This window comes from Rhodococcus sp. IEGM 1351 (assembly GCF_030056875.1).
Lineage (GTDB): Bacteria > Actinomycetota > Actinomycetes > Mycobacteriales > Mycobacteriaceae > Rhodococcus_F > Rhodococcus_F opacus.
The window spans coordinates 225,135-282,805 of the sequence record NZ_JASHKU010000005.1 but is presented as its reverse complement, the minus strand read 5'-3'; the positions used below and the strand labels follow the sequence as shown (position 1 = coordinate 282,805).

50 protein-coding genes, 1 tRNA gene and 1 other RNA gene (2 of these 52 cut by a window edge) are annotated in these 57,671 nt (G+C 68.4%); 29 read left to right on the top strand and 23 right to left on the bottom strand.

The window, feature by feature from the left end; genetic code table 11:
• The 3 genes from QM806_RS11370 to QM806_RS11360 form a co-directional block, all read left to right on the top strand.
• A protein-coding gene (locus QM806_RS11370) for a type I polyketide synthase (protein ID WP_283291386.1) crosses the window boundary here: on the top strand, positions 1-2,564 show its 3' end. The gene continues 8,020 nt to the left of window position 1, outside the view; only the last 2,564 of its 10,584 coding nucleotides appear in the window; the start codon falls outside the window, past its left edge; it ends in the stop codon at positions 2,562-2,564.
• A 94-nt stretch (positions 2,565-2,658) separates the two neighbouring features.
• Positions 2,659-3,069, top strand: a complete 411-nt coding sequence (locus tag QM806_RS11365) for a DUF732 domain-containing protein (protein ID WP_005248623.1) — start codon at positions 2,659-2,661, stop codon at positions 3,067-3,069.
• 158 nt (positions 3,070-3,227) lie between these two features.
• The gene (locus QM806_RS11360; protein WP_005569602.1) at positions 3,228-4,193 is read left to right on the top strand and encodes a pirin family protein; all 966 of its coding nucleotides are present in this window, start codon (positions 3,228-3,230) and stop codon (positions 4,191-4,193) included.
• A gap of 86 nt (positions 4,194-4,279) precedes the next feature.
• On the opposite strand, the gene QM806_RS11355 is transcribed toward QM806_RS11360, so the two are convergent.
• Both QM806_RS11355 and QM806_RS11350 read right to left on the bottom strand, forming a co-directional pair.
• On the bottom strand, positions 4,280-4,630 hold the full coding sequence (locus QM806_RS11355) for a DUF8021 domain-containing protein (RefSeq protein ID WP_054247731.1): 351 nt from the start codon (positions 4,628-4,630) through the stop codon (positions 4,280-4,282).
• Position 4,631: 1 nt separating this feature from the next.
• Positions 4,632-5,660 carry a hypothetical protein gene (locus QM806_RS11350; protein ID WP_283291384.1) on the bottom strand — a complete coding sequence of 343 codons (1,029 nt, stop codon included), beginning with the start codon at positions 5,658-5,660 and terminating at the stop codon, positions 4,632-4,634.
• Between the two features lie 203 nt (positions 5,661-5,863).
• On the opposite strand from QM806_RS11350, the gene leuA reads away from it, so the two are divergent.
• From leuA to QM806_RS11330, 4 genes are all read left to right on the top strand, one after another.
• Positions 5,864-7,672 carry a 2-isopropylmalate synthase gene (gene leuA / locus QM806_RS11345; protein WP_005253386.1) on the top strand — a complete coding sequence of 603 codons (1,809 nt, stop codon included), beginning with the start codon at positions 5,864-5,866 and terminating at the stop codon, positions 7,670-7,672.
• Between the two features lie 158 nt (positions 7,673-7,830).
• Positions 7,831-9,570, top strand: coding sequence for an aa3-type cytochrome oxidase subunit I (gene ctaD, locus QM806_RS11340; protein ID WP_005248628.1), 1,740 nt, complete (start codon positions 7,831-7,833; stop codon positions 9,568-9,570).
• A gap of 416 nt (positions 9,571-9,986) precedes the next feature.
• Positions 9,987-15,476, top strand: a complete 5,490-nt coding sequence (locus QM806_RS11335; RefSeq protein WP_064079897.1) for an ATP-binding protein — start codon at positions 9,987-9,989, stop codon at positions 15,474-15,476.
• A 172-nt stretch (positions 15,477-15,648) separates the two neighbouring features.
• Complete coding sequence (locus QM806_RS11330) at positions 15,649-16,026, top strand: SHOCT domain-containing protein (protein WP_005253383.1); 378 nt, start codon at positions 15,649-15,651, stop codon at positions 16,024-16,026.
• 57 nt (positions 16,027-16,083) lie between these two features.
• Here the strand turns inward: QM806_RS11330 and QM806_RS11325 are convergent, their stop codons facing one another.
• Complete coding sequence (locus QM806_RS11325) at positions 16,084-16,977, bottom strand: LysR family transcriptional regulator (protein WP_210460235.1); 894 nt, start codon at positions 16,975-16,977, stop codon at positions 16,084-16,086.
• A gap of 72 nt (positions 16,978-17,049) precedes the next feature.
• On the opposite strand from QM806_RS11325, the gene QM806_RS11320 reads away from it, so the two are divergent.
• From QM806_RS11320 to QM806_RS11310, 3 genes are read left to right on the top strand one after another with little or no spacing between them, the layout of a single operon-like run.
• Positions 17,050-17,967 carry an EamA family transporter gene (locus QM806_RS11320; protein ID WP_054248051.1) on the top strand — a complete coding sequence of 306 codons (918 nt, stop codon included), beginning with the start codon at positions 17,050-17,052 and terminating at the stop codon, positions 17,965-17,967.
• Positions 17,968-17,992: 25 nt separating this feature from the next.
• The gene (locus QM806_RS11315) at positions 17,993-19,246 is read left to right on the top strand and encodes a Mur ligase family protein (RefSeq protein ID WP_005253380.1); all 1,254 of its coding nucleotides are present in this window, start codon (positions 17,993-17,995) and stop codon (positions 19,244-19,246) included.
• Positions 19,239-19,949 (top strand): type 1 glutamine amidotransferase, encoded by a 711-nt coding sequence (locus QM806_RS11310; protein ID WP_005562801.1) that lies wholly within the window; start codon positions 19,239-19,241, stop codon positions 19,947-19,949. The genes QM806_RS11315 and QM806_RS11310 overlap by 8 nt, the downstream gene beginning before the upstream one ends.
• An 84-nt stretch (positions 19,950-20,033) precedes the next feature.
• Here QM806_RS11310 and QM806_RS11305 read toward each other — a convergent pair whose 3' ends face one another.
• Entirely contained in the window at positions 20,034-21,047 is a 1,014-nt protein-coding gene (locus tag QM806_RS11305; protein ID WP_005562799.1) for a type IV toxin-antitoxin system AbiEi family antitoxin domain-containing protein, read from the bottom strand.
• Between the two features lie 205 nt (positions 21,048-21,252).
• Between QM806_RS11305 and QM806_RS11300 the strand changes: the two genes are divergently transcribed.
• Positions 21,253-21,699 (top strand): SRPBCC family protein, encoded by a 447-nt coding sequence (locus QM806_RS11300; protein WP_054248050.1) that lies wholly within the window; start codon positions 21,253-21,255, stop codon positions 21,697-21,699.
• Positions 21,696-22,028, top strand: a complete 333-nt coding sequence (locus QM806_RS11295) for an ArsR/SmtB family transcription factor (RefSeq protein ID WP_271212878.1) — start codon at positions 21,696-21,698, stop codon at positions 22,026-22,028. Before QM806_RS11300 ends, QM806_RS11295 begins: the two co-directional genes overlap by 4 nt.
• A 125-nt stretch (positions 22,029-22,153) precedes the next feature.
• On the opposite strand, the gene QM806_RS11290 is transcribed toward QM806_RS11295, so the two are convergent.
• The 5 genes from QM806_RS11290 to QM806_RS11270 form a co-directional block, all read right to left on the bottom strand.
• Positions 22,154-23,611: an MFS transporter gene (locus QM806_RS11290; protein WP_061041143.1), complete on the bottom strand. Its 1,458-nt coding sequence runs from the start codon at positions 23,609-23,611 to the stop codon at positions 22,154-22,156.
• Between the two features lie 84 nt (positions 23,612-23,695).
• Positions 23,696-24,268: a TetR/AcrR family transcriptional regulator gene (locus tag QM806_RS11285; RefSeq protein WP_005253374.1), complete on the bottom strand. Its 573-nt coding sequence runs from the start codon at positions 24,266-24,268 to the stop codon at positions 23,696-23,698.
• Complete coding sequence (gene recR / locus QM806_RS11280; RefSeq protein WP_005248644.1) at positions 24,265-24,873, bottom strand: recombination mediator RecR; 609 nt, start codon at positions 24,871-24,873, stop codon at positions 24,265-24,267. Before recR ends, QM806_RS11285 begins: the two co-directional genes overlap by 4 nt.
• 9 nt (positions 24,874-24,882) lie before the next feature.
• Positions 24,883-25,224 (bottom strand): YbaB/EbfC family nucleoid-associated protein, encoded by a 342-nt coding sequence (locus QM806_RS11275; RefSeq protein ID WP_005248645.1) that lies wholly within the window; start codon positions 25,222-25,224, stop codon positions 24,883-24,885.
• 117 nt (positions 25,225-25,341) lie between these two features.
• Complete coding sequence (locus QM806_RS11270; protein ID WP_054248049.1) at positions 25,342-25,776, bottom strand: SRPBCC family protein; 435 nt, start codon at positions 25,774-25,776, stop codon at positions 25,342-25,344.
• A gap of 248 nt (positions 25,777-26,024) precedes the next feature.
• Between QM806_RS11270 and QM806_RS11265 the strand changes: the two genes are divergently transcribed.
• Both QM806_RS11265 and QM806_RS11260 read left to right on the top strand, forming a co-directional pair.
• Positions 26,025-27,476: an FAD-binding oxidoreductase gene (locus QM806_RS11265; RefSeq protein WP_005562791.1), complete on the top strand. Its 1,452-nt coding sequence runs from the start codon at positions 26,025-26,027 to the stop codon at positions 27,474-27,476.
• A complete protein-coding gene (locus QM806_RS11260; RefSeq protein WP_005562789.1) occupies positions 27,473-28,774 on the top strand; it encodes a class I SAM-dependent methyltransferase in 1,302 nt (433 codons plus the stop codon). The genes QM806_RS11265 and QM806_RS11260 overlap by 4 nt, the downstream gene beginning before the upstream one ends.
• A gap of 23 nt (positions 28,775-28,797) precedes the next feature.
• On the opposite strand, the gene QM806_RS11255 is transcribed toward QM806_RS11260, so the two are convergent.
• From QM806_RS11255 to QM806_RS11245, 3 genes are all read right to left on the bottom strand, one after another.
• A complete protein-coding gene (locus QM806_RS11255) occupies positions 28,798-29,847 on the bottom strand; it encodes a type IV toxin-antitoxin system AbiEi family antitoxin domain-containing protein (protein ID WP_283291372.1) in 1,050 nt (349 codons plus the stop codon).
• 157 nt (positions 29,848-30,004) lie between these two features.
• On the bottom strand, positions 30,005-32,143 hold the full coding sequence (locus QM806_RS11250) for a 3-hydroxyacyl-CoA dehydrogenase NAD-binding domain-containing protein (RefSeq protein WP_007298425.1): 2,139 nt from the start codon (positions 32,141-32,143) through the stop codon (positions 30,005-30,007).
• Between the two features lie 29 nt (positions 32,144-32,172).
• Positions 32,173-33,387 (bottom strand): acetyl-CoA C-acetyltransferase, encoded by a 1,215-nt coding sequence (locus tag QM806_RS11245; RefSeq protein WP_005253367.1) that lies wholly within the window; start codon positions 33,385-33,387, stop codon positions 32,173-32,175.
• A gap of 234 nt (positions 33,388-33,621) precedes the next feature.
• Between QM806_RS11245 and QM806_RS11240 the strand changes: the two genes are divergently transcribed.
• The gene (locus QM806_RS11240) at positions 33,622-35,271 is read left to right on the top strand and encodes an amidase (protein WP_054248045.1); all 1,650 of its coding nucleotides are present in this window, start codon (positions 33,622-33,624) and stop codon (positions 35,269-35,271) included.
• A 10-nt stretch (positions 35,272-35,281) separates the two neighbouring features.
• Here QM806_RS11240 and QM806_RS11235 read toward each other — a convergent pair whose 3' ends face one another.
• The 4 genes from QM806_RS11235 to QM806_RS11220 all read right to left on the bottom strand — a co-directional run bounded on the left by QM806_RS11235 (position 35,282) and on the right by QM806_RS11220 (position 40,983).
• Complete coding sequence (locus QM806_RS11235) at positions 35,282-35,956, bottom strand: response regulator (protein WP_005562778.1); 675 nt, start codon at positions 35,954-35,956, stop codon at positions 35,282-35,284.
• The gene (locus QM806_RS11230; RefSeq protein ID WP_283291366.1) at positions 35,953-37,896 is read right to left on the bottom strand and encodes a sensor histidine kinase; all 1,944 of its coding nucleotides are present in this window, start codon (positions 37,894-37,896) and stop codon (positions 35,953-35,955) included. The genes QM806_RS11235 and QM806_RS11230 overlap by 4 nt, the downstream gene beginning before the upstream one ends.
• A gap of 44 nt (positions 37,897-37,940) precedes the next feature.
• On the bottom strand, positions 37,941-38,639 hold the full coding sequence (locus QM806_RS11225; RefSeq protein ID WP_169692759.1) for a hypothetical protein: 699 nt from the start codon (positions 38,637-38,639) through the stop codon (positions 37,941-37,943).
• A gap of 85 nt (positions 38,640-38,724) precedes the next feature.
• Entirely contained in the window at positions 38,725-40,983 is a 2,259-nt protein-coding gene (locus QM806_RS11220; protein ID WP_283291364.1) for a DNA polymerase III subunit gamma and tau, read from the bottom strand.
• Positions 40,984-41,193: 210 nt separating this feature from the next.
• Here QM806_RS11220 and QM806_RS11215 point away from each other — a divergent pair, with 210 nt between their 5' ends.
• Positions 41,194-42,540, top strand: coding sequence for an ammonium transporter (locus QM806_RS11215; protein WP_005566991.1), 1,347 nt, complete (start codon positions 41,194-41,196; stop codon positions 42,538-42,540).
• Between the two features lie 6 nt (positions 42,541-42,546).
• Here QM806_RS11215 and QM806_RS11210 read toward each other — a convergent pair whose 3' ends face one another.
• Positions 42,547-43,140: an HhH-GPD-type base excision DNA repair protein gene (locus QM806_RS11210; protein WP_054246862.1), complete on the bottom strand. Its 594-nt coding sequence runs from the start codon at positions 43,138-43,140 to the stop codon at positions 42,547-42,549.
• Between the two features lie 86 nt (positions 43,141-43,226).
• Entirely contained in the window at positions 43,227-44,384 is a 1,158-nt protein-coding gene (gene fes, locus QM806_RS11205; protein WP_283291360.1) for an enterochelin esterase, read from the bottom strand.
• A gap of 72 nt (positions 44,385-44,456) precedes the next feature.
• Between fes and fepB the strand changes: the two genes are divergently transcribed.
• Together fepB and QM806_RS11195 are read left to right on the top strand one after the other, a co-directional pair.
• The gene (gene fepB, locus QM806_RS11200) at positions 44,457-45,467 is read left to right on the top strand and encodes a Fe2+-enterobactin ABC transporter substrate-binding protein (protein ID WP_182623482.1); all 1,011 of its coding nucleotides are present in this window, start codon (positions 44,457-44,459) and stop codon (positions 45,465-45,467) included.
• An 86-nt stretch (positions 45,468-45,553) separates the two neighbouring features.
• Positions 45,554-46,390 carry a DUF1206 domain-containing protein gene (locus QM806_RS11195; protein ID WP_283291358.1) on the top strand — a complete coding sequence of 279 codons (837 nt, stop codon included), beginning with the start codon at positions 45,554-45,556 and terminating at the stop codon, positions 46,388-46,390.
• A 51-nt stretch (positions 46,391-46,441) separates the two neighbouring features.
• Here the strand turns inward: QM806_RS11195 and QM806_RS11190 are convergent, their stop codons facing one another.
• Both QM806_RS11190 and ffs read right to left on the bottom strand, forming a co-directional pair.
• On the bottom strand, positions 46,442-47,740 hold the full coding sequence (locus QM806_RS11190) for an aspartate aminotransferase type Ic (RefSeq protein WP_095868357.1): 1,299 nt from the start codon (positions 47,738-47,740) through the stop codon (positions 46,442-46,444).
• A gap of 43 nt (positions 47,741-47,783) precedes the next feature.
• An RNA gene (gene ffs / locus QM806_RS11185) (signal recognition particle sRNA small type) lies at positions 47,784-47,878 on the bottom strand.
• 125 nt (positions 47,879-48,003) lie between these two features.
• Between ffs and QM806_RS11180 the strand changes: the two genes are divergently transcribed.
• From QM806_RS11180 to QM806_RS11165, 4 genes are all read left to right on the top strand, one after another.
• Entirely contained in the window at positions 48,004-48,498 is a 495-nt protein-coding gene (locus QM806_RS11180) for a DUF3558 family protein (RefSeq protein WP_283291355.1), read from the top strand.
• Between the two features lie 59 nt (positions 48,499-48,557).
• Positions 48,558-48,645, top strand: a tRNA-Ser gene (locus tag QM806_RS11175).
• A 189-nt stretch (positions 48,646-48,834) separates the two neighbouring features.
• The gene (locus QM806_RS11170; RefSeq protein WP_005253354.1) at positions 48,835-49,794 is read left to right on the top strand and encodes an alpha/beta hydrolase; all 960 of its coding nucleotides are present in this window, start codon (positions 48,835-48,837) and stop codon (positions 49,792-49,794) included.
• Positions 49,795-49,880: 86 nt separating this feature from the next.
• Entirely contained in the window at positions 49,881-50,561 is a 681-nt protein-coding gene (locus QM806_RS11165) for a YoaK family protein (protein ID WP_005567001.1), read from the top strand.
• On the opposite strand, the gene QM806_RS11160 is transcribed toward QM806_RS11165, so the two are convergent.
• Complete coding sequence (locus tag QM806_RS11160; RefSeq protein WP_005567002.1) at positions 50,536-51,051, bottom strand: COG4315 family predicted lipoprotein; 516 nt, start codon at positions 51,049-51,051, stop codon at positions 50,536-50,538. The genes QM806_RS11165 and QM806_RS11160 overlap by 26 nt on opposite strands.
• A gap of 155 nt (positions 51,052-51,206) precedes the next feature.
• On the opposite strand from QM806_RS11160, the gene QM806_RS11155 reads away from it, so the two are divergent.
• From QM806_RS11155 to QM806_RS11145, 3 genes are read left to right on the top strand one after another with little or no spacing between them, the layout of a single operon-like run.
• Positions 51,207-52,016 (top strand): AraC family transcriptional regulator, encoded by an 810-nt coding sequence (locus QM806_RS11155; RefSeq protein ID WP_005567003.1) that lies wholly within the window; start codon positions 51,207-51,209, stop codon positions 52,014-52,016.
• Positions 52,013-52,573 (top strand): TIGR03086 family metal-binding protein, encoded by a 561-nt coding sequence (locus QM806_RS11150; RefSeq protein ID WP_005567004.1) that lies wholly within the window; start codon positions 52,013-52,015, stop codon positions 52,571-52,573. Before QM806_RS11155 ends, QM806_RS11150 begins: the two co-directional genes overlap by 4 nt.
• A gap of 38 nt (positions 52,574-52,611) precedes the next feature.
• Positions 52,612-54,150: a metallophosphoesterase gene (locus tag QM806_RS11145; RefSeq protein ID WP_120659892.1), complete on the top strand. Its 1,539-nt coding sequence runs from the start codon at positions 52,612-52,614 to the stop codon at positions 54,148-54,150.
• On the opposite strand, the gene QM806_RS11140 is transcribed toward QM806_RS11145, so the two are convergent.
• Entirely contained in the window at positions 54,140-54,721 is a 582-nt protein-coding gene (locus QM806_RS11140) for a TetR/AcrR family transcriptional regulator (RefSeq protein WP_120659893.1), read from the bottom strand. The two genes, QM806_RS11145 and QM806_RS11140, sit on opposite strands and share 11 nt — an antisense overlap.
• Positions 54,722-54,775: 54 nt before the next feature.
• Here QM806_RS11140 and QM806_RS11135 point away from each other — a divergent pair, with 54 nt between their 5' ends.
• On the top strand, positions 54,776-55,444 hold the full coding sequence (locus QM806_RS11135) for a lysophospholipid acyltransferase family protein (RefSeq protein WP_005567438.1): 669 nt from the start codon (positions 54,776-54,778) through the stop codon (positions 55,442-55,444).
• Here QM806_RS11135 and QM806_RS11130 read toward each other — a convergent pair.
• Positions 55,428-56,009 carry a TetR/AcrR family transcriptional regulator gene (locus QM806_RS11130; RefSeq protein WP_120659894.1) on the bottom strand — a complete coding sequence of 194 codons (582 nt, stop codon included), beginning with the start codon at positions 56,007-56,009 and terminating at the stop codon, positions 55,428-55,430. The two genes, QM806_RS11135 and QM806_RS11130, sit on opposite strands and share 17 nt — an antisense overlap.
• 82 nt (positions 56,010-56,091) lie before the next feature.
• Here QM806_RS11130 and QM806_RS11125 point away from each other — a divergent pair, with 82 nt between their 5' ends.
• The 3 genes from QM806_RS11125 to gluQRS form a co-directional block, all read left to right on the top strand.
• Positions 56,092-56,670, top strand: coding sequence for a dihydrofolate reductase family protein (locus tag QM806_RS11125; protein WP_120659895.1), 579 nt, complete (start codon positions 56,092-56,094; stop codon positions 56,668-56,670).
• Positions 56,671-56,749: 79 nt separating this feature from the next.
• A complete protein-coding gene (locus QM806_RS11120) occupies positions 56,750-57,361 on the top strand; it encodes a TetR/AcrR family transcriptional regulator (RefSeq protein ID WP_007298405.1) in 612 nt (203 codons plus the stop codon).
• 10 nt (positions 57,362-57,371) lie between these two features.
• Positions 57,372-57,671, top strand: partial view of a tRNA glutamyl-Q(34) synthetase GluQRS gene (gene gluQRS, locus QM806_RS11115; RefSeq protein ID WP_054246857.1) — the beginning only. Its footprint extends 657 nt past the window's final position; only the first 300 of its 957 coding nucleotides appear in the window; the start codon lies at positions 57,372-57,374; its stop codon lies beyond the right edge, outside the window.

Here is a 57,671-nt window from a genome sequence, read left to right as displayed (position 1 = left end):
ATCCATGGCTCGTGCCACCGACGATCGACGACGGCGACCAGCCGTCGACCGTCGAAGCGAAGACGTTGTTGCCTGCGGTGCCGGTCGAACTCGCCCTGCACGCGGCCCACCACGTCGGTCTCGACCACATCGACGAACTCACCCTGCACCACCCGCTCGTCCTCCCGCCGTCGGGACTGGCCTCGATTCGCGTGCTGGTGTCGCCGCCCGGCACCGACGGCGCTCGCACCGTCACGATCTCGTCGAAGTCGGGTGACACCGACGGCCCGGACAGCTGGGTCCGGAACGCTTCGGCGACGATCGACGACGTCGTCGGCCCTGCCGCCGGTGTGCCGCCGCAGGACCCGGGCGACACCGAGACCGAGGTGCGCCTCGACGACGGCACCGACACGAGTGGTTTCGGTATTCACCCGAAACTGCTGCAGGCCGCGATCGAACCCCTCCTCGGGTGGGACGGCTGGCCGCTGACCTGGTCGGGGATCCGTCTGCACACCGTCGGCGCAGAGGCGATGACCGCCCGGTTCACCGCCGGCGAGGACGGACGGTACCGCGTTGCCGCCGTCGACCCCGCGGGCGAGCCGGTGCTGACCGTCGACGCGCTGCGGGTGACGCAGAGGACGGGCGACGGGCAGGACGCAGGCCGGTCGGCGGCCCTGCGACTGCACCGGGCCGCCTGGATCCCGGTGGAGGTGGCCACGTCCGAACGGCCCCCCGGTCCGGCGGTGGTCCTCGGCGCCGAGGGGTTCGGCGACCCGGGTGTCGGCTCGACGTTCCCGCGCTATCCCGACCTGGAGGCGCTGCGCACCGTGATGGAGTCCAGGCCGGACGACGACGACCTGCGTCCGTGGACGGTGCTGGTCGGGTGTGCGACCGAGGGCGACCACGGTCCGGACGCGACCCACGACCTGTGCGCTCGGGTACTGCGACTGCTCCAGGAGTGGCTCGACGACGAGGCTGTCGCCGACAACCCGCTCGTGATCGTGACGCGCAACGCCATGGTGACCGACGACGGGCAGGACCACGACGCTCGTCCCGACCTCGCGGCCGCGGCGGTGTGGGGTCTCGTCGGCTCCGCACAGAACGAGAACCCGGACCGGTTCGTACTGATCGACCTCGACGACGCATCGGACGCCGAGGCCGCGATCACGTCGGCACTGGCGAGCGGGGAACCGCAATTGGCGGCCCGGAACGGCACCTTGCGCGCACCGCGGTTGCGGCGCATGCCCGCCGTCGACGAACCGACCCCGTTCGATCCCGACGGCACCGTTCTGGTCACCGGCGGCACCGGCACGGTGGGATCTCTCGTAGCCCGGCACCTGGTGACCGAGCACGGGGCACGGCACGTGCTGCTGACAAGCCGGCACGGACCCGACGCCGAGGGCAGCGACCGACTGCGCAGCGAACTGCGCGGTCTGGGTGCCGAGGTGAGCATCGTTGCCTGCGACACCGCGGACGAGTCGGGGGTCGCCGCGCTGCTGGCCGGGATACCGCCCGAACACCCGCTCACGGCGGTGATCCACGCCGCCGGCGTGATCGACGACGGCACCCTCGCGTCGCTCACCCCCGAGCGGCTCGACGCGGTCCTGCGACCGAAGGTCGATGCGGCCTGGAACCTGCACCGGCTGACCGCGGACAGCAACGTGCGGGCGTTCGTCATGTTCTCTTCGCTCGCCGGCATCCTCGGGGCTCCCGGGCAGGCGAACTATGCGGCCGCGAACATGTTCCTCGACGCCCTCGCCCATCACCGCCACGCCCTCGGGCTGCCCGGGCTCTCGATCGCGTGGGGCATGTGGGCGACACCCAGCGCCATGACCGACAACCTCGGCGCGATCGACCTCGCCCGAGCCCGCCTCAGCGGAATGATTCCGATGCCCGCGGCCGACGGCCTGGCCCTCTTTTACAGCGCTCTGGCCGCCGGTGCACCCACGGTCGCGGCCGCACGGTTCGACCACTCCGGTTCGGCCGCACCGTACGTTCCCGCCCCGCTGCGTGGCCTGATCCGGGAATCGCGCCCGCACGCCGCAGGGTCGGACGCGGTCGTGACCGGTGCGAGCGGGTCCGGACCCTCGGATTGGGCGCAGCGCCTCGCCGACCGGTCGATCCCCGAACAGCGGCACCTGATGCTCGATCTGGTGCGGAGCGGAGCCGCCACGGTGCTCGGCTACGACGCGTCGGACTCGGTGGACCCCGACCAGGCGTTCAAGGAACTCGGCTTCGATTCACTGGCGGCGGTTGCGCTCCGCAACCATCTCGGTGCCGCCACGGGGCTGCGGTTGCCGCCGACCATGGTGTTCGACCACCCGAGTCCGCGCGCGGTCGCCGAGTTCCTGCGCTCGGAACTCGTCCCGGATCCGATGTCCGTTGCTCTCGCCGACGTCGACCGGCTGCGCGCGACGATCGCCGAACTCGGCGAGGACAGCGAGGCACGGTCGGCCATCGCGCAGCGCCTCGGAAGCCTGTTGGCCGAGGTCGGCACGTCCGACGACGCGCATGCGGCCGCGGTCGACAAGATTCACGCCGCGACGAGTGAGGAGATCCTCGACCTCATCGATCGCGGTCTCTGACCCGAAACAGTGCGGGTGATCGCCGCCGGGAACACCGGCCCCGCAGGCGATACGATCGTCGCCGTCACAGGCCTCGAAAGGAATCACACGCCCCATGCGCCGCACCCTTGCTCTGACCGCCCTCACCGTCTGCTCCGCGGCAATCCTCACCGCCTGCGGTGGCGACAGCGACACCGCCGCCTCCGAGACGACGTCCGCCTCGGCTTCCGTGGCGGCGAGGACGACCGCCGCCACCGCCCCCGGCAGCCGCGTGTTCTCGGTCGCCGACGACCCGCAGACGGCCGCCGACTACCTGGCCTACCTGCGCGCGAACAACCAGACCGTCACCGACGACGACCTCGCGGTCCATCAGGCCGGTGAGATCTGCACCGCCCTCGACGCAGGCAAGCCCCTCGATCAGGTGCGTGAGGAGTGGACGCCGATGCTCACCAACGACGGCGTCTACCCGTACATCATCGGCGCGATCACGCGGTACTGCCCCGATCACGAGAACGTCCTCAACTAGTAGTAGGCGCTTCGCGCCCGTGCGCCTTTCTGGTTGTTGCAGCTACCAAAAAGGCGCACGGGCGGCGGAGCCGCCCTGTGGGAATACCTGGACGCAGCGGGTGTTACACACTATGAAGTAGTTGAACAATCAATTACCTGAGTACGAGGAGACACCCCATGCCTGCCGTGACGGTCGACAACATCCTTGCCCTGCCGCGTATCGACGCACCCGCTCCCGGCGCCGTCGACCGCCCGGTCCGTTCGCTCACCACCGCACCCGTCGGCTACGAGGGCGAAGGCTTCCCGGTTCGCCGCGCGTTCGCCGGCATCGACCTGACGGCCCTCGACCCGTTCATCCACATGGACCAGATGGGCGAGGTCGACTACGCACCCGGGGAACCCAAGGGCACCCCGTGGCATCCGCACCGCGGCTTCGAGACCGTCACCTACATGATCGACGGCATCATGGAGCACCAGGATTCCAACGGCGGCGGCGGCACCATCGGTGGCGGCGACACCCAGTGGATGACCGCGGGCGGCGGCATCCTGCACATCGAGACCCCGCCCGAGCACCTGGTGATGAGCGGTGGCCTGTTCCACGGCGTCCAGTTGTGGGTGAACCTGCCGCGCGACAACAAGATGGCCGCGCCCCGCTACCAGGACATCACCGGCCAGAAGGTGGCCCTGCTGTCCTCGTCCGACGGCGGCGCTCTCGTTCGGGTGATCGCCGGTGACGTGGACGGACACCACGGCCCCGGGTCCACGTACACGCCGATCAGCCTCGTCCACGCGACGATCGCACCGGGTGCGAGTCTGACGCTGCCGTGGAACCCCGAGTTCAACGCGCTCGCCTACGTCCTCGCGGGCGAGGGGCTCGTCGGTTCGGAACGTCGTCCGATCCGCATGGGCCAGACGGCCGTCTACGGACGCGGTGACACCCTCACGATCGCCGCGGCTGACACACAGGATTCGCGGACCAAGTCCTTCGAGGTGTTCCTCCTCGGCGGCAAGCCGATCCGCGAGCCCGTCGCGATGGCCGGACCGTTCGTCATGAACACCAAGGCCGAGGTACTGCAGGCGTTCGAGGACTTCCAGGCCGGCCGCCTGGGTTCCGTTCCCGCGGCGCACGAAACGCTCGACTGACCCCATGTGAGTGGCAAAGCGTGGCGGGGCACACAATGCCACTCACGTGCGGAAGGTAATGCGCGACAGACGATTCGGCGCCCCACTCAGGGGCGCCGGATCTTCGCGTCGATGCGGTGGATCCGTAGGTCGTTCTGCGGGATCCGGAACGTCTCGACCACCCGGACCGTCACGAGGGTGCGGCCGAACAGTCCGGCGTCGAGGAGGTAGTCGACGGTGACGTCGTCGCCGTCGACCGTCCACACACAGTCGCGGATCGCCCGGATCACCCGGTACTGGGGGCCGCCGGACAGGCTTCGGCGCAGGTGATTTCCGGAGAACGCCGTCTTCAGCCCCACCTCGTACCGCACGGCCCGCGGCTCGATGGGCACCGTGTTGCCGTCGTGGCTGAGCAACGCGTCCAGGTAGGCCCGGGCGACATCGACCTGTGTGTTCATGTCAGTAGTCGAACATTTCGGCTGCGGCGAGCACCAGCGTTTCCGCGTCGTCGCAGCTAGGCGCGGACGCCGCCACGGACGCGGTCAGCCGATTGCTGCGTTTGTCCCGTTCGCTCACCGGACTCGACGGCAGGTTCGTGTCGAACACCGCACCCGGGTAGAAGTAGTAGTGACATTCGAGTGCGTCCCGGAAGTACGTGAACGTCTTGCCGTCGAGTTCGACCGCTTCGGGGCCGCCGGTCTGCGACGGTTCGGGCGACAGCGCCAGTTGCACGGACGCCGCGTCGCCGCCGCGGAGCGTCAGGAGACATTCGTAGGGACGGCTACCCGGAGAGAACGTCTCGACGCCCCGTCCGGACATCTTCTCGACCACCCGGCACGGATCCTGCTGCGCGAGAGGAATATCCGAACGCACCGGCACCGGGGTGCGCAGCCTGCCGGCGACCGATCCGAGGACCGTACGGGCCTCCGCGCAGTCGTCGCCGCCGACGGAGTCACCCGTTCCGCCTGCCCCGTCGAGATACGACACGTGCCCCCACCGGCCCGGGGCGGTGTCGTCGTCCGGCACTCCCGGAACCGGCGGCAGCGAGAAGTAGAGGGTGCACGTGCCGGGGAGCGCGCCGACCGCGGGACGCACCTCGATTCCCGACGTCACCTCGCCGGCACCGGTGTCTTCCGTGGGTTCGCGTTCGCCCACCGTCACCTCGACCCAGACGGGGTTGGCGGGTGTGCCGCGGGGAGGCACCAACTCGGCGTGGCAGGTGGACAGATCGCCGACGGGCCCGAATGCAGTGACCTGCCCGAGCGAGGCGACGAGATTTTGGTCGAGCAGTCCGCACGGCGCGATGTCGCGGGCCGCGGCGGCGACGGCCAACTCGACGCGGCTGTGGTCGCTCACGGGCAGGCCGTAGATCGGCTCGCCGACCCCGGCGACGCTCGGCGCCCCCTCGACCACCCCGGCGCACGACGCGAGCAGTGCCGCAAAAAGTGCGGCCACCAGCGGTGTTACCACCGTCGCGCTGCGGCCCACCGCTGTCTCCTCACTCGGACTTCGAACCCCGGCACGCGAACGATGGTGCCCGGAGTACAGTGCTGAGTATGCAGCGCGCACTCCTCCTTGGTTGCCGCGACGGGGTCTGATCCAGACTGGCTTCCCGTCGCGGGGTTTCTCGTGCGCCGGTCGACACAGCCGTTGGACTCAGAAAGTCCACATCGAACCTGGAGATCAATCCCATGTCCCCCGCTGACGCCTTTACCTCCGGAACGCGCACCATCACGCCGCCTTCCAAGCCTGCTCCCTCCGATCAGCCGGAGTGGAACACGCAGAAGAATTCGTCGATGCCGACGTTCCGCTACCGCTCCTTCTCCGAAGAAGTGGAGCCGGTGTCGCTGCCGGACCGCTCGTGGCCCGACAAGATCATCGACCGTGCGCCGCAGTGGTGCGCGGTCGACCTCCGTGACGGCAACCAGGCGCTGATCGACCCGATGAGCCCCGCCCGCAAGCGCCGCATGTTCGAACTGCTGGTGCGGATGGGCTACAAGGAGATCGAGGTCGGCTTCCCGTCGGCGAGCCAGACGGACTTCGACTTCGTCCGCGAGATCATCGAAGACGGAGCGATTCCGGACGACGTCACCATCCAGGTGCTCACGCAGTCCCGGCCGGAACTGATCAAGCGCACGTTCGAGGCCTGTGAGGGCGCGAACAAGGTGATCGTCCACTTCTACAACTCGACGTCCATCCTGCAGCGCCGGGTGGTGTTCAAGGCCGAGCGCGACGTGATCAAGAAGATCGCGACCGACGCGGCGGCCCTGGCCCTCGAAGAGGCGAAGAAGTACCCCGACACGCAATGGCGCTGGGAGTACTCCCCCGAGTCGTACACCGGCACGGAACTCGAGTACGCCAAGGAGGTGTGCGACGCCGTCACCGAGGTGCTGCAGCCGACGCCGGAGAACCCGGTGATCCTGAACCTGCCCGCCACCGTCGAGATGGCGACGCCCAACGTGTACGCCGACTCCATCGAGTGGATGCACCGCAACCTGGCCCGCCGCGACTCGGTCATCCTGTCGCTGCACCCCCACAACGACCGCGGCACCGGCGTGGCCGCCGCGGAGCTGGGCTACCAGGCAGGTGCCGACCGCATCGAGGGCTGCCTGTTCGGCAACGGTGAGCGCACCGGCAACGTCTGCCTGGTCACGCTCGGCCTCAACATGTTCACCCGGGGCGTCGACCCGCAGATCGACTTCTCGAACATCGACGAGATCCGCCGCACCGTCGAGTACTGCAACCAGCTGCCCGTCCACGAGCGTCACCCGTACGGCGGCGACCTCGTGTACACCGCGTTCTCGGGCAGCCACCAGGACGCGATCAACAAGGGTCTCGACGCCATGAAGTTCGACGCCGACTCGCAGGACGCGGACGTCGACGACATCCTGTGGGCGGTTCCCTACCTGCCGATCGACCCCAAGGACGTGGGCCGCACCTACGAGGCCGTGATCCGCGTCAACTCGCAGTCCGGCAAGGGCGGCGTCGCGTACATCATGAAGGCCGATCACGGGCTGGTGCTGCCGCGTCGCCTGCAGATCGAGTTCTCGCAGGCCGTCCAGCGGATTACCGACGGCGAGGGCGGCGAGGTGTCGCCCAAGGAGATGTGGGACGTCTTCCACGAGGAGTACCTGGCTCCGATCACGCCGCTCGAGCGGATGAAGCAGAAGGTCACGGCGTCCGAGGAGGACGGCGGCACCGACTCCATCACCGCGACCGTGAAGGTCGACGGCAAGGAGCACGAGATCTCGGGTTCGGGCAACGGCCCGCTCGCCGCGTTCGTCGACGCGCTCGCCACCATCGACTTCGACGTGCGTGTGCTCGACTACTCCGAGCACGCCATGTCGGCCGGTGACGACGCCCAGGCGGCCGCGTACGTCGAGTGCGCGGTGACCGCTCCCGACGGACGGAACACCGTGGTCTGGGGCGTCGGCATCGCGACGTCGATCACCACCGCGTCGCTGCGCGCCGTCGTCTCGGCGGTCAACCGCGCGCACTGACCGCTTCCCGACCCTCGCTGCCGCAGGCGCGCACCACGCGCACCTGCGGCAGCGTCGTTTCCGGCCACGGAAAGCGGCTCCCTCCGGGCTTCGGGTGACTACCCTGGTAACGGAGTCCACACCGGACCCGAACCGCCTCGGACCCTTCGGGGGGCGTCGTGAATCTGGCATTTCAACAGCATCTTCCGGTCCGTCCGTATCCGGCCCGGCGCCGCCCCAAGGGCAGCTTCTTCTACAAGATGATCACGACGACGGATCCCAAGGATCTGGGGATTCTGTACCTGATCACGTCGTTCGTCTTCTTCATGGCCGGCGGTCTGATGGCGCTGCTGATCCGCGGCGAGCTCGCCGTTCCGGGTCTGCAGTTCCTGTCGAACGAGCAGTACAACCAGCTGTTCACGATGCACGGCACGATCATGCTGCTGCTGTACGCGACGCCGATCGTGTTCGGGTTCGCCAACTACATCCTGCCACTGCAGATCGGCGCCCCCGACGTCGCGTTCCCCCGTCTCAACGCGTTCAGTTACTGGGCGTTCCTGTTCGGCGGCACCATCGCGATCGCGGGTTTCATCACCCCGGGTGGCGCCGCGGACTTCGGCTGGACGGCGTACTCGCCGCTGACGAGCGCGCTGCATGCGCCGGGCGTCGGCGCCGATCTGTGGATCATGGGGCTGGCGCTGTCCGGTCTCGGCACCATCCTCGGCGGGGTCAACATGATCACGACCGTCATCTGCCTGCGAGCCCCGGGCATGATCATGTTCCGGATGCCGATCTTCACGTGGAACATCTTCATCACCAGCATCCTGATCCTGGTGGCGTTCCCGATCCTCACCGCAGCGCTGATGGGGCTGTTCGTCGACCGCCATCTGGGCGGCAATCTGTACGACCCGGCCACCGGCGGCGTGCTGCTGTGGCAGCACCTGTTCTGGTTCTTCGGCCATCCGGAGGTGTACATCGTCGCGTTGCCGTTCTTCGGCATCGTGTCGGAGATCTTCCCGGTCTTCAGCCGCAAGCCGCTCTTCGGCTACAGCGGGCTCGTCTACGCGACGATCGCCATCGCCGCCCTCTCGATCGCCGTGTGGGCGCACCACATGTACGCGACGGGCGCGGTGCTGCTGCCGTTCTTCTCCTTCATGACGTTCCTGATCGCGGTACCCACCGGGGTGAAGATCTTCAACTGGATCGGCACCATGTGGAAGGGGCAGCTGACGTTCGAGACCCCCATGCTGTTCTCGCTCGGCTTCCTCATCACGTTCATCTTCGGCGGCCTCACCGGTGTCATCCTCGCGAGCCCGCCGCTGGACTTCCACGTCACCGACAGCTACTTCGTGATCGCCCACTTCCATTACGTGCTGTTCGGGACGATCGTCTTCGCCACGTACGCGGGCATCTACTTCTGGTTCCCGAAGATGACGGGCCGCATGCTCGACGAGCGTCTCGGCAAATGGCACTTCTGGACCACGTTCACCGGTTTCCACGGCACGTTCCTCGTCCAGCACTGGCTCGGCGCCGAGGGGATGCCGCGCCGCTACGCCGACTACCTGCCCTCGGACGGCTTCACCGTCCTCAACTCGGTCTCCACGGTGTTCGCGTTCGTCCTGGGCGCGTCGACCGTGCCGTTCGTCTGGAACGTCTTCAAGAGCTACCGCTACGGCGAGGTGGTCACGGTGGACGATCCGTGGGGGTTCGGCAACTCCCTGGAGTGGGCAACGACGTGCCCGCCGCCGCGGCACAACTTCACCGAGCTGCCGCGCATCCGCTCCGAGCGGCCCGCGTTCGAACTGCACTATCCGCACATGGTCGACCGGATGCACCGCGAGGCACACGTCGGTGTGCGGGGCGCGGTGGCGCACGCGACCGAACCGGCGGGTGCCGATCCGAAGGTGAACCGCCAGTAACTTCTGCGTGAAAGTTCCTTTCCCCGAGAGCTTCTCGAGGAACCGGACGAAAACGACTCTGTGACAATGGGTTGCAGATACCTCTCCGGAGGACGCCCAGTTCGGCGGAATTCCGGCCGCATTACTCCCTCGTAGCGTCGACACGCAAGTCCTTGAACGCTTGACAAGCAGATCGGGGCCTCGCAGAAGTTACGCGCGGGTACAAATTTTCGACGTTATGCTCGCATTCCCCGAGCATCGGTCCCGCAATGGCGCAGGTCCGACGATCGCGTTCGGGGCGCCCCTGGAGGTAGTCAAGTGGGTTGTGCAGGGGTGCACGTGTCCGCGAAGGCGGCACCCAGTCCTCGGCGGACATGGCCTTGGCCATCGAAACACTCTGCGGATCAATGAGTTTTACGGAAACGGAGCGATAACAGATGTTCAAGCGAATAGCGATAGTCAACCGCGGCGAAGCGGCGGTCCGCCTGATTCGTGCGGTGCGCGAACTGAACGCCGAGCACAACTACGGCATCCGCACGATCGCACTCCACACGGAGGCAGAACGCCGCGCGATGTTCGTTCGGCAGGCCGACGAAGGTGTGTGCTTGCGCACAGTCAAGACCGGCACCGCCTACCTCGATCACGCCGAGCTGGCCCGCGCGCTGCGCGAGAGCAAGGCCGACGCCGTGTGGGTCGGCTGGGGCTTCGTCGCCGAGGATCCCGCGTTCGTCGAGGTCTGCGAGCAGCTCGGCATCACGTTCATCGGCCCGCCCGCCGAAGCGATGCGCCTGCTGGGCGACAAGGTGGAGGCCAAGCTCCTCGCCGAGAAGGTGGAGGTCCCGGTCGCGCCGTGGAGCGGCGGCCCCGTCGCCACCCGCGCCGACGCCCGCCGTCACGCCCAGGCCATCGGCTACCCGCTCATCATCAAGGCCCGCTCCGGTGGTGGTGGCCGCGGTATCCGCAAGGTGTGGTCCGAGGACGAACTCGAACTCGCGCTCGAACGCACCCAGGGTGAGGCCCAGCGGTCCTTCGGCGACCCCGTCGTGTTCATCGAACGACTGGTCACCGACGCACGCCACGTCGAGGTACAGGTGATTGCCGACAACTTCGGCAACGTCTGGGCTCCCGGTGTGCGCGACTGCTCCATCCAGCGCAAGAACCAGAAGGTCATCGAGGAGTCCAGCTCGCCGCTCCTCACCGCCGACCAGTCCAACCACCTGCGCACCGTCTCCGCAGAGCTCGTGCGCGCCGCCGGCTACCGCGGCGCCGGCACGGTCGAGTACCTGTACCAGCCCGAGCAGAAGACGTTCACGTTCCTCGAGGTCAACACCCGCCTCCAGGTCGAGCACCCCATCACCGAGGCCACCACGGGCATCGACCTGGTGAAGCTGCAGATCCTCGTCGCGAGCGGTGAGCCGCTGGTCGGCGACTGCCCGCCCGAGTTCGGTCACGCCGTCGAGGCCCGCCTGAACGCGGAGGACGCCGCCAACGGCTTCGCTCCCGCGCCCGGCGCCGTGCAGCTGCTCAAGTTCCCGCTCGGCAGCGGCCTCCGCGTCGACACCGGCATCGCCCAGGGCGACGTCATCCCGCCCGACTACGACTCGATGGTCGCCAAGGTCATCGCCTGGGGTCGCGACCGCTCCGAGGCGCTCGCGCGTCTGCGCACCGCTCTCCGCGAGACCACGGTCGTGCTGCAGGGCGGCACCACCACCAAGTCGTTCCTGCTGGACCTGCTGGACCGCGAAGAGGTCATCTCGGCGTCCGCGGACACCGGCTGGCTGGACCGCACCGACGCAGGCACGTCCAACGTCCCGTCCCGGACCGCGGATGTCGCCCTGATCGCCGCCGCCATCGACGTCTACGACGCCGAGGAGAAGCTCGAGCGTGAGGCGTTCCTGTCGTCCGCTCGGGGTGGACGGCCCCGCGCCGGCCACGCCATCGGCCGCAAGGTGGAGCTCAGCTACCAGGGCCAGGCCTACGGACTCACCGTCACGCAGGTCGGCGCCCACAGCTACCGCGTCGACGGGGACGCCCCCGAGACCGAGGTCGAGGTCGACCGGCTCAGCGAGTTCGAGAGCCGCCTGGTGATCGGCGACCGCCGCCACCACGTCGTCTCGGTCGCAGGCCGCGCCCAGTACCTCGTCGAGGTCGACGGCATCAGCCACCAGATCAGCCAGGACGAGGCCGGCGTCGTCCGCGCACCGGCTCCCGCAGTCGTGGTCGCGGTGCCCGTGTCCGTCGGCGACGAGGTCGAGGTCGGCGCCACACTGGTCGTCCTCGAGAGCATGAAGATGGAGACCGCGGTCCGCGCTCCCGTCGCAGGCCGGGTGCGGGAAGTTCTCGCCATGGTCAACTCCCAGGTCGACGCCGGAACGGCACTGCTGCGCGTCGAGGAGAGTTCCGAGGAGTCCACCGCTCCGAAGTCGCCTCGCGTCCAGTTCGATCTCGGTGCCCCCGCTTCGCACGGGAACACCCGGGCCGACGCCCTCGAGCAGATCGACGCACTCGCCGCACTGCTCACCGGTTACGACGTCAGCGCGAAGCGCGCCGGAGTGCTCCTCGCCGATTACGAGAAGCTGCGCGCCGAGATCGCGGGCGACCCGGATCTCGTGCAGGCAGAGCTCGCTCTACTGAACACGTTCGCGGATATCTGCGAGATCGGACGTAACCGTCCGACCGCCGCCGAGGAGGACGGTGACGAGCGCGTCCACAGCCCGCGCGAGCACTTCCACACCTACCTCCACACCCTCGACGTCGAGCTCGAAGGCCTGCCCGAGTCGTTCACGACCCGGCTGTCGCGGGCGCTGCGTCACTACGACGTCACCGACCTCGAGCGCACCGCCGAGCTGGAGGAGGCGGTCTACCGTCTGTTCCTCGCGCAGCAGCGCATGGACAACCAGGTTCCCGTCATCGCCGCCCTGCTCGATCGGTGGCTGAACGACGGCAACGCTCCCGGCCGCGCACCCAGCGGACTCGGTGAGGTCCTGGACCGGCTGATCATCGCCACCCAGGTCCGGTACCCGGTGATCGGAAACGTCGCCCGCAACGTGCGGTTCCGGTTCTTCGACGAGCCGCAGATCCGCAAGGCCCGCGAGCAGGTCTACGACGGTGTCCGTGGCAGCCTCGAGTACCTCGCCGAGCGTCCCGACGCCGCCGACTACCAGGAACGCCTCGAGGCCCTGGTCGCCACCCCGCAGTCGCTGACCGAGCTCCTCGGGCAGCGGATCGCACGCAAGAGCACGACCGTCGGGCCGCTGCTCGAGGTCGTCACCCGTCGCTACTACGACATCCGCACGCTCGAGGACGTCACGTCCTTCGACCGCAACGGACGGCGTTTCGTCACCGGCAACTTCGATCTGCTCGGCGAGCGCCTCAACCTGGTGTCGGCCGTCGCCGAGTACGCCGAACTGCCCGGTGCGCTCGACGAGATCGGTGCCGTCGCCGCGGAGAACCCCGACAACCTCGTCCTCGACCTCTACCTGTCGTGGACCGCACCGCCCGCCGACCCGAACACGATGTCCGAGGACCTGCGGAAGGCGCTGTCGGCGCTGCCGCTGGCCGCGACCTGCCGCCGGGTCACGGTGTCCGTCTTCGGCGGAACCGACATGGACGTCCGCAAGTTCACGTACCGCCCGGACGACGCAGGTGTCCTGGCGGAAGAGACGCTGATCCGGGACATGCACCCGCTCACCGGCCAGCGACTCGACCTGTGGCGCCTGAAGAACTTCGACGGCACCCGCCTCCCCGCGGTCGCCGACACGTTCCTGTTCAACCTGGTCTCGCGCGACAACCCCACCGACGAACGCCTCATCGCGCTCGCCGAGATCCGCGACATCACGCCGGTCCGCAACGAGGACGGCCAGGTCATCGGTGTTCCCGCTGCGGAACGCGTGCTGCAGTCGTGCCTCGACGGCATCCGCCGGGCGCAGGCCACGCGCGGCAGCAAGCGCAAGCTCGACGCCAACCGCGTCGTGCTGTACGTGTGGCCGAAGATCGACGTCCCGGTCGAGGACCTCGAGGCGTTCGCCCGGGTCGCGGCACCGCTCACCGCGGGCGCCGGACTCGAGGAGATCACCGTGATCGCCCGGCTCCAGGGCGAGCCCGGCACGGAGTCGCGGGAGAAGGCTCTGCGCTTCTCCTACCGCACCGGTGCCGGCGTGGTCGTCAAGGTCACCGAGCCGCCGACCGAGCCGCTGCAGCCGCTCGACGCGTACACGCAGAAGGTCCGCAGCTCACGTGCCCGCGGCACCGTCTACCCGTACGAGCTGATCCCGCTGCTCACCGGCCGCGACGGCAGCTTCGTCGAGCACGACCTGGACGAGACGGGCCAGCTGGTTCCCGTCGAGCGTCCGTACGGTCAGAACAAGGCCGGCCTCGTCGTCGGTCTGGTCACCGCCCGCACCGACCGGCATCCCGAGGGAATGACCCGCGTCGCGCTCTTCGGTGACCCGACGAAGGCACTGGGCACCGTCGCGGAAGCCGAGTGCGCCCGCCTCGTCGCCGGTGTCGACCTGGCCGAGAAGCTGGGTGTCCCGGTCGAGTGGTTCGCGCTGTCGTCCGGCGCGACGATCTCCATGGACAGTGGCACCGAGAACATGGACTGGGTGTCCCGCGGCCTGCGTCGCCTCATCACGTTCACGCAGAACGGTGGCGAGGTCAACGTGATCGTGGCCGGCATCAACGTCGGCGCGCAGCCGTACTGGAACGCCGAAGCCACGATGCTGATGCACACCAAGGGCATCCTCGTCATGACGCCGGACAGTGCCATGGTGCTCACCGGTAAGAACTCGCTCGACTACTCGGGTGGCGTCTCGGCCGAGGACAACTTCGGCATCGGCGGTTACGACCGCGTGATGGGCCCGAACGGTGAGGCGCAGTACTGGGCGCCGAACCTGCCCGCCGCGTGCGAGATCCTGTTCGCACACTACGACCACGCGTACGTCGTTGCCGGAGAACGCTTCCCGCGCCGGGCGCAGACCAGCGACCCGATCGGGCGCGACGTGCGGTCCTTCCCGCACATCCACCCGTCCAGCGACTTCACCACGGTCGGCGACATCTTCTCCGCGGAGACGAACCCGGAACGCAAGAAGCCGTTCGACATTCGCACGGTGATGCGTTCGCTCGTCGACCAGGACCACGCGGTGCTGGAGCGGTGGGCCGACATGGCGGACGCCGACACGTCCGTCGTGTTCGACGCACACCTCGGCGGTTACCCGGTGAGCGTCATCGGCATCGAGTCGCGGGCCATCGCCCGTAAGGGATGGTCGCCGGCCAACGGTCCCGACCAGTGGACTGCGGGAACGCTGTTCCCGCAGTCGTCGAAGAAGACGGCCCGGGCGATCAACGCCGCCAGCGGCAGCCGTCCGCTCGTCGTGCTGGCCAACCTGTCCGGCTTCGACGGTTCCCCGGACTCGCTGCGGCACATCCAGCTCGAGTACGGCGCCGAGATCGGCCGCGCCATCGTCAATTTCGACGGCCCGATCGTGTTCTGCGTCGTCTCCCGCTACCACGGTGGCGCGTTCGTGGTGTTCTCCGGAGCACTGAACGACAACATGGAGGTGCTGGCGGTCGAGGGTTCGTTCGCCTCGGTCCTCGGTGGTGCCCCCGCCGCGGCCGTGGTGTTCACCCGCGAGGTCAACTCTCGGGTGGCCGCCGACCCGTCGATCCGGGAGCTCGAAGCCAACCTGGCGGGCGCCCAGAACGACGCCCAGCAGGCTCACCTGCGGGTGGAGCTGGCGGCCCAGCAGGCTGCGGTGCGCAACGAGAAGCTCGGTGAGGTCGCGGCCGAGTTCGAGGCTGTGCACAACATCCAGCGGGCACAGCGGGTCGGCTCCGTCGACGCCGTCATCCCGGCCGTCGAACTGCGTCCGTACATCATCGGTGCGGTCGAGCGCGGCATGCGCCGGGCGGTCGACGCAGGCAAGTAGTCCCCACCCGAACGGCCGCGGCACCTACCGGTGTCGCGGCCGTTCGGCGTTTCCGCCACCGCGGGCGGGGAGTCCGCACCGGCCGCATTTCACCTGTTTCGGATGACGCGGGTGCCCCGGCCCGGTGCGATAGTCAGCGCAGAGTGAATTCGACTGTGAATGGAGCGCTGCAATGGACTCTTTCTGGGACTTTCTCTGGGTGATCATCGTCACCTTCGGCTTCGTGGCCTACCTGATCCTGTTGTTCTCCATCATCACCGACCTGTTCCGCGACCATAAGACGTCGGGCTGGGCGAAGGCCATCTGGATCATCTTCCTGTTCTTCATCCCGCTGCTGACCGCGCTCGTGTATCTCATCGTCAAGAGCGACGGCATGGCCCAGCGGTCGATGGCGGCCGCGCAGGAGGTGAAGCAGGCTCAGGACAGCTACATCCGTTCCGTCGCGGGCAAGTCCTCGGCCGAGCAGATCGCGGACGCGAAGGCACTGCTCGATGCAGGCACCATCACTCAGCAGGAGTACGAGACGCTGAAAGCCAAGGCGCTGGCCTGACCCCGCACCGTCACCGTCGAAGGCCCGCCCCGGTGCGGGCCTTCGTGCTGTCGGGGGTCAGTCCCGCACCCGTGCCGCGACGTCCCGGAACGCCTGCAGCACCGTGGCCACCGCGGGAACGTCGTCGGCTGCCGGCCGCCGGGCCAGTTCGTAGATCCGGGCCGCGCGCACCCCGGCGAGCGGCAGCTGCACCACCGTGCGGCTCGTCACCGCATGGCGGGCCAGCAGGGCCACGCCGTGACCGCCGGCGACGAGTTCCTCGATGACCCGGAAGTCGTTGATGCGCATCACCACATGCGGCTGCACCCCGGTCGCGGCGGCCACCGACATCAGCACGTCGTCGACGGGGAAACCGCCGCGCACACTGATCCACCTCTCGTCCGCCAACTGGTCCGGGCGAACCGCATCCTGTCCGGCGAGCGGATGGCCGGGCGGCAGGATGAGGTCGATGGGTTCGCGCATCAGCGATTCGGCCGTCACCCGCGGCGAGGACGAGGCCGGGGCCCGCTCGTCGCGATGCGTCAGCACCACGTCGTAATCGGCGAGCAGGGTGGGCACCGCGGCGGCGGGCAGGTCCTCGTCGCGCGCCTGCACGTCCACCCCACTGCCTTCGAGCGCGTCCAGCAGTCCGGGCAGCAGCAGCGCGGCACCGGACGGGAACAGCGCCACCCGCACCCGCCCGCGCGGCGAACCGCGGTAGGCGCTCATCTCCGCCGCCGCACGGTCCAGGGCCGCCACGACGTCGTCGGCGCGGACGACGAGCGCCTGACCGGCATCGGTGAGCCGCAACCGGCGGCCGGCGGGTTCGAGCAGGGTCACCCCGGCCTCCCGCGAGAGAATCTTGAGCTGCTGCGACACCGCCGACGGCGTCATCGACAACGCCTGCGCGGTCGCCGCCACCGTCCCGCGGTCCGCCAGCTCGCGCAGCACGCGCAACCGGGTCGCATCCATGTAGCAAAACTACATCGATGATGCACTTTAATGCGCTTGTCCTGATTGTTTCCGGCCCTCACGATGGAAGGCATGACCTCCCGCGACCGGCTGCTCGGACTCACCGTCGTCGTCCTGTGGGGGCTCAACTTCCTAGCCATTCGCGCGGGTCTCGACCACTTCCCACCGTTCTTCTTCGCCGCGCTGCGATTCTTCGTCATCGCGATCCCGGTCATCCTGTTCGTTCCCCGGCCACAGGTCCCGCCGAAGTGGCTGCTGGTGTACGGCCTGGGGTTCGGCGTCGGCCAGTTCGCCTTCCTGTTCTGGGCCATGCACGTCGGCATGCCCACCGGGCTGGCATCGCTGGTCCTGCAGTCGTCCGCACCGTTCACCGTGGTCCTCGGCGCGGTCCTGCTGCGGGAGCGACTGCGGCCGGCACAGGTGTGCGGACTACTGGTGGCGATGGCCGGGATGACAGTCATCGGCTGGGACCGCGCCCAGCACGCCGCGCTGCTGCCGGTGGCCCTGACGCTGCTCGCGGGACTGTCGTGGGCGGTGGGCAACATCGGCAACCGCAAGGCCGCGTCGGACCAGCCGATGCGCCTGATGCTGTGGATGTGCGTCATTCCGCCGCTGCCGATGCTGGCGCTGTCGTTCTGCGTGGAGGGACCGTCCGCGGGCTGGAACTCCCTGACGTCGTCGCTGGAGGGTACCGGCCCGCTCGCGCTCGCAGGCCTCGCCTACATCGTGATCCTCGGCACGGTCGCGGGCTCGGGTCTGTGGACGGCACTGCTCAGCCGCTACCCCGCCGGGATGGTCGCACCGTTCTCCCTGCTGGTTCCGATCGTCGGGATCGGGGCGTCCTGGCTGGTGCTGCACGAGGAGCCGAGCGTCCTGTCGCTGATCGGCGGGGCCGTCGTCATCGCCGGTGCCGCCGCCACCCAGGTGAGTGGCAGGGTGCGTCCGAGCACACTTTCGCGCTCACGTGCCCCCGCGCGAGTCGGCGTCTGACCGGACCCTGTGCAAAACTCGCGGAGTGAGTACTGGAACTGGGATCACGACGCGCGGCAAGCTCGCCCTGCGCGCAGCGGCGGCGGCCTCCTGGGCGTCGCAGAAGGCGGGCCGGGGCAAGGGCTCGATGATCGGCGGACTGATCGCCCTGAAGATCGACCCGACCCTGATGGAGCAGCTCGGCGCCGGCCGACGCACCGCGGTGATCACCGGCACCAACGGCAAGTCCACCACCACCCGGATGACCGCGGCGGCGCTCTCCACCCTCGGTGAGGTCGCGACGCAGGCCGACGGCGCCAACATGGACGCCGGCATCGTCGCGGCGCTCAGCACCCGCGTCCACGCGCCCCTCGCCGCCCTCGAGGTCGACGAGCTCCACGTCCCGCACGTCAGCGACGCCGTCAACCCCGAGGCCCTGGTTCTGCTCAACCTCAGCCGCGACCAGCTCGACCGGGTCGGCGAGATCAACATGATCGAACGCAAACTCCGCGCCTGCGTCGCCGCGCACCCGGAGGCCGTCGTGATCGCCAACTGCGACGACGTCCTCGTCACCTCGGTGGCCTACGACGCGAAGAACGTCGTCTGGGTCGCTGCCGGGGGCGGATGGGCCAGCGACGCCGCCAGCTGTCCGCGCACCGGCGAACCCATCGTGTGGGAGGGCTCGCACTGGCGCAGCACGGGTTCCGACTTCGCGCGCCCGACCCCCGACTGGTGGCTGGACGACGAAAACCTGTACGGGCCCGACGGCCTGAAGATCCCGATGACCCTCGCCCTGCCCGGACGCGCCAACCGCGGCAACGCCGCACAGGCCGTCGCTGCGGCCGTTGCGATGGGCGCGAAGGCGGAGGACGCCGTCGCCGCCGCGGCCACCGTCCAGGAGGTCGCGGGCCGCTACAGCACCGTCGAGGTCGGGTCGCACTCCGTGCACATGCTGCTCGCCAAGAACCCCGCCGGCTGGCAGGAAGCGCTGTCGATGATCGACCCCACCGTCGACGGACTCGTGATCGCCGTCAACGGGCAGGTTCCCGACGGCGAGGATCTGTCCTGGCTGTGGGACGTGCGGTTCGAGCACTTCGAGGGCGTCAAGGTGGTGGCCGCCGGCGAACGCGGCACCGACCTGGCCGTCCGCCTCACGTACGCCGGCGTCGAGCACACGCTCGACCCGAACCCGTTGCGGGCCATCGCGTCCTGCCCGCCCGGACGCGTCGAGGTGCTCGCCAACTACACCGCCTTCCGCGACCTGAACACCGCCATCGCGAAGGAGGCGCGCAATGCCTGACTCGACCGTACGCATCGGCCTGGTGCTGCCCGACGTGATGGGCACCTACGGCGACGGCGGCAACGCCCTGATCCTCCGGCAGCGACTGCGCATGCGCGGATACGACGCGGAGATCGTCGAGATCACGCTGAACGATCCGGTCCCGGAGTCCCTCGACGTCTACACGCTCGGTGGGGCCGAGGACTCGGCGCAGCGCCTCGCCACCCGGCACCTCGCCAAGTACCCCGGACTGCAGAAGGCCGCCGAACGCGGCGCCCCCGTCCTGGCGATCTGCGCCGCGATCCAGGTGCTCGGCAACTGGTACGAGACGTCGAGCGGCGAACGCGTCGACGGCGTCTCGATGCTCGACGTCACCACGTCCCCGCAGGCGACGCGTTCCATCGGTGAAGTGATCACGGCACCACGGATGGACGGGCTGACGCAGCCGCTCACTGGGTTCGAAAACCACCGCGGCGGAACCACACTCGGCTCCGACGCCCGCGGCCTGGCCCGGGTCACGCACGGCGTCGGCAACGGCGTCGGGGACGGGCTCGAAGGCGTCGTCCAGGGTTCTGTGATCGGCACGTACATGCACGGACCCGCGCTCGCCCGCAACCCCGAACTCGCCGACCTGCTCCTGAAGCGGGCGCTGGGCGTCGACGAACTCGCGCCCCTCGACCTGCCCGAGGTCGAGCAGTTGCGCCGGGAGCGCCTGCGCGTCTGAGCACGTGAGTGGCAAAGCGTCGTCCCGCACGCTTTCTCACTCACCTCCGCAGGTGAGTGAGAAAGAGTGGCGGGGCACTCTTTCTCACTCACGTGGGCAGGCTGGACAGCGGCGCGACATATCGGCCCATCCTTCGCGGACCAACACCCGGCGCACTTCCTCGAATACCCCGCAGGGGTCGCGGGTCGTCTCATCCCACCCGTAGACCAGCCGTGGACGGTCGGCCAGCTCCGCCGCGTTGTCGCGCCGACGGTCACGGAAACGGGACTGTTGCGCGCTGTGATACTGCTGCCCGTCGAGCCGGACGATCAGCGGCACACCCATGGGGCTGTAATCGACGTCCTCGTACAGAATCCGGCCGTCCACGACGTGCGGCATCTGACGTTTTCCGCTCGGCAGCCCGTGCGCCCGTTCGACGTCGAGTGCGTAGCGGTGTTCGAGGGCCGATTGAACGCCGTCGCCGAGCAGCATCACGGCGTCGGCGATGTCGGTCGCATACCGGTGTGGACGCCGGACCTCGAGTTTCCGCCGGAGCACCTCGACGTGGACCTTGCCACTTGTGGCGGCCTCGATGAACCGGAGGGCCGCCTCCCGCGGGGTGGCCTCGGACACCGCGAGGTCGATCACCGTGTCGGCCAACGATGTCCGTGGCCGACGGAACGGGACCGAGATGTGCTCGAACGCGCGAGACCGATGGACCACGACGCCACCATGAACGAGTGCGTTGCCGACCGAGGTCGGGCGCCGACTGCCGGGTGAGCGGACCGTCTGCCCCTGATTCACCGCCGAGCAGTTGTAGGGGACAGTGATGTGGACCGGTGCCGACGGGTCGTCGACGCGGAGCAGTCCCCATTCCTCGGCCGCGGTCCGGTGACTCAGGATCGCCCGGCCGCCGTACAGGAGTGCGGCGGAGAGGGCCATCGGGCGGGTGAGCGGACCGTTGGTGACCGCGATGACGCGCGGCAGCACCCGCAGCCACTGACCGGACACCACACGATGCCGGAGTGCGGTGGCACTGACGCCGTGCGCCCGGAGCTGTGCCGTGGTGACGACGCCGTCCTGGGCGTCGAGAATGGACTGCCATGAGTCGTGTTCCATGCCCGGAACGGTGTCGGCCCGCCCCGACAGGAACCGCCCCTTCCCACCATTTTTCCACAGCCTGTGGATAAACCCTGTGAGTACCGATGTCCATCCGGGTACACATCGGCACTCACCTGCCGAGCGCAACCAAAGGGTTGCAGAACGTCGGAAAGAGTGCAACCATGGAGTTGCACATCAACCGTCGTCGAAAAGGTGGCCCACCATGGACGCATCGAGCAGCATCACCCGGACCGTTGTCGTGAACGCCCCGAGATCGGCGGTATGGGCGGCGATCACGGATCCCGACAAGATCAGCCAGTGGTTCGGGCAGCGCACGTCGCTCGACCTCAGCGTCGGCGGCAAGGCCGCCTTCACCTGGGACGAGCACGGCACCGCCCGCGCCGTCGTCACGGAGGTCGACGAACCGAACGCGTTCGGCTTCCGCTGGGCAGCCGACATGGAAGCAGACCCGGTGATCGGCAACTCCACCCTGGTGCGGTTCACGCTGTCCGAGCACGCGGCCGGCACCGAACTGACAGTCGTCGAGACCGGGTTCGACACCCTCGACCGCGACGTCGCCGACCAGAAGCGGGCCCGCGAGGGCAACGTCCAGGGCTGGCACGCCGAACTCGACGAACTGGTCGCGTACCTGCACGGCGTGAAGGCATGACAGGGGGCACGTACGCCGAATTGGCCTCGGTGTTCGCGGCGCTGTCCGACGAGACCCGCTGGGAGATCCTCACCGAACTCGGGCGGGCCGACCAGTCGGCGTCGTCGCTCGCCACCCGGCTTCCGGTGTCGAGGCAGGCCATCGCGAAGCATCTGAATGCGCTGCAGGCCTGCGGACTGGTGGAGTCGGTGAAGGTGGGCCGCGAGATCCGCTACCGCGCGCTGGGCGCCGAGCTCAACAAGACGGCGCGGACGCTGGAACGAATCGGCGCCGAGTGGGATCGCCGGCTGGCCGCCATCAAGCAGATCGCGGAATCGATGGAGGAGTAAAGACCCCAGACAGGGGTTCGGCCGGGAATGCTTCTGCATTCTCGGCCGGATCTCTGCTTCTCGAGTTTTCTCTGCTCACAGGTACATTTCCTCGATCCGCATCACTGACGATACACGTGAGTGATCTACGTCACAAGTGGCTCTACCGGACTTTTCTTCATCCGATCGTGCCCCGGCAGGGCCAGGGACACCGCGAACACCAGGACCGCCAGCACCGCGCACACCCCGTAGGCGATCGAGAAACCGGCGGCCGAGGCGACACCGCCCACCATGCTCGCCGCCAAAACCGTCGCGACCACCGCGCTGCACATGGTGGTACCCATCGTCCGCAGCAGGACGTTGACGCCGTTGGCCGCGGCCATCTGCGTGGACGGCACAGCCCGGACGATCAGCATCGGCAGCGTGCTGTACACCAGCGCGGTGCCGACGGCCGCGACACCGAGCGCCGCGATCACCATCCACAACTCCTTGTGCGGCACGGTGTGCAGCGCGTAGCCGAGGACGAGACAGATCGCGCCCGACAGGATCGTCACCTTCGACCCGTAACGCTCGGACACCCGGGCGCCGACCTGCGCGAAGACGATCATCGACAGACTCGTCGGCAGCTGGCACACCGCGGCCTGGAGGATCGTCAGGCCGTAGCCGGCGTCTCCGCGGGGCGCCTGCAGCAGCTGTGTGGTGATGAGCGCGTTTCCGTAGAACGCGAACCCGACGAGAAGCGCCGTGACGTGCGGCAGCAGCACCGACCGTCGCGCCGACACCCGCAGGTCCACGAGCGGGTTCCGGTTGCGCAGCTGCTGATGTCCCCACAACGCGAACAGGAACACCGCGGACGCGAACATGCCCAGCACCGCGGGACTTCCCCAGCCCCACGAGCTGCCCTGGGTGATCGGGACGAGCAGGCAGACGAGGGCGGCGGTCAGACCGACGGCACCGACACCGTCGAACCGCCCACCCGACCGCACCTCGGACTCGCGGATGAACAGCACCGCGGCCGTGGTGACCGCGAGCCCGATTCCCGCGATGACCCAGAAGAGGACGTGCCAGTTGGAGTACTCGGCGACGGACGCCGCGAACGGCAGTCCGAGCGCCGTGCCGATCCCGAGGGTCGAGCTCATCATGGCGATGGCGCCGTTGACCTTCTCCCGCGGCAATTCGTCGCGGAGGATCGAGATTCCGACCGGGATGACGGCGGCGCCTGCCCCCTGCAGTCCTCGCGCGAAGATCAGGAACGCGATGTCGGACGTCACGGCGCAGATCAACGCGCCGAGCGTCATGAAGACGAAGGCGACGAGAAGCATCCGCTTCTTGCCGAACATGTCGGCGAGCCTGCCGAAGATCGGGGTGACGACCGCGCCGACCAGGAGGGTGGTGGTGATCAGCCAGGACACCGACGTCTGACTCGCGCCGGTGAACGTCGGCATGCTGGGCAGGAGGGGCACCATGACCGTTTGCAGGACGGCCTGGAACACGCCCGCGAACGCGAGAATCGGGAAGAGGTAACGCGATCCGCCGGCAGAGTCCGGCGGTGCGACCGGCTGATCCGCGAGCGCCGACAGTGGGCGCGGCAACGAGATCGTCAAGCGTCACCCCTTGCACAGCTGGTAAATGGTTGTTCACCAGATTAGGTGAACAACCATTTACCCCGCAAGCCGGACAATCCGCCCTCAGCCGTCGAGCAACTCCTGCACCAGCGGGGCATAGTGGGCCACCACCTCTTCCGGGGTGCCTGTCGCGTGCTCCTGCATCATCTTGCGACGCATGACGGCGAGACCCGTCAGCATCGACATCACCAGTTCGGCGCGCAGCCGGGCATTCGGCCCGGGTAGTCGTTCGGCCAGCGCGTCGATCATCTGCGCCGAATAGTTGGCGCGGAGCTTGCGGCTGCTCTCCTCGCTCGGCCCGCTCATGAACAGAATGTTCAACGACAGGGGCTTGTACGGTTCGAGCGGCCGCGCGAACATCGACACCATCCGCTCACCGAGACCGTCCAGCGGACCGCTGAACACGATCTCCGCGGCGGCGCGGAAATCGACGAGCGCGTCGAACAGCTGCTCCTTCGACCCGAAGTACTTGATGATCAGCGGTGCGCTGACCCCGGCGTCCTCGGCGATGTCCTTGAGCGTGATCTCCCGATACGGACGTGTCGCGAACGCCCGCCCCGCCGCGTCGACGATCAGCGACCGCGACTGCTCGGCCGTCCGCTTCACCGGCGCGGCAGTGCCCGGATCCGACGTCACAGCGTGCGTCTCCCCGACAACGCCCTGCCCAGCGTGAGCTCGTCGGCGAACTCGAGGTCGCCGCCCATCGGCAGACCCGACGCGAGCCTGCTGACCGTCAGCCCGGGGAAGTCCCGCAGCATCCGCACCAGATACGTCGCAGTGGCCTCCCCCTCGGTGTTGGGGTCGGTCGCGATGATCACCTCGGAGACGTCGACGCCGTCCTCCTGATTGCCGATGCGCGCGAGCAACTCCCGGATACGGAGCTGATCGGGACCCACCCCGGACAGCGGATCCAGCGCGCCGCCCAGAACGTGATAGCGGCCCTTGAACTCGCGCGTGCGCTCGACGGCCTGGACGTCCTTCGGCTCCTCGACCACACAGATCACCGTGCGGTCGCGGCGCGGATCGGCGCAGATGCGGCAGTGCTCCTTGTCGGAGACCGTGCCGCACACCACACAGAACTGGACGCCGTCGCGCACCCGCTGGAGCGCATTCTTGAGCCGGTCGATCTCCGGCGGCTCGACGCTGAGCAGGTGGAACGCGATGCGCTGTGCGCTCTTCGGCCCGACGCCGGGCAGCTTGCCGAGCTCGTCGATCAGATCCTGAACCGGACCTTCGTACACGCCGCGCCTCTAGAAACCGGGGAGACCGGGCAGGCCTCCCCCACCGAATCCACCCGCGAGCGGACCGAGTTTCTGCGCCGCGATCTCCTGCGCCTTGTTCGACGCGTCCTCGATCGCACCGATCACGAGGTCCTGCAGAGTCTCCACGTCGTCGGGATCGACGACCTTCGGATCGATCTTCAGACCGACCACTTCACCTGTCCCCTTGACCGTCGCGGTCACGAGTCCGCCACCGGCCTGCCCGGTGACCTCGGCCTCGGCCATCTCCTGCTGAGCGGCCATCAGCTGCTGCTGCATCTGCTGTGCCTGCGCGAGGAGCTGCGACATGTCGGGTTGTCCACCTGGTTGCACTGACGTGGTCCTTTCTGCTGTTTCCCCTGCCAGCGTAGACCGTGACCGTCGGCGCGGTCCGGCGCCGACGCCGTCGTGGGACTCACCACGACGGCGCCGGAGCGAACCGGCGTCGCGTCAGGCGAGTTCGCGCTCGAGGTTCGCCAGCACCTGCCCCTGGATCTTCTTCAGACCCAGCGGGGCGAACGTCTTCTCGAAGAAGCCCCCGATGCCGCCCGCGCCCTTCCACTCGGTGGTCGTGGTGACCGTCGAACCGCTGCCGCTCGGGGCGACGACCCAGGTGGTGACGAGCGACGAGTTCGCGTCCGTCTCGGTGATCGTGTTGCCCGCCACGGTGACCGTGGCCTTGATGTCGCGGGACCGCTTCTCGGTGGCCTTCAACGTCCACTGCGCGACGGTGCCGCCACCCTGCCCGCCCTCGAGGACGCGGTAGTCCAGGTACTGCTCCGAGAGGATGCGCGGACGCACCGTCTCGTAGTCCGTCAAGGCCGCGAGCACCTTCTCCGGTGTGGCTGCGACGGTGATCGAACTGCTCGCGCTGACCTGGCCCACTGTTCTGACTCCTCTTGTACGATTTGTACGAAACTGCTTCCTCCTCTCATCCTGCCTTCCGTCCGCGAGTCCGGGCGATGACGTGGCAATCTATTGTGAGGTAGCTCACTTCGACGTGGTCACGACCCGCACATTGATGAGACATTTGTGTGAATCTTCGGTCGACCGCGCCGATATGCGTGGCCTGAACCCGCGGAGAGGGATAGCGTCAGGGTGTGGCTGCCTCTTCGGTTGAACTACTGAAAAGCATGCGGGAGGGTGGACGCCCCTTCCGTGCGCATCGCACTCTGCCCGTCACCGGGATCGACGCTCACCGCGCCGGCGTCGAACGGCTTCTCGCGTCCTACCGCGCGATTCCCACGGACGCCACCGTGCGACTCGCGAAGAAGACGTCCAACCTGTTCCGGGCGCGGGCCCAGACCAGCGCACCCGGCCTCGACGTCTCCGGGCTCGGCGGAGTCATCTCGGTCGACGAGCAGGCCCGGACCGCGGATGTCGCCGGAATGTGCACGTACGAAGACCTGGTGGACGCCACCCTGCCGTACGGGCTGGCGCCGCTGGTGGTTCCGCAACTCAAGACCATCACACTCGGCGGCGCGGTCACCGGCCTCGGCATCGAGTCGACGTCGTTCCGCAACGGGCTCCCCCACGAATCGGTCCTCGAGATCGACGTCCTGACCGGCAGCGGCGACATCGTCACCGCGACACCAGAAGGCGAGAACTCCGACCTGTTCTGGGGGTTCCCCAACTCCTACGGAACCCTCGGCTACTCCACACGACTGCGCATCCAGCTCGAGCCCGTCAAACGGTATGTGGCACTGCGACATCTGCGTTTCGATTCCCTGGACGAGCTGCAGTCGGCGATGGACCGCATCGTCACCGAGCGCGTCCACAACGGCATCCCCGTCGACTACCTGGACGGCGTCGTGTTCACCGCGTCCGAGAGTTACCTGACGCTGGGCCATCAGACCGACGAGGGCGGCCCCGTCAGCGACTACACCGGGCTGAACATCTTCTACCGGTCCATCCAGCACAGCTCCGTGAACCACCCCAAAACGGACAAACTCACCATTCGAGACTACCTGTGGCGCTGGGACACCGACTGGTTCTGGTGCTCACGCGCCTTCGGCGCCCAGAACCCCACCATCCGCCGGCTGTGGCCGAAGAACCTCCTCCGCAGCAGCTTCTACTGGAAGCTCATCGCCCTCGACCACAAGTACGACATCGGCGACCGCCTCGAGAAGCGCAAGGGCAACCCGCCGCGCGAACGCGTCGTGCAGGACGTCGAAGTGCCCATCGAGCGGACCGCGGACTTCGTCCGCTGGTTCCTCGACGAAATCCCGATCGAACCGCTGTGGCTGTGCCCGTTGCGGTTGCGGGAACCTGCCCCCGCCGGCGCGTCCTCGCAACGCCCCTGGCCCCTGTACCCCCTCGAACCGAAACGCACGTACGTGAACATCGGATTCTGGTCATCGGTGCCCATCGTTCCGGGCCGACCCGAGGGCGCCGCGAATCGGCTGATCGAAGACAAGGTCAGTGACTTCGACGGACACAAGTCCCTCTACTCCGATTCGTACTATTCACGAGAAGATTTCGAACGCCTCTACTACGGCGGCGATCGATACACGGAACTGAAAAAACGCTACGACCCGAAATCACGATTACTGGACCTTTTCTCCAAGGCGGTGCAACGTCGATGACAACTCTGAAAGCTTCACGCTCCCAAGACCACAAGCTGACCATCGCAGAGATTCTCGAAACTCTGTCCGACGGCATGCTCCCCCTGCGGTTCTCCGCCTACGACGGCAGCGCCGCCGGCCCGGAGGACGCCCCCTACGGTCTCCACCTCAAGACCACCCGGGGCACCACCTACCTGGCGACCGCCCCCGGCGACCTCGGCATGGCCCGGGCCTACGTGTCCGGCGACCTCGAGGCCCGCGGCGTCCACCCCGGCGACCCGTACGAGATCCTCCGCGTGATGGGCGACGAACTGCACTTCCGCCGTCCGTCCGCGCTCACGCTCGCCGCCATCACGCGCTCGCTCGGCTGGGATCTGCTGCGCCCCATCGCCCCTCCCCCGCAGGAGCACCTCCCGCGGTGGCGTCGAGTCGCGGAAGGGTTGCGGCACTCCAAGTCCCGCGACGCCGAGGTCATCCACCACCACTACGACGTCTCGAACACCTTCTACGAGTACGTCCTCGGCCCGTCCATGACGTACACGTGCGCCTGCTACGAGAACGTCGAGCAGACCCTCGAAGAGGCACAGGACAACAAGTACCGCCTCGTCTTCGAGAAGCTCGGCCTCCAGCCCGGCGACCGACTGCTCGACATCGGCTGCGGCTGGGGATCGATGGTCCGGTACGCCGCCCGCCGCGGCGTCAAGGTCATCGGCGCCACCCTGTCCCGCGAACAGGCCGAATGGGCACAGAAGGCCATCGCCGAAGAAGGACTGTCCGACCTCGCCGAGGTCCGGTTCTCCGACTACCGTGACGTCCCCGAGACCGGATTCGACGCCATCTCCTCGATCGGCCTGACCGAGCACATCGGCGTCGGCAACTACCCCGCCTACTTCGGACTGCTGCAGAGCAAGCTCCGCGAGGGCGGCCGGCTGCTGAACCACTGCATCACCCGGCCCGACAACCAGAGTCAGGCACGCGCAGGCGGCTTCATCGACCGGTACGTCTTCCCCGACGGCGAACTCACCGGCTCCGGACGCATCATCTCCGAGATCCAGAACGTCGGACTCGAGGTGCGGCACGAGGAGAATCTGCGCGAGCACTACGCACTCACCCTCGCCGGCTGGTGCCAGAACCTCGTCGACAACTGGGACGCCTGCGTCGCCGAGGTCGGCGAAGGCACCGCACGTGTGTGGGGTCTCTACATGGCCGGGTCGCGACTGGGCTTCGAACGCAACGTCGTTCAGCTGCACCAGGTCCTCGCCGTCAAGCTCGGCCCCAAGGGCGAGGCGCATGTGCCGCTGCGTCCGTGGTGGAAGTAGGCGGCTCCGCCGCCCGTGAGTGGTTAAGGAGTCTCTGCACTCCTTGACCACTCACAAGCCCCGCAGGTGTTTTCGCCGGGCCTGATCCACCCCTCCCGCACCAGCACGGTCTCCACTTCCCGGGCCACTACACACGGATTCTTCGTCACCTCGTCGAACCCGTAGACGAGTCGTGGACGCCCCTGCAGTTCCGCGGCGTTGTCGCGTCGACGGTCCCGGAACGCGATCTCCGCCATGGCGTGCGCGCGGCGACCGTCGAGTCGCACGATGAGCGGCACACCGTGGTCGGAGTAGTCGCAGTCCTCGAAGAGGGTGCGCCCGTCCACGACCACGGGTGATTGCCGCCGCGCCCGAGGAAGCCCGTGCGCGTCCTCGACGTCGGTGGCGTAGCGGTATTCGAGCACCGACTGGACGCCGTCGGCGAGCAGTCGTGCCGCATCCACGAGCGCCTTGCCGTACCGACGTGGTCGTCGCGCCTCCATGCGTCGCCGGATGTCGCGCAGTGGGATCCGGGCATTGGTCACGAGCGCGATGAGCCGGGTGTAGGCATCCCGTGCCGTGGGCTCGGCGACAGCTACATCGAGAGCCGTATCTGCCCTTGCCGTCCGGGGTTGGTCCGTGTCGACGGCAATGTAGTCGTGCGCCCTCGACCGGTGCACGACGACTCCCGGATGCACGACACTTCCTTCCCGGTGGCACAGACTGACCGACGCGAGGCCCGCACCGACAACGGTCGGAGGCTGAGTGATAGCCGATCTTCCGTAGGGAACAGTGATGTGCACGGGGCGTGCGGGATCGACACGAATCATGTGCCATTCCTCGGCGGCCGTGTGGTGGCTGAGGACCGCGCCGTTGCCTCCGAAGAGCAGCGCGGCTTCCAGGGACATCTCACGAGTGATCGGTCCGTTGCTCACCGAATAGACACCGTGGAGCACAGCTTGCCATCGACCGGATTCGACGCGGTGCCGGACCCTGCTGCGGGGAAACCCGAGGGCGTGGAGTTGTGTGTGGGTGATCAGGCCGAACTGCGCGTCGGCGACGTCTTTCAGGGCGGCGAATTGTGTAGAGACCATACCGGGCACGGTCACCGAGACCCCCGACGGGTCTCGGTGTCGCACCTGGGGAAAGGAATTGCCCTGTGGATAACCCACAGGTTGGGGATAACTCAGCCCGTGCGTGGTTAACGAGTCCAGAGACTCCTTAACCACGCACGGGCGGCGGAGCCGCCTGCTACTTCAGCGAGGCCGGCGGGGTGAAGCGCTCACCGTACTTGGCGGCGAGTTCTTCAGCGCGCTTGACGAAGCCGGCCTGGCCGCCTTCGTAGCCCTGAATGTACTGCGACACACCGCCGGTCCAGGCGGGGAAGCCGATACCCATGATGGAGCCGATGTTGGCGTCGGCGGTGGTGAGGAGCACGCCTTCGTCGAAGCACTTCTGCGTCTCGATGGCCTCGATGAACAGCATGCGCTCGATGAGATCCTGGAACGGCACCTCGAGTTCCTTGGAACCGAAGTTCTCCCGGAGACCGGACCACAGGCCGGTGCGCTTGCCGTCGGCGTAGTCGTAGAAGCCGGCGCCGCCGAGCTTGCCCTTGCGGTCGAACTTGTCGACCATCGTGTTGATGACGTCGCCTGCCGGATCGGCGGGCAGTTCCTTGCCTTCGGCCTTCGCAGCTTCCGCGGTTTCCTTGCGGATCTTCTGCATCAGCGTGAGGTTCAGCTCGTCGGACAGCTGCAGCGGTGCCGCGGGGTAGCCGGCCTGCATGCCTGCCTGCTCGATGGTGGCGGGCTCGATGCCCTCCGCCAGCATGGCGATGGCCTCGTTGATGAACGTGCCGATGACGCGCGAGGTGAAGAAGCCACGCGAGTCGTTGACGACGATCGGCGTCTTGCGGATGGCCTGCACGTAGTCGAAGACGCGCGCGAGGGCTTCGTCGGACGTCTTCTCGCCGCGGATGATCTCGACGAGCGGCATCTTGTCGACGGGGGAGAAGAAGTGGATTCCGATGAAGTCCTCTTGACGCTTCACACCCGTCGCGAGGCCGGTGATCGGCAGGGTCGACGTGTTCGAGCCGAGCAGGGCCGTCGGCTCGACGATGTCCTCGATCTCCTGGAACACCTTGTGCTTCAGGTCCTGCGACTCGAACACGGCCTCGATGACGAAGTCGACACCGGCGAAGTCGGCGGGGTCGGCGGTCGGGGTGATGCGGTCGAGCAGCGTCTTCGACTTCTCCTCGGTGGTCTTGCCACGCGAGAGGGCCTTTGCCTCGATGCCCTCGGAGTACGCCTTGCCCTTGTTGGCGGCCTCGATGGTGACGTCCTTGAGGACGACGTCGAAGCCGGCCTTCGCGGACACGTAGGCGATGCCCGCGCCCATCATTCCGGCACCGAGCACACCGACCTTGGTGATCGGGGTCTTCTCGATGCCCTCGGGGCGGGAGGCGCCGGAGTTGATGGCCTGCAGGTCGAAGAAGAACGCCTGGATCATGTTCTTCGCGACCTGGCCGGTGACCAGCGACGTGAAGTAGCGGGCCTCGATGAGGAGCGCGTTGTCGATGTCGACCTGCGAGCCCTCGACGGCGGCGGCCATGATGGCGCGCGGTGCCGGCATGGGAGCACCCTTGAGCTGCTTGCGCAGGTTCGCGGGGAACGCGGGCAGGTTGGCTGCGAACGCCGGGGTGGACGGGGTGCCGCCGGGGATCCGGTAGCCCTTCTTGTCCCACGGCTGGACGCCGCCCTCGGGGTTGGCCTTGATCCACGCCTTCGCGGCGGGCACCAGCTCCTCGACCGAGGACACGACCTCGTCGATCAGTCCGACCTCCTTGGCCTGCACCGGTCCACGCTGCTGACCCTGGAGCAGCACCTGCATGAGCGCGTTCTGCAGGCCGAGCATGCGGACGGTGCGCACGACGCCACCACCACCGGGCAGCAGGCCGAGTGTGACCTCGGGCAGGCCGATCTTGACGCCCTTCACGTCCGCGGCGACGCGGTGATGCGTGGCCAGGGCGATCTCGAGTCCGCCACCGAGCGCGGCACCGTTGATGGCGGCGACGACGGGCTTGCCGAGCGTCTCGAGTCGGCGCAGGTCCGACTTGATCGCGACGCTGTGGCTGTAGATCTCGTCGGCGTTCTCCGGGCCGACCTTGATCATGTTCTTCAGGTCGCCGCCGGCGAAGAACGTCTTCTTGCCGGACGTGATGACGACACCGGTGATGGAGTCCTTCTCGTCGACGAGGCGGTCGACGGTCGCCTTCATCGAGGAGATGTAGGCGTCGTTCATGGTGTTCGCGCCCTGGTTGGGATCGTCGATGGTGAGCACGACGATGCCGTCGGCGTCCTGCTCCCAGTTGATGATGTTCTGCTCGCTCACTGCTTCAAGTCTCCTGATGGTCCGGGCGGTCAGACGCGCTCGATGATGGTGGCGACGCCCATACCGCCGCCGATGCACAAGGTGATGAGGGCGTACCGGGCGTTGCGGCGTTCGAGCTCGTCGATCATGGTGCCGGTGATCATGGCGCCGGTGGCTCCGAGCGGGTGACCCATCGCGATGGCACCGCCGTTGACGTTGAGCTTCTCGTCGGGGATGTTCAGGTCCTTCTGGAACTTGAGCACGACGGACGCGAATGCCTCGTTGATCTCGAACAGGTCGATGTCGTCGACGGTCAGACCGGCGGCGGCGAGCACCTTCTTCGAGGCCGGGGTCGGGCCGGTGAGCATGATCGTGGAGTCGGCACCGCTGGTGGCCGTCGCGACGACGCGGGCGCGCGGGGTCAGGCTCATGTCCTTGCCCGCCTGCTCGGATCCGACGAGGACCAGTGCGGCGCCGTCGACGATGCCGGAGCTGTTGCCGCCGTGGTGGACGTGGTTGATCTTCTCGACCCAGTGGTACTTCTGCAGCGACACGGCATCGAAGCCGCCCATCTCGCCGACGCCGGCGAACGACGGGTTGAGGCCCGCGAGGTTCTCGAGTGTGGTGCCGGGACGCATGTGCTCGTCCTGATCGAGGACGGTGAGGCCGTTGATGTCCTTGACCGGGACGACGGACTTGGCAAAGTAACCGCCCGTCCACGCCTTCGCGGCGAGGTCCTGCGAGCGGACGGCGTACGCGTCGACGTCCTCGCGGGAGAAGCCCTCGATGGTGGCGATCAGGTCGGCGCCCACACCCTGGGGAACGAAGTAGTTGTCGTAGTTGGTGGCCGGGTCGAGCGCCCACGGTCCACCGTCGGAGCCCATCGGCACGCGGGACATCGACTCGACGCCACCGGCGATGACCAGTTCGTCCCAGCCGGAGCGCACCTTCTGCGCGGCGGTGTTGACGGCCTCGAGGCCGGATGCGCAGAACCGGTTCAGCTGGACGCCACCGACGGTGTCGGGCAGTCCGGCGTCGTTGACCGCGACGCGCGCGATGTCCATGCCCTGGTCGCCGACCGGGGTGACGACGCCGAGGATCAGGTCCGAGATGCGATCCTCGTCGAGGTCGGGGAAGCGGGCGCGGAGCTCGTCGATCAGGCCGGTGACCAGCGAGATCGGCTTGACCGAGTGCAGCGAACCGGTCTTCTTTCCGCGGCCACGCGGGGTGCGGATGGCTTCATAAATGAATGCCTCTGTGGTCACTGTGGAGTGTTCCTTCCTTATCTGCGTCGACGCCGACCGTGCACACGGCGCTCTGCACGGGCATACCCCGGCACGTTCACCTTAGAACGTGTTGCAAAACGGAAGGAAGGACCGAAGCGATCCTGGATCGTGACCCAGGCGATCACGATCGGCCGGTCTCCACCATGCCCGGCCCGACCTTTCGTGCTGTAATGACGCGGCGCTCGACCCGATCCGAGCGGAGGAGAACACGCTGTGACCACCCGACTGTCCCGTCGGCAACTGTTCGGCGCCGCGACCGCGGGTGCGGTGACCGTTGCCGGGCTGGGGCGTGCCGCAGCGTCCGCGAACCCGGCTCTCCGACTGCCGTCCCCTGGCGCGATCACCGCGTCCGATCCGGCTCTCCTCAGTGCGGTCGAGGCCGCGTCGCTGTTGCAGTCCCGGGCGCTGCATCCGCGCGAACTGCTCGACGCGTGCCTGGCACGCAGCGCCGCGCACGACGGCGGCATCGGGGCGTGGATCCGCATCTATCCCGAGCAGGCGTACGAGGCCGCGGAGTCGGCCGCGCATCGGCTGGCGGCAGGGTCCGCGCCGCCGGTCTGCGGATTGCCGATCGCACTGAAAGACCTGTACGCGGTGGTCGGGCTGCCCGTGACGGCGTCGAGCGGCGTCCTCGAGGGCAACATCGCCGCCGGCGATTCCGGGGTGTGGCGGCAACTGCGCGACGCGGGCATGGTGCTGATGGGCCACGCGCACACCCATGAGTTCGCCGTCGGAACCGCCACACCGCAGGTGGGGAACCCGTGGGACGTCGAGTACTCGCCGGGTGGTTCGTCCGGTGGCAGCGCCGCCGCCCTCGCCGCACGATTCGCGCCTTGTGCGGTGGGAACCGACACCGGCGGGTCGCTGCGCATTCCCGCGAGCGCGTGCGGGATCACGTCGATCAAACCGACGTTCGGCCGGTGCAGCACCAGCGGGGTGATTCCGCTGACCTGGACGCGCGATCACACCGGCCCGATGGGACGCAGTGTCGCCGACGCGTCGCTGCTCCTGAGCCACATGGCGGGTGTCGACGTCGACGATCCCAGCACGTCGGTGGGTCCGGACGTTCCCGCGGAGGGTTACCCGCTGACCGCCGCGGGCGGGTCACGCCCACTGTCCGGCACGCGCTTCGGGTTGCCGCGAGGTGTCGCCGACGAGCTGCCCGGCCCGATCGGGTCCCTGTTCTCCGCGTTCCTCGACCTCGTCCGCGCGCTGGGCGGCGAGATCGTCGACGTGACCGTGCCCGACGTCCCGAAGGGGCTGCTGAGCGGAGATTATGCCGAGTTCGGCTCGTACCACCGGCAGTTCGCGGACCGGCTCCCGGCGTACGGTCCGGAGTCGGCGATCGCCGCGACCGCGGCGATGGCGAGCCTCGCCCTCCCTGTCGCGGACTACTTCGCTCTCGAACGCGCACGCCTGCGCTTCCAGCACGACTACAACCGGATGTTCGCCGAGCACCGGCTGGATGCGATTCTGCGTCCCGGCGCCCTCACCGACGGGGTGCGGCGCGACGCACTCTCCGATTCGAGCGTGTTCGCCGGTGCGCGGGAAAACTACTTCTGGGCCAACTACACGGGAGCACCGGTCGTCTGCACCCCGGTGGGCCGGTCCGCGGCCACCGGCATTCCGTTCGGGGTGCAACTGGGCGGGGTTCCGTGGTCCGAGGCGTCGCTGATCTCCATCGTCCTGGAACTGCAGGAGGCGCAGCCGGTGTGGCGGGACACGCCGCCGATCGGTCCGTCGCCGCGGCGGATCCCCGAGGTGCGGGTGGCAGCCCCCGGTGCCGGACCGACCGCAACCAACACAAACGACACGGGCCCGGGCATCCGGTTCGTGCCGACGACGTCGACCGCGGCAGTGTGACCTCGCGCGGTCAGGCGTCGAGGCCGAGACCCGCGTCCCGCGCCCGGACGATCGCGGTGGGACGGTCGGGCACACCGAGTTTGGCCAGCACGTTCGACACGTGGTTGCGCACCGTCTTCGGGCTCAGCACGAGCCGCCGCGAAATGCTCGCGTTGTCGTAGCCGCGGGCAACGAGGTCGAGGACCTCACGCTCCCGGTCGGTCAGCTCGGGAAACACCGTGGGCCCCACCCTGCGTGAGGCGGCCATGAAGCTCATCGCGCGCGCCGCCACCGCGGCGCCGAGGATCACCTCCCCGTTGGCGACCGCCCGGACCGCCCGTTCGACCTCCCCTGGATCGGCCCCCTTCACCAGGTAGCCGCGAGCCCCGGCACGCACCGACGCGACCAGCGACTCGTCGTCCTCGTGCATGGTCACCACGAGCACCCGCAGTGCGGGGTGCCGCTCAAGGAGCCGCCGGGTGGCGTCCACCCCCGAACCGTCCCCGAGTTCGAGGTCCATCAGCACCACGTCGACGTCGCCGTCGACGACGTCGAGCGCCTCCGCGACGGAGCTGGCCTGCGCGGCCACCTCCATGCCGTCCAGCGTCGACAGCAACGCGACCATCCCCAGCCGGAACACCGGGTGGTCGTCGACGACGGCGACCCGGATGGACGACGTGGTGGAATTCGTGGTGCCTGCGCTCATGATGCGGTCAACGGTAACCGGGCCGTGACCACCGTGCCTGTCGGACGGGCGGATTCGATGTGGAGCGTGCCACCGAGTTCGTGGGCCCGCTCGCGCATCGACCGGGTCCCGACGCCGCCGCCCCCGGTCGGATCGAACCCGCACCCGTCGTCGTGGATGACGACCGTGAGCATCTCCCGCGCGAACGTGGCGTCGACGCGGCAGCCGTCGGCGCCGCTGTGCCTGCGCGCGTTGGTGACGGCCTCGACGACGATCCCGTACGCGGCGGCGCCGATCTCCGCACCCAGCCTCGGCGGCAGATCGGCCTGCACCCGCAGCCGGAATCCGCTGCGCGACTGGTTGGCTGCCAGTTCGTGCAGCGCCGGGACCAGTCCGAGCTCGTCGAGCACCGGCGGGAACATGCTGCGGGACAGCTGCCGGACGCCCTCCACCTGATGGTCGAGTTGCTCCTGCAACGCGCCGATGAGTTCCGCGGCGGCGGCCGGGTCCGAGCCGAGCAGGTTCCGGGCGCCCTGCAGGCCGAGTCGGATACCCGCCAGCGACGGACCCAGCCCGTCGTGCAGTTCGCGGCGAATCATCTGCCGCTCCTCCAGTCGCACGGACGCCAGCCGGCGTCGCGCCTCCTGCAGGTTCTCCGCCGACTGCAGCACCACGAGACCGGCCGTCACCACCGCCGACAGCTCGGTGAGCGACCGGCGGGTGCGCGCCCCCAGCGACTCCCCCGGCGGCGCCGTCACGACCATCGTCCCCAGCGCCGCACCCCGGTGGACCAGCTCCACCGACTCGGCGTGCCCCGTCGCCGAACCCCACACCGCGGCAACCCCGCTGGTGCGCCGCACGGACACGGATTCGAGCCGCAACGCGACACCCACGCCGGCAGCGAGACCCTCCAGGAGTTGTTCCGGGGTCTCGGCACTGCCGAACTGCCGGCCCAGGGTCCGGACGGCCCGCGCCGGATCCGCGCCCTCGCCGTAGACGAGGCGGTGCACCCGCCGCTGCAGCCACAGCCGGACCGGCTGCACCGCGACGGCGACGACACCCGCCGCGACCACCTGCGCCCCCACCGAATCACCCTCGGGCAGCAGCGCCGTCACGGCCGTGGCCACCACCACGTAGAGCGCCAGCAGCAGGACGGTGAGCGTACCGGCCACGGTCGCGCGGCTGACGGCCAGATTCAGCCCCCACATGCGCTGGCGCAGGATGCACACCAGGATCGCGACCGGATAGAACGCCTGAACAGCCAAGTGCACCAACGGGTTGAGCACCCACAGTCCCGGCAGCGACGCGGGCAGGGTCAACGGAATGTACGCGGCGGTCATCAGCGCCGTGCCGAGGCACATCCATCCGAGCCCGACACGCTCGTCGGGTGGGCCGTGCCGCCACCGCCACCCGCAGTCCGCTGCCGCCGCGGAGCCGACGACGAGAACGGGCACGATCACCCACACCGCGGGGATCTCCGTGAACGTGCGGGACCAGAAGTACCAGGCCGTCGCGGCGATACCCGCGAGGACGCCGAGTTTCGCGCCGACGCCCAGCGGGTGGTCGCGGATCAGCCACGGCACGATCAGGAACAGGCTGAGCGTTCCGGGAATCCACGCCGTGTTCTGCAGCGGCGACAGCACGTCGACCCACGGCAGCCCGGGACGCACGACCGCGAGTTGCGAACAGCTGTAGCTCAGCGCAGCGAGACCCACGCCGATCGCGGTGAGCCCCATGATGATCGGCACGGGGTGCACCCGCCGCGCGAGGACGACGCCCGCCACGGTTCCGTAGACCGCCGCCCCGACGACGTCCACCAGGAAGAACAGTTGGTTCGAATCGATGCCCGGATCGGCCCGGACGAACGCCACCACCGACAGGACGACCAGAATCCAGGCGGACACCGCCATGACAGCAGCAGGTACGGGCGCACCGCCCGTACCTGCCGACCCCTCGGTCATTCGAGTGTCCTTCTGCTTCACCATGATGCGAACGAGTATCGCCCCTACTCGCGCACGGTGTCGGCGAAAGCGAAACCGATCGCGCTCACCAGCACCCACAGCGGTCCCGTGAACCCGGCGAGGTACTGCAGCGGCGAGACGCCGATGACGGCCGTCACCAGGCCCAGGACCAGGCTGACCCAGCCGATCCACCGTGGGCCCGCCTGTCCGCGCAGCAGTGCGACGGCCACCGCCACCGCGCTGACACCCGCGCCCGCCCACAGCCACGGGATGGTGCCCATCCAGTGGCCGCCGACCACCGCGAACTCCGGCACCAGCTGTTCGTTGTCACCGAGACCGAACACCAGCTCGGTGGTCAGGCCGGTCCCCAGCAGGCACGCCGCCGACGTCAGGACCAGACCGAACGCCGCGACCGACGGCAGGATGCTCTCGGCGGGCAATGCGGCTCGCAGCCGCTGGGACAGCCCGGCGGCGAACACGAGGATCAGCAGCGCCGCGGTCATGATCGACACGTGCATGACGAGGATCCCCGTGCGCTGTCCGGCGAGGCCGTTCATGATGGCAACCGGGTCACCGGCCGACGCCTCCGCGTAGACCGCGTCGATCGACATGCTCGCCTGGATGCCGACGATTCCGGCCACGCCGGCGAGGACTCCGACGTAGGCCCACCACCGGCCACCTCGCGGTCGCCCGGTCGCCGGGACCTCGTTCTGCACGCCGTCTGGAACATTCACTGTGCTCATGGGACGAGAATCGGCCACCCGGCGTCCCGGGCACCAGGGGCGGATGTCCCGACGTTTCGGGACCGGCGACGACTGCCCTGTCGGGTCAGCCCTCGAGCTTCTTGGCCCCGAGCATGTCCTTGAGCAGTTCGAACGCCACGTCTTCCGGGTCGCGGCGGGTCGCGGGGTCGGCGGGTTCCGCCGCCTCCGCGAACATCTCTTCCTCGTCCTCGGGTGTGGAGACGGGCGGCGTCGTCGCCGAAGCCTCGTAGTCGATCGGCCCGGGATCGTCCGGGTAGTCGGGTGCCTCCGGCGGCGGAATGTCGTCGTCCGGCTCGGACGACGGACGTGCCTGACCCGCACCCGGACCCGAGTCGGAGCGCTGCGTGTCGGACGGCTGCTGCGGCGGACGCTGCGCAGTCTTCTCCTGGCTGGGCCGGGAGAATCGCGGTGCGCCTGCCGGCTTCGTCGGCGCTGCAGCGGCCTTCGCGACCGGTGGGGGCGGCGCCGTCGGAGCACCGGCCTGATACTCCACTTCCCAGGTGCCGCCGAACATCTCGGTGAGCACCTCGGTGATCACCTGGGCGTTGTGCGGTGACGCGATGCGAGCGCCCAGGTTGGGGACGGGGTGCGCCAGGATCAGGCGGTTGCCCTGAACGTCGTGCACCGTCGCGGCCGACAACATGGCGGGCAGAATCTTGTTCCGCTGACTCACCTTCTCGCGCAGCGAGTTCCAGGACTCGCGCAGCGCGGCGGCATCCGGGCCGGTCGATGCGGCGGGCTCCGCCTCCACTTCGGGGGCGAGCGGTGGCTCCGGCTCCGGTTCGGGAGTCGGTTCCGGCGCAGGAGTCGGTTCCGGTGCAGGAGTCGGTTCGGGTTCCGGGACGGGAGCGGGCGCCGGCGCGGGGGCCGGCTCGAGCTCGGGTGCGGGAACAGGGGCCGGTTCGGGCGCGGGCGTCGGTTCGGGGACAGGCGTCGGCTCGGGCTGCGGCTCCGGTTCGGGAACGGGTGTCGGCGCGGGTTCCGGAACCGGCCGCGGCATGGGTTCGGGTTCCGGCTCGGGCGGCGGGGGCACGGTGGCTGCCGCGGCCTGGCGCAGGGACGGTCGCTGGAACTTCGGTTCCGGTTCCGGCTCGGCAGGCGGTTGCGGCGCACGCGCAGGAGCCGCCGTGGGCCGCTCGGCCGCGTCGACGGCCGGCGCCGACCCGGCGGGCGGAAGTCCGCGTTCGACGCGTTCGAGTCGCTGCAGCACCGCGGACTCCGCATCGGACGCCGAGGGCAGCAGCATCCGGGCGCACATCACTTCGAGCAGCAGGCGGGGGGCGGTGGCGCCGCGCATCTCACCGAGGCCCGCGTGCATCACCTCGGCGTAGCGGGTGAGCGTGGCGGGACCGATCCGCTGGACCTGGGCGCGCATGTGCTCGAGCACGTCGCCGGGCGCGTCGACCAGGCCACGTTCGGCGGCGTCGGGCACCGCCTGCATCAGGATGAGATCGCGCAGGCGCTCGAGCAGGTCGACGGCGAACCGGCGCGGATCGTGGCCTGCGTCCATGACCCGGTCGACCGTCCCGAACAGCGCTGCACCGTCACCGGTGGCGAGCGCGTCCACGGCGTCGTCGATGAGCGCGACGTCGGTGACGCCGAGCAGCGCGAGCGCGCGCGGGTAGGTGACGCCCTCGTCGCCGGCTCCGGCGAGCAGCTGATCGAGGATGCTCAGCGAGTCACGCGGCGAACCGCCACCCGCGCGGATGACCAGCGGATACACCGGGTCGGCGACCGGCACACTCTCCTGGTGGCAGATCTTCTCCAGCAACCCGCGCATCGTCGCCGGCGCGAGCAACCGGAACGGGTAGTGATGGGTGCGCGAACGGATGGTCGGCAGCACCTTCTCGGGTTCGGTGGTGGCGAAGATGAAGATGAGGTGCTCCGGCGGCTCCTCGACGATCTTGAGGAGCGCGTTGAAACCGGCCGTGGTGACCATGTGGGCCTCGTCAACGATGAACACCCGGTACCGCGACTCGGCGGGCGCGTAGAACGCGCGGTCACGCAGCTCACGGGTGTCGTCGACGCCACCGTGGCTGGCCGCGTCGAGTTCGGTGACGTCGAGGTTGCCCGATCCGCCGGGGCCGAGCGCCACGCACGAGGGGCACTGGCCGCACGGCGTCGAGGTCGGACCCTCGACGCAGTTCAGCGATCGGGCCAGGATGCGGGCAGACGACGTCTTGCCACAGCCGCGGGGACCGGAGAACAGATACGCGTGGTTGATCCGTCCGGCGTCGAGAGCGGTGCTCAGTGGTTCGGTGACGTGCTCCTGCCCCACCACCTCGGCGAAGGATGCGGGTCGGTACTTCCGGTACAGGGCCACGCGGAAAGACTACCGGCGGTCCCCGACAGTCCGGGCCGGGTGGTCGAAGCGCCCGCTCAGCACCCGCTCGGGGCGCTACTCACAAGCAAAAGTCCGAACCTGACCGCATTGTGTAACACGTTCGCAACGCAGCGGCAGCACAGTGGAAACCGCTCGCGGTCATCGTGACTTTCCGCGCCGGGTTTCGTCCCGGTGTGTGAGGAGAATGTCGTGCCTGCAATCGACGCCGGAGCAACCGCCTGGCTTCTGATCAGTACCGCGCTGGTCCTTCTGATGACGCCGGGCCTCGCCCTGTTCTACGGCGGGATGGTCCGTTCCACCGGCGTACTGAACATGATCATGATGAGCTTCGTGTCGATCGCCCTGGTCACGGTCGCGTGGCTGGTGGCCGGATACTCCCTCATCTTCGGCGACGACATCGGCGGTGGACTGATCGGCGGGCTGGAGCACCTGGGGATGGTGGGCATCGACCCGACCACCGTCCACGGGCAGGTCCCCGAGATCCTGTTCGCCACGTTCCAGCTGACGTTCGCGATCATCACCGCCGCGCTGATCAGCGGCGCGATCGCCGACCGGGCCAAGTTCTCGGCCTGGATGATCTTCGTGCCCGTCTGGGCCCTCGTCGTCTACGCACCAGTCGCACACTGGGTGTGGAACCCGCAGGGCTGGATCGCGCAGTTCGGCGCCCTCGACTACGCGGGCGGACTGGTCGTCGAGATCGTGTCCGGCGCGTCGGGCCTGGCGCTGGCGCTGGTCCTGGGCCCGCGCCTCGGATTCCGGTCCGAGTCGATGCGCCCCCACAACCTTCCGCTGGTGCTGCTGGGCGTCGGCCTGCTCTGGTTCGGCTGGTTCGGTTTCAACGCCGGCTCGGCGCTCGCCGCCGACGGCACGGCCGCCGCGATCTTCCTCAACACCCTCGTCGCCGGGTGCACGGGCCTGCTCGGGTGGCTCCTCGTCGAGCAGAAGCGGGACGGCCACCCCACCACCTTCGGTGCGGCGTCCGGCGTCGTCGCGGGTCTGGTCGCGATCACCCCGTCCTGCGGCACCGTCAGCATGGTCGGGGCGCTGGTCGTCGGCGCCGTCGCCGGTGTGGTCTGCTCGTTCGCCGTCGGCTGGAAGTTCCGCCTCGGGTACGACGACTCGCTCGACGTCGTGGGTGTCCACCTGATGGGTGGCATCGTCGGCACCCTCCTGATCGGACTGCTGGCCACCGAGGTCATGACCGACGGACCGGAAGGCCTCTTCTACGGGGGCGGGTTCGCGCAACTCGGCAAGCAGTTGCTGGCCGTGGTGGTCGTCGCCCTGTACGCGTTCGGCGTGACGTACGCGCTGGGCAAACTGATCGACCGAATCTTCGGGTTCCGGGTGAGCGCGGAGGACGAGTCGTCCGGCATCGACCTCGCGTTGCACGCCGAATCGGCGTACGAACACGGTGTGCTCGGGCACGGTCCGGGCGGCGGCGGTCAGGGCAACAGCGTCTTCCCGTGGATGCACGAGGCCGAACGCCGGCGGCACCTGGACGCCGAGCGAAAGCAGAAGCCGTCCGATCCCGAGTAGCGGCGGCTACTTCTTCTTCGCTGCCGCAGCCTTCTTCGCCTCGGCCTTCGCGGCCTTCTTGAAGTCGCGGACCTCGTGGAGGCTCTTGTCGTCCACGACGTCCGCGATCGACCGCCGGGCTCCCTCGGTGCCGTAGTCGCCTGCGGCCTCCCGCCAGCCCTTCGGCTCCACACCGATCTGTTTGCCGAGCAGTGCCAGGAAGATGCGCGCCTTCTGATCGCCGTAACCCGGCAGCGCCTTCAGCCGTTTCAGGACCTCTTTGCCGTCGGGATCGCCGCTGGTCCACAACGCCTCGACGCTACCGTCGTAGTTCTCGACGAGGAACGCGCACAGCGACTGGATGCGGGTGGCCATCGATCCGGGAAACCGGTGGACCGCCGGAGTCTGTGCGCAGACGGCCGCGAACTCTTCCGGATCCATCTCCGCGATGCGGTGCACCTCGAGGCCGCCGATCCGGTCGTCCAGCTTCTTCGGACCCGCGAACGCCGTCTCCATCGGAACCTGCTGATCGAGCAACATCCCGATGAGCAACGCCAGCGGATCACTCGCCAGAAGTGCGTCGGCGTCCGGATCCCCTACCAGATTCAGCGTGCGTGCCATGCTCTGATCCTGCCATCCCACGATCGGGCGGGTGCGCCCTTCACCTCGACGCGCGGTTTATTCACAGAGTTATCCACATCACTGCATTACCGGTCGGTACGCTCCAGCATCGAGGCCACGCCGGCGATCAGACCGTCGCGCCAGTGCAGGACGTCGTGGCCCCCGCAGAACTCGCGGTACCGCACGTCGTGGCCGGTGCCGACCAAGAGGTCGCGCACCTCGCGGTTGGGTTCGACGAGCATCCATTCGAGTGTCCCGACCTCCACGCTGAACCGGCTGTTCGACGGGGCCGCGACGCGGACGCGGTGCTGGAACGGGACTCCCGGCCCCGAGCCGGGCCACCAGAACGATCCGGACAGGCTGCAGCCGGCCACGATTGTCGACGCGGAATCGTCGGTGGCACCCCATTCCCGCCGCAGCCACGGAAGCAGTTCGCCGGCGAGACCGGACGCGAACGCGGCACTGCAGCCCAGCTCCTCGGAACGCAGTTCGGGTCCGACACTGGCGACCATCACGACGAGCGGAACCCGGTGCCCCGTACGTGCGAGCGCGTCGACGGAGCCCGCGATCGGCAGGTCGGCCGCCCACGTCCGGCCGTCCAGCACCACCACGACCGGACGGTTCCGGGCGGTGAGTCCGGGCGGTTCGTAGACCCACACCGACCGGCGCGTGCCCGACAGTGTGAACGTCGTCTCGTGGAGCACGCCGCGGCCCGGCCGGTCCGTCCACCAGAGCTGCACGGGCGCCGCCGGCATCACGGCCTCGGAGCTGTCGCCGATCTGCACCACCCGCGTCGGCAGTGGGTTGAACGGGTCGGACTGCGCGTCGGCGAGCACGCTCCGCCACCACTGCCAGCCCGGGGTGTCGCCGGGAACCGTCGCTGGTTCCATGCGGGGGATGAAACGGTAAGCGCCGCGCCACTTCTCGGGGACCTCGATCGACAGGGACCAGAGGTCGGTGCCGGGTAGCCGCGACAGCGCGGCCTGTTCCAGGCGGGAGCGGTCGGTGATTCCGTTGGCGTCGAGGTAGACGTGCCGCGTGCGCGACGTGCGCTCATCGCCGTCCGGATCCCGCCAGCAGAACGTCGCGATCACACAGCCGGGGTCTGCCCCGTCCGGTTCGATCAGGGGACTGCCCGCGGCGGCGAGACGGTCCCAGAACGCGGGGACGCCGTCACGCGTCAGGTCGTCGATCGACCGTACGCGTACGACGCGACGCTCGGGTCCCGGCACTCGTTGCAGCATCCACTTCCCCATTTGAATGTAGGTAACGCTAGCCTAAATTAGTTGCTTACCCGTGCGAAAGAGAGTCTTACCGTGAAACTTCGTCGCTCACTGGCAGCCGTCGCTGTCCTCGCCGTCGGGATCGGCGCTGCCGCGTGCTCGTCCGATCCCGATTCCGACGCCGCGACCACCGGCACCACCGCCGCGTCCGACCAGAGCTGGCCGCGCACCGTCACCGATGAAACCGGCAGCATCACGCTCGAACAGCAGCCCGAGCGGATCGTGTCCACCAGTGTCACCCTCACCGGCTCACTGCTCGCCCTCGACGCTCCCCTGATCGGCACCGGCGCGCAGAGAGCCAGCGACGTGACCGACGAGAACGGTCTGTTCACGCAGTGGGCGGACATCGCCGCCGAGCGCGGCGTCGACACGCTGTACCAGGGAGAACCCAACGTCGAGAAGATCACCGCCGCCGATCCGGACCTCATCTTCGTGTCCGCCACCGGCGGCGACTCGGCGCTCGATCAGGTGGACACGTTGAGGCAGATCGCGCCCGTCGTGGTGCTGCGATACGACGACAAGTCGTGGCAGGACCTCAGCGGACAGATCGCCGCGGCAATCGGGGCCGAGGCACAGGCCGACGCCCTCGTCGCGAAGTTCGACCAGCAGCTCGAGGACGCCAAGTCGGCGCTGGGCGACAAGGTCGCTGCGGCGAACCCGGTGAATGTGCTCGCGTACAACTCGCCGGAGGAGTCGCGGATCTTCACCGCCGAATCGGCGCAGGGCATCCTGCTGGAACGCCTCGGATTCTCGCTCGCCGAGCTGCCCGCCGACCTCACCGCCGCCGACAAGGGCATCATGGCCGGCCGCAAGGACGTCGTGCCGGCCGGGCAGGAGAACCTGCCGCGAGCGGTGCCCGGCAACACCACGTTCATCGTGATCGGTGAAGCAGCGGACGCCGACAGGTTCCTCGCCGATCCGACGCTGCGGGAGACGCCGTCCGTGGAGAAGAAACAGGTGATCGGGCTCGGGAAGGACAGCTTCCGCCTCGACTACTACAGCGCGTCCAACCTGATCGACCGGGTCACGAACACAGTGCGATAACGCTCATCCCGTGTCGGCGCGGCCCATATCGGGTACCTCTACGTCACAGGGACTCCGGTCCGTTCGCACAACCCGAAGGACACCCGATGGCCCAGAATGAAACGAATCGAGCCAACGGGATGAGCCGCGCCGTCGACAGGGCAACCGACAGCAACACTTTCGAACGGGTCGCGCGCGCCGGCCACGTGATGAGCGGTTTCGTCCACCTGCTGATCGCGTACATCATCATTCAGCTGGCGTTCGGCACCGGCGGCAACGCCGATCAGTCCGGGGCCCTCGGCGCCCTGGCCGCCAAGCCCGGTGGCCGGTTCGTGCTGTGGGTGGCGATGGTCGCGTTCATCGCGATGGCGCTGTGGCGGCTCGCCGAGACCGTCCTCGGCCCCCACGTCACCGAGAAGTCCGGGGGCGACGGCGACGACACGTCCCTGCTGGACCGCGCGAAGGCGTTCGGCCTCGCCGTCGTCTACTTCGCGTTCGCCTTCTCGGCATACCAGTTCGCGAGCGGCGGCGGGAAGTCGAGCGGTCAGCAGAACGCCGGAATGAGTGCACGCCTCATGGAGTCCGGGGGAGGCAAGATTCTTCTCGTGGTGGTGGGTCTCGTCGCCATCGCGATCGGCGGCTACCACATCTACAAGGGGGCGTCGAAGAACTTCCTGGACGACCTGAAGGGCACCCCGTCGAAGCTCGTCGAACCCCTCGGAGTGGTCGGCTGCGTGGCCAAGGGCCTCGTCATCGCGGGCGCGGGCGTGCTGGTGATCGTGGCGGTCGTCAACGCCGACCCGTCCAAGGCCACCGGCCTCGACGGCGCGGTGAAGACCCTGGGCTCGGCGCCGTTCGGGCAGTTCCTCCTGGTCCTCGCCGGACTGGGCATCGCCGCGTACGGGCTGTACAGCTTCGTGATGGCGCGCTACGCCAGGATGTAGAGACACGTCCGGCCGCTCACCCGGCAAGGGTGAGCGGCCAGACGTCGTCTACTAGGACTTCGGCAGGTCCAGACGCGATTCGGTGGCCGCGAGCAGCACGCACGTCGCGACACCGTTCATCGACTTGTCCAGATCCTCCATCGAGGGGAAGCTCGGCGCGAGCCGGATGTTCTTGTCCTCGGGGTCGACGCCGTACGGGAACGCCGATCCGGCGGCGGTGAGCGCGATCCCCGCGTCCTTCGCCAGAGCGATGACGCGCTTCGCGGTGCCCTCGACGACGTCCAGACTGATGAAGTATCCGCCCTTCGGCTCCGTCCACGACGCCACCTTCGACGCCCCGAGACGATCCTCGAGGATCTTCAGGACGAGCGCGAACTTCGGCGCCAGGATCTCGCGGTGCTTCTCCATGTGGGCGCGCACGCCCTCGGCGTCACCGAAGAACCGAAGGTGCCGCAGCTGGTTCAGCTTGTCGGGACCGATGCTCTTCTTACCGAGGTATTTCTGGTACCAGGCCAGGTTCGCGGTCGAGGAACCGAAGAAGCTGACGCCCGCACCGGCGAACGTGATCTTCGACGTCGACGCGAACACGAGCGGCCGGTTGGGGTTACCCGCCTCCGCGGCCATCCCGAGGACGTCCAGCGACGGCGCCGTCTCGCCGACGAGCGGGTGGACGGCGTACGCGTTGTCCCAGAACAGCCGGAAGTCGGGGGCGGCGGTCGGCATCGACGCCAGCGTCCGCGTGACCTCTTCCGAGTACACCGCGCCCGTGGGGTTGGAGTAGTTGGGAACCGCCCACAGACCCTTGATCTGCGGATCGTTCGCCACCAGCTCGGAGATGACGCCGACGTCGGGGCCGTCCGGGCGCATCGGCACCGGGATCATCTCGATGCCGTAGGTCTCGGTGATCCCGAAGTGGCGGTCGTAACCGGGCGCCGGGCACAGGAACTTGACCTTCTCCTCCTGCGACCACGGGCGCGGGGAGTCGGGGGTGCCGTGCAGCAGGGCGAACACGACGTTGTCGTGCATGATCTCGAGGCTGGCGTTGTTGCCGGCGAGCAGGTTCTCGACAGGGATGCCGAGCAGTTCACCGAAGATGGCGCGCAGCTCCGGCAGTCCGGTGAGCCCGCCGTAGTTGCGGGTGTCGGTGCCGTTGCCGTCGCGGAAGTCGCCGTCACCGGGCAGTGTCAGCAGCGCCGCCGACAGATCCAGCTGCTCGGGCGAGGGCTTGCCGCGAGTGAGGTCGAGCGTGAGCTTCTCGGTCTTCAACTGCGCGTAACTCGCAGTCTGGCGCTCGTGCTCCGAAAGTAGTTCCTCATGGCTCATCAACCCGATCTGGGTCTGGTTGGTCATCAGGAGCGGCCTCTCACCGACATCGTGGGTCGGGTATGCGAAAGATAGGGGACCCCGCGCACCCGGCAGAGCCCGTTGACCCTTGCTGCCTTCCGGCCCTGGGGGAGTTCACAGGATGCGCGCCGCGCGGGATCCACCACAGAGTGTAGACGGCCCTGAGCCGTGGTCGGGATCCACCCCGGCGCGGGCCCGATGCCGCACCTCTGACCACGGCCAGTGCTACCGTCGCCCCCGCATTCGGCCACCGTCGGCAAAGGATCGGGATGAAACTCAGAAGGACAGCACACGCGGTGACACTCGCCGCCGTCGTGGCAGCACTGTCGGCATGCGGCGGAGGCAGCGACGACGCAGCCACGTCGGACGCGGTGAGCTGGGACGCGGCCGAGCCGTGCACGCTCGCGGACGATGCGACGCTCGCACCGCTTCTCACGGCAAGCGCCGGCGAGGGCACCGCCACCGACAGTCCCGAACGTCGCGCCTGCACGTGGGGCAAGCCCGAGGCGCTGAACACCGTGACGATCACCACGACGAGCGCGCCGGAACCGGTCGACCCGCTGCGCACGATCGACGTCGGCGGACTCGAGGGGCGCGCGCTCGCCGAGAGCAAATACCAGTGCATCCTCGAGATCACGACCGATGCGGGCACCCTGTCGATCGAGACCAAATTCGGTCTCGACGCCACCGCTAACCCGGACACGTCCTGCGACCGGTCCGTCCCCCTCGCCGAGCACGCCCTCACCCAGCTGAAGTGGGCCTAGAACGGGCGGCTACCTGGCCGTTTAACGGTGAGCCGCCGTCGTTGGGTATGCTCCTCCACGGAGGATTCGCCTAGTGGCCTATGGCGCTCGCCTGGAACGCGGGTTGGGTTAACGCCCTCAGGGGTTCAAATCCCCTATCCTCCGCCACAGGAACCCCTGTGAACTGCTGAGAAGCGGTTCGCAGGGGTTTCTTTTTTCTGTCTCCGAGCGACGACCGACCGGCTGTCGGATCCGAAAGTCCTGGCCACAGCAGGCGCAACCCGTTATCTTCCTGTTATCGTCGGCGGTGCAGCGTTCGCTGTGCTGTGTGTCGATTCGAGATAAAAGGACATTCGTATGGCGATTCGTCGCACCCGCGCACTGATCGTGGGCCTGGTCGCAGTGTTGGCATCGGGCCTCGTGTCCGTATTGGCCGGAACGGGCGTCGCCCACGCCGACTCGGCCCTGATCTCGGTGTATTCACCGTCGATGGACAAGGACATTCCCGTCAAGGTGCTCAAGGCCGCGGGCGGTGGTCCCGCGCCGACCCTGTACCTGCTCGACGGTCTGCGGGCACCGGACGACAACAACGGCTGGCTGATCGAGACCGACGTGGAGAGTTTCTTCGCCGGCAAGCACGTCAACGTGGTCATCCCGTTCGGCGGCGGCGGCACCTTCTACTCCGACTGGCAGCGCGACGACCCGAAGCTCGGCCGCGTCAAGTGGGAGACGTTCCTGACCAATGAGCTGCCTCCGGTGATGGCTTCCCAATTCGGCAGCGACGGGGTGAACAACGCGGTCGCGGGTCTGTCGATGAGCGGCACCTCCGCGTTGAACCTCGCCACGCACCGCCCCGACTTCTACAAGGCGGTCGCGTCCTACAGCGGATACCCGACGGCCAGCTCGCCCGGCTTCGCGCAGGGCATCCAGGTCTCGGTCGCCCAGATGGGCGGCAACGCGCTGAACATGTGGGGCTTCTGGCCGTCGGCTGCGTGGCTTCGCAACGACCCGCTGCTCAACGTCGGCGCGCTGCGCGGCAAGTCCGTCTACATCTCGTCCGGCGCAGGCTCGACGGCGAGCGATCCGACCGTCGACCCGGACAGCGCCTCGTTCGACCCGGTGAAGTTCTCGCAGACGGTCCCCCTCGAGACCGCCTCCGGTCTGAGCAGCAAGGTTTTCGTGCCCGCGGTGCAGCGCGCAGGCGCCAAGCTGCAGACCCACATCACCGACGACGGTCTCCACACGTGGAACTACTGGCAGGACCGCTTGCACGAGTCCTGGGCCAACACGCTGGCGCCCGCCCTCGGGACGTCCTGAGCCAGGCGTCGTGAGCGCCTGACCTACGCCACAGTGGCCCCCGATCTCCGGATCGGGGGCCACTGTCGTCGGCTGCGGTGTTTGATGTGGGTGTGCCGATCGACGACAGCAAACGGACGCTTGCGCTGGCGGTGGTGCTGTCCACGCTGGCCGGTTACGTCGACGCGCTGGGATTCATCACGCTCGGCGGGTTCTTCGTCGCGTTCATGAGCGGCAATCTCACCCGGTTCAGTGTCGGGTTCGCGGACGCCGAGTGGGCGCACGCGGCGACTGCTGCCGCGGTGATCGGCATGTTCGTCCTCGGCTGCGCCCTGGGTGCCGTGGTCGTGCACCTGTCCGAGCGACGGCGCCTGCCCGTCCGGACGACGGTGCTCGCGGTCGTGTCGGGACTGCTCATCGCGGGCGCGGTGGCCGCGACCGTCGGGGCGAGCACGGTAGCCGTCGGCGCGATGCTGCTCGCGATGGGCGCCGAGAACTCCTTCTTCCAGCGCGACGGCGAGGTGACCATCGGTCTCACCTACATGACGGGCGCGCTCGTGAAGATGGGACATCGACTGGCCGGGGCACTGTTCGGTGGGCCGCGGTGGGCGTGGCTACGACATTTCGCACTGTGGGCCGGCCTGGTGGTGGGCGCGGTGACGGGCGCCCTCGCGCACCACTGGATCGGGCTGGACGCCCTGTGGTTCGCTGCCGTCCTGTCGGCAGCGCTGACCGTCACCGTCCACCTGAGGATCGACCGCGCTACTCGCCGCCCGCAGTTGTCGTGACCGGGTTGCCTGCGGAGTCGAGGGTCCACCACACGCTGCCGACCGCCTGACCGAATGCGTCCCCGGGTTCGTTGTCGTCCTTGTAGCGGTACACGGGGCGGCCGTTCACGGTCAGCTGATGGGTGCCGTCCGCCGCCGGGATGGTGTCGATGACGACTTCCTGCAACCCCTGCACGGTCGGGTTCTCGGTGACGGTGGTGACCGGCGGCCACGACTGCAGGCACGTGTCCCGGCACGAACTGGCGCCGGAGCCGACCTCGTCGTTGTCGTACACGTAGACCGTCATACCACCGTCGTCGACCATCACCTCGCCGAGCGTCGTCGGTCCCATCTTCAGGACGGGTGTGCCGGGCGCGGCGGGCGGGGACGTCGGCGTCGGAGACACCGGGGCGTTGCCGCCCGTGTCGCCGGAATCGGTGCTGTCGTAGGCGCAACTCGAGAAGGTCAGGCTGACGGCGGCGATCGCTGCCAGCGCCCATGTTCGTCTCATGGAGTCCTCGTTCTCTGTGACGGCGAAGTGGCGGGCCTCCGGGGAACCTCTGCGGACCCGTGCATACAGTTCACCTCGAGTTGCGTGCCGGTGCGGGCACTTCGGGCGATGTGACCGGCCCGCACGTGTCGGTATCCGTGATTAGGCTCCTGGGCATGGGCTGGTACACGCCGACCGCACCGTCGCCCGACCTCACCGGCACCCTGGTGTGCGGGTGGTCCGCGCGGACACAGGGCGAGCATCTGCTGGTGCCGGACGCGTGCATGGACATCCTGTGGATCCCGGGTGTGGGAATCCGCGTGTGCGGTCCCGAAACCAGGGCCTGGTCTTTCGCGCTGCCGCCGGGCACCGAATCCGTCGGCGTCCGTTTCCGTCCCGGTGCCGCCTCGCATCTGCTGCGGACGTCGGCGGCCGAGGTCCGCAACATCCGGGTCGGTCTCGGGGACGTGCTCGGGTCCACGTGGGAACGGAAACTGACCGACCGGCTCGACAACGCTCCCGGCTACGCGGAACGCATCGCCCTGTTCGAGAACGCCGTGCGCGCGTGGCGAACCCGCGGACCGGAAGCCGACCCTCTGATCGGCACCGTCCGGAAGGCGCTCGCCCGCCATTCGTGGAACGTGGGCGCGCTCGCCGACGCCGCCTCGGTCACCGAGCGGCAACTGCAGCGGCGATGCAACGACGCGTTCGGATACGGGCCCGCGACCCTCCGCGGAATCCTGCGGCTGCAACGGTTCATGGCGCTGGCGCAATCGGGGACGCGGACCGGACTCGCCGAACTCGCCGCCACCGCCGGCTACAGCGACCAAGCGCACCTGTCGCGGGAATGCCGGCGGATCTCCTCGCTCACCCCGTCCGACCTCCTCACCAGTGAGGCCCCCGACTGGCACGGAACGGAATCTGTCGTCGATGTCGGAAATGTTCAAGCCCTCGGACGCGGGACGGGAGAAGAATCGGCAGCATGACCTCGACAACCGAAACCCCCGCAGCCCACTACCGCGACCTCGCCGCGAAGTTCACGAAGCGCGTCGAATCCGTACCCGCCGCACGCTGGGACGACGCGTCCCCGTGTGACGGCTGGACGGCCCGCGACGTCGTGCGGCACGTGATCGACACGCAGCGCTACATCGTCACCGTCGTCGATCTGGAACTGCCGGAGCCGCCGTCCGTCGACGACGACCCGGTGGCCGCGTGGGCGGCCACGCGCGATGGCATGCAGGAGATCCTGAACGACCCGGCTCTCGTGAGCCGCGAGTACGACGGGCACTTCGGCCGCACCGACCTCGGCAAGACCATCGACAGCTTCTACTGCTTCGACCTGGTGGTCCACGGCTGGGACCTGGCCCGGGCCACCGGCCTCGACGAGACCATCCCCGCAGGCGACCTGACCTGGGTGGGCGGCGTGGCCGAGCAGATGGGCGAAAGCATCCGCACGGCCGGAGTGTGCGGCCCCGCCGTGGACGTCCCGGCGGACGCCGACGAGCAGACCAGGGTCCTGGCCTTCCTCGGCCGCAAGGCCTGACCCGAGCGCCTGCCCGGTCGCGCTTGTAACCTCAGGTCATGAGCGTGCCGGGCAGGATCGCCGCGCTGACGGCGGTGTCACTCGCCGCGGCGCTGCTCGGCGGTGACGTGGTCGCGGCGGCCGATCCCGAACCCCGGGGCGCGTCCGGTCTGCCGGCGCGTGGCCTCGTCACCTCGGCGCCCCTCGCATCCGCGGTCATGTTCGCCGGGACCACCGGCGACGCCGCTCCCTCACAGCGGGTTCCGGGTGAGGAGTCGGACGGTAGGTCGGCCACCAGCCACCGCTTCGACGAGTACCCGTACATGCGGTACGAGGTCCGGTTCGGCCCGGAGTCCGCCGGCACGGACGTGACCTGGCACGGGCGTTCCGTGAATCTCGACGACCTCGCAATGCACGTGTGGGACGAGGAGGGGCAGAGCTGGGGTGAGCCGGTCGCGACGGCGCAGCCGTCCGAACCGGGCGGTCCGGTCACCCTGACCACCCGGATCGAGGGCGAGGACTCCGCTCAGATCCTCGTCATCGACGGCCCTCGACGGGATCGGAGTTTCCGCGAGGCCAACGCGACAGCCGATCAGCAGTTCGCCGACCCGAACGCGTACGACTTCGCGCTGCAGCACATCAGCGACACCCAGTACGTGTCCCGGGACCGGCCGGAGGTGTACTTCGACATGACCCGCTGGACCGCCGAGAATGCCGCCGAACGCAAGATCGCCTATTCCATGCACACCGGCGACCTCGTCCAGAGTTGGATTCGTCCGGGAGCACCCGAGTCCCGCGCCCGGCCCGAGTTCGAGGTGGCGGACAAGGCGATGGCGACGCTCGAAGAGGCCGGCATTCCCTACGGTGTCCTGCCCGGCAACCACGACAACCTGTGGAACGTCGGCGGACGACTCATTCCCGGCGAGCACGAGAAGAACCACGCCCTCTACAACGAGTTCTTCGGGCCGTGGCGGTACCGTGACCAGCCGTACTGGGGCGAATCCGTCACGGACACGGACAATTCGGCGCACTACGACCTGCTCGACATCGCCGGCGCGAAATTCCTGATGCTCTACATCGGCTACAACCCACCCGAACACGTGCTGCAGTGGGCCGAGGACGTGCTCGCCGACCACCCGGACCGCAACGTGGTGATCGGCAGCCACTACTACCTGGACGAGGACGGCTCGCTGCGGATGAGCGGGTTCGGCGACATCGGTAGCAGTGCGGGACAGCAGATCTGGAACCGGCTCGTCGTTCCCTTCGAGACGGTCTTCCTGGTCCTCGCGGGACACGTCGACGGGCAGACGACGGTCACCGACCGGAAGGTGGGCGACACGGACCGGAAGGTCGTGGAGTTGCTCGCCGACTACCAGTACTTCACGGTCGACAGCCGCCGCGAGACCGGGTTCCAGCGACTCCTGCAGTTCGATCTCGACGGCGGAACCCTCGCCGTCACGACGCACTCCCCCACGCTGGACAGCTTCCGGGTGGAGGACTTCGATCCGCAGCGTCGCTACCAGCCGGACGACGGGGACTTCGTCACCGATGTGGAACTGCGGGCCGACCTGCCGCGCGCCGTCCTGCCTACGCCCTGAGATGGAGGTCGATCAGCTGCGCGACGAACGCCTCCACGTCGAAGTCGCCGACGATCACCTCGATGCTGCGGGTGGCGCGGAGGGTCGCCACCCCGTGCAGCTGGGTCCACAGGTTCAACGCGACCACGTGCGGGGTCTCGGCGCCTGCGTCCGCGACGAGTGCGACGACCGTCTCGAACAGGGGTTTCGAGTGGTGCCGCAGGTCCTCTCCCGAACCCTCGAGCAGGTCGTGCCGGAACATCAATTCGAACAGGGTGCGGTGGGTGTCGGCGAAGGAGAGGTACTGCCGTGCCGTCCGCCGCACGCGTGCGAGGGGGTCCGCCTCGGACACGATCGCCGACCGGAGCCGTTCGGACAGCTCGGCGAATCCTGACGCGGCGATCGCGGCGAGCAGCGCCTTGTGGGTGGGAAAGTACCGCCGCGGCGCGCCGTGTGAGACACCCGCGTGCCGGGCGACGGCGCGTAGCCCGACGGCGTCGATGCCGCCGTCGTCCAGCAATTCGCGCCCGCAGTCGATCAGCCGCGCGCGCAGGGGTTGCACTTCTCCACTCATGTAGACAGTGTCTATCATGACAGGGGGGTAGACAATGTCTACTCACTTTGGCCCCCGAGTCAGGAGTTCACCGTGTGGTACTGGATCTTCAAGTACGTGCTGATCGGACCGGTGCTGCGGATCGTCGGGCGGCCCACGATCGACGGCGCGCACCACATCCCGGTGTCGGGCCCGGTGATCCTGGCGAGCAATCACCTCACCGTCGTCGACTCGTTCTTCCTCGTCCTGATGGTGCGCAGGCGCATCACGTTCGTGGCCAAGAGCGAGTACTTCACCGAGGGCGGCGCGAAGGGTCGCGCGAAACGCTGGTTCTTCACCGCGGCCGGCCAGGTGCCGATCGACCGATCCGGGGCCTCCGCGGCGGAATCCGCACTGAACACCGCGGAGAAGATCCTGGACGACGGCAAGGTCTGGGGAATCTACCCCGAGGGCACCCGGTCGCCCGACGGTCGACTCCACAAGGGCAAGACCGGAATCGCCCGGGTCGCGCTCGCGACGGGCGCCCCGGTCGTGCCCGTCGCCATGCACGGCACACGACAGGTCAACCCCGTCGGATCGAGGATGTGGCGATTCGGCACGGTATCAGTGACCGTCGGCGAACCACTCGACTTCTCCCGATTCGCCGAACTACGCGACAACCGGCACGTCGTCCGGGCCGCGACAGACGAGCTGATGCACGCCCTCATGACACTGTCGGGCCAGGAGTACGTGGACGACTACGCGCTCAGGCGTCCGGCGTAGCGACGGCACGCGTCACGAGATCGGCGACGAGCCGCTCCGTGTCGACCCCGTCGAGCACGCCGGGCAGCGTCAGGTGCTCGACGATGAGCGCATTCATCGCGAGGTACAGCATCAGCACAGTGCTGCGATCACCGGGCAGTCCCGAGTCGAGGTGAAACCCGATGTCGCGCTCCAGGTTCTCGGAGATCGTGCGCGTCAGCGTGGTCCGCAACTCGGGCCGCCGGACCGCTTCGAGTCGCAATTCCTGCAACGCGAGATAGCCCGTCCGATCGCGGGTGATCCTGCCGAACAACCCCTGCATGTACTCGATCGCGAGCTCGAGATTCTGCGGCTTGCGACCGCTTTCCTCGACCACCGAGGGGTCGGGGCCCATGCGTTCGTGAATCCGCTTGCCGACCTGGTCGAACAGGTCGTCGCGGCTGGCGAAGTAATTGGTGGCCGTCCCCTTGGGGACGCTCGCCTCGACGTCGACGGCGCGGAAGGTGAGACCGCGCGCACCCTCTCGCGCAAGCACTTCGATCGCCGCGTTCACGAGAGCCGCACGTCGTTCCGGATTCTGCGCCATCGACACTCCTCGACAAAAGACTTGCAACCACTGCGGGCATAGTACTACAAATAGAGTGGTTACCGACTACGGGAGGACTCACATGCGAAAGCTCGTCTACTACGCCGCCGCCACCATCGACGGATTCATCGCCGGCGCCGACGGCTCGGACCCCACCGGCACCATCTTCGAGATCGACGGCGATCACATGCCCGTGATGATCGCCGAGTATCCCGAGACGGTCCCCACTCACATGCGGGCACCGCTGGGAATCGACGCCCCCAACAACCATTTCGACACGCTGCTCATGGGCCGCGCCAGTTACCAGCCCGGCCTCGACCTCGGCGTGACCAGCCCGTACGCGCATCTGCGGCAGTACGTCTTCTCGACCACGATCACCGAGTCGCCCGACCCGGACGTCGAGATCGTCGCGGGCGATCCGATCGAGAAGGTGCGCGAACTCAAGCGAGAGGACGGCAAGGACATCTGGCTGTGCGGCGGCGGGAAGCTCGCCGCCGCCGTGGAGCCCGAGATCGACGAGCTCCGGATCAAGCTCAACCCCGTCGCGATCGGCACCGGCATTCCCCTGTTCGACGGCGAATTCGGCCCGCAGCGGTTCCGGCTGGCCGCGTCCCGCGCGTTCGAGAGCGGGATGATCTTCCTGACGTACGTCCGCCGATAGCCGAAGTCACACCCGCCACTCGCGGCAACACGCGCACCTGACGCAGGCATTAATTCAATACGTCAGTAATGTTCGAGGCATGCGCGAACGCCGATACTCGTCCACCAGCCCCGAACGCCTGGCCGCAGCCCTGTTCGACGTCGCGGCCGAGTCGGGTCTCGAGGGCGCCAGCGTGCGCGAGGTCGCCAAGAGGGCGGGTGTGTCCATCGGAGCCGTCCAGCACCACTTCTCCACGAAGGACGAGATGTTCGCGTTCGCCCTGCGAACCCTCGTCGACAAACTACTCACCCGACTGTCGGAGGTCGACCGCGGCGGGGATCCCGCCCGGGCCCTGTTCGCCGCGATGTCCCAGTTGCTCCCGCTCGACGAGGCGCGGTCGCGGGAGGCGCACGTCATGGCGGCATTCGCCGTCCGGGCCGCCACCTCCCCGTCGCTCGCCGAGATCCGGCGAAAGACCCTGTTCACCATCCGAACGGGACTGTCCGCCGTGCTCATCGGGATCGGCACCCCGGAGGCGGAAACCCGTGCGGCGCTTCTCCTCGCCACCGTCGACGGTCTCGCCCTCGATGCGATCGGCAGTCCGGCGCTGTACCCGCCCGAGTACCTCGAGCACGCCCTCGACATTCAGATCGGCATGATTCTGCAGGGCGCCGACGTCGTACCGTCGTCGTCGATCGAACTGGCCAGCTGACCCTCGGCCGATGTCACATCCGTCTCGTCAGAGTGAACCGCCGTCACATCGGGCGGCGGGCGCGGGTCGGTTCGCGCCCAGCCCGTCCGGCGACCTGCACCTCGGCAACCTGCGGACGGCCGTGCTGGCGTGGTTGTTCGCCCGGTCCACCGGCCGACGGTTCCTCATGCGCGTCGAAGACCTCGACCGCGTCCGCGAGGGCGCCCGGGACCGGCAACTGGCCGACCTCGCGGAACTCGGCCTCGATTGGGACGGCGACGTCGTCTCGCAATCACACCGACTGTCGCGGTACGACGCGGCCATCGCCGAA

Bases quoted from the DNA above. Each gene is read 5' to 3' on its own strand.
- fes (WP_283291360.1), bottom strand. From the start codon at position 44,384: ATGCTGCAACGAGTGCCGGGACCCGAGCGTCGCGTCGTACGCGTACGG.
- QM806_RS11180 (WP_283291355.1), top strand. From the start codon at position 48,004: ATGAAACTCAGAAGGACAGCACACGCGGTGACACTCGCCGCCGTCGTG.
- QM806_RS11210 (WP_054246862.1), bottom strand. From the start codon at position 43,140: ATGGCACGCACGCTGAATCTGGTAGGGGATCCGGACGCCGACGCACTT.
- QM806_RS11355 (WP_054247731.1), bottom strand. From the start codon at position 4,630: ATGAACACACAGGTCGATGTCGCCCGGGCCTACCTGGACGCGTTGCTC.
- QM806_RS11160 (WP_005567002.1), bottom strand. From the start codon at position 51,051: ATGAGACGAACATGGGCGCTGGCAGCGATCGCCGCCGTCAGCCTGACC.
- QM806_RS11265 (WP_005562791.1), top strand. From the start codon at position 26,025: ATGCGGGAGGGTGGACGCCCCTTCCGTGCGCATCGCACTCTGCCCGTC.
- QM806_RS11235 (WP_005562778.1), bottom strand. From the start codon at position 35,956: ATGAGCGCAGGCACCACGAATTCCACCACGTCGTCCATCCGGGTCGCC.
- QM806_RS11190 (WP_095868357.1), bottom strand. From the start codon at position 47,740: ATGACCAACCAGACCCAGATCGGGTTGATGAGCCATGAGGAACTACTT.
- QM806_RS11255 (WP_283291372.1), bottom strand. From the start codon at position 29,847: ATGGTCTCTACACAATTCGCCGCCCTGAAAGACGTCGCCGACGCGCAG.
- QM806_RS11305 (WP_005562799.1), bottom strand. From the start codon at position 21,047: ATGGAACACGACTCATGGCAGTCCATTCTCGACGCCCAGGACGGCGTC.
- QM806_RS11120 (WP_007298405.1), top strand. From the start codon at position 56,750: ATGCGCGAACGCCGATACTCGTCCACCAGCCCCGAACGCCTGGCCGCA.
- QM806_RS11155 (WP_005567003.1), top strand. From the start codon at position 51,207: ATGGGCTGGTACACGCCGACCGCACCGTCGCCCGACCTCACCGGCACC.
- QM806_RS11360 (WP_005569602.1), top strand. From the start codon at position 3,228: ATGCCTGCCGTGACGGTCGACAACATCCTTGCCCTGCCGCGTATCGAC.
- QM806_RS11125 (WP_120659895.1), top strand. From the start codon at position 56,092: ATGCGAAAGCTCGTCTACTACGCCGCCGCCACCATCGACGGATTCATC.
- QM806_RS11130 (WP_120659894.1), bottom strand. From the start codon at position 56,009: ATGGCGCAGAATCCGGAACGACGTGCGGCTCTCGTGAACGCGGCGATC.
- QM806_RS11140 (WP_120659893.1), bottom strand. From the start codon at position 54,721: ATGATAGACACTGTCTACATGAGTGGAGAAGTGCAACCCCTGCGCGCG.
- QM806_RS11300 (WP_054248050.1), top strand. From the start codon at position 21,253: ATGGACGCATCGAGCAGCATCACCCGGACCGTTGTCGTGAACGCCCCG.
- QM806_RS11320 (WP_054248051.1), top strand. From the start codon at position 17,050: ATGACCTCCCGCGACCGGCTGCTCGGACTCACCGTCGTCGTCCTGTGG.
- QM806_RS11365 (WP_005248623.1), top strand. From the start codon at position 2,659: ATGCGCCGCACCCTTGCTCTGACCGCCCTCACCGTCTGCTCCGCGGCA.
- QM806_RS11310 (WP_005562801.1), top strand. From the start codon at position 19,239: ATGCCTGACTCGACCGTACGCATCGGCCTGGTGCTGCCCGACGTGATG.
- QM806_RS11150 (WP_005567004.1), top strand. From the start codon at position 52,013: ATGACCTCGACAACCGAAACCCCCGCAGCCCACTACCGCGACCTCGCC.
- QM806_RS11325 (WP_210460235.1), bottom strand. From the start codon at position 16,977: ATGGATGCGACCCGGTTGCGCGTGCTGCGCGAGCTGGCGGACCGCGGG.
- leuA (WP_005253386.1), top strand. From the start codon at position 5,864: ATGTCCCCCGCTGACGCCTTTACCTCCGGAACGCGCACCATCACGCCG.
- QM806_RS11225 (WP_169692759.1), bottom strand. From the start codon at position 38,639: ATGAGCACAGTGAATGTTCCAGACGGCGTGCAGAACGAGGTCCCGGCG.
- QM806_RS11170 (WP_005253354.1), top strand. From the start codon at position 48,835: ATGGCGATTCGTCGCACCCGCGCACTGATCGTGGGCCTGGTCGCAGTG.
- QM806_RS11145 (WP_120659892.1), top strand. From the start codon at position 52,612: ATGAGCGTGCCGGGCAGGATCGCCGCGCTGACGGCGGTGTCACTCGCC.
- QM806_RS11335 (WP_064079897.1), top strand. From the start codon at position 9,987: ATGTTCAAGCGAATAGCGATAGTCAACCGCGGCGAAGCGGCGGTCCGC.
- QM806_RS11230 (WP_283291366.1), bottom strand. From the start codon at position 37,896: ATGACCGAGGGGTCGGCAGGTACGGGCGGTGCGCCCGTACCTGCTGCT.
- QM806_RS11330 (WP_005253383.1), top strand. From the start codon at position 15,649: ATGGACTCTTTCTGGGACTTTCTCTGGGTGATCATCGTCACCTTCGGC.
- QM806_RS11295 (WP_271212878.1), top strand. From the start codon at position 21,696: ATGACAGGGGGCACGTACGCCGAATTGGCCTCGGTGTTCGCGGCGCTG.
- QM806_RS11260 (WP_005562789.1), top strand. From the start codon at position 27,473: ATGACAACTCTGAAAGCTTCACGCTCCCAAGACCACAAGCTGACCATC.
- QM806_RS11195 (WP_283291358.1), top strand. From the start codon at position 45,554: ATGGCCCAGAATGAAACGAATCGAGCCAACGGGATGAGCCGCGCCGTC.